The sequence below is a fragment of the Bradyrhizobium sp. UFLA05-125 genome (genome assembly GCF_059803515.1).
On the sequence record NZ_JBANBJ010000040.1, the window covers coordinates 1 to 54886 of the forward strand.

Genomic DNA, 54886 nt, shown 5'->3' on the forward strand with positions numbered 1-54886 from the left:
AGCGGTTCCGCAGGCTTCCATGCCGACCAGGCAAGGAGGAATCCTGCTAAAGAAGTCGATGACCTGCTTGCGCCGCAGCTGCCGACTGATGACGACCTTGCCCGCACTATCCACGCCGTGCACTTGGAACACGTTCTTGGCGAGATCAACGCCGATGGTGCTAACCTGCATGTGGACGACCCCCTCCGGTGATTCGTTTTTCAACGACCACCCTTTGGCACATTCGATGCCGGGAGCGGGCGTCGTCCACCACATCATCTTCGACCGATTGAGCCGGTTTTGCTCGGCGGTTTATGTCCGCATCGCGCTGAAAGTGACCGTGGTGCTGCGTTGCCGCGAAATGACACGATGGGCCACTTTCGGAAGTTGATCCGGCTAACAGCCACTGCGGAAGGGCGGCGAGACCCGCGAGCAAGCTGGCATTAAAGTCGCGCCGATCTATAGGTTTCTCCTATCTCAGGCCGGGCGCAGGCCCACATGCCGTCGTAGCATCCATCCGATTGCGACAACCGCAATAACTGAAAGTCCAAAAATGGGAAGGACGATAGCCATGAGAGTGAGTGAAACCAGGAGCGCCTTCGACCATGCCACCTCGCGCGCTGGTGGCACGCCTAGTTGCCCGCTGGGACGCCGCAGCCACCATGACAATGCGCCCGTTACGCTTAGCCATATCAGCGAAACCGCCAGCAGCGTGTTCAGCCAGAGGTTCACCGGCCCGAAATCGCCCTGATGTACATGAATGCCGACGGCGACAATCCTCGGAATGATGGGCAGGTCGGCGTGACGGAAATCGCCCCTGATGTCGCCCGTTGCGGGATCGGCGGTGATGATGCGATCTTCACTCAAGGACGACGTCCGATTAGTCACGAACAAAGGTGCGTCCCGCCAGGGCGATAGTTGTATGGCGATTGCGCCGGTCACGCCGCGATCGCGAGCCGCGCGTGCGACGGCGTCGATCGAGGCTCCGGCGTCCGTGAGCTGCGCCGCCGCGGCACCTCCGATCGAAAACCCCGCCGGATTTTCTTGGCCAAGCGCGGACTGTGCACGCGACAACACCTCTCCTCCCCAGAAAGCGGTCCAAGGCAAGGCGCTGATCAGAAAAAACAGGAAGACGCCCGAGATGACCACTGCAACCGTCGCATGAAGGTCGCGAAGCAACAAGCGTGGACCGGAACTAAACCGAGGGCACAACGCCTGCGAGAAGCGTCTGCCCCGCGGCCACCACAGATATAGGCCGGTGACGATCATCACGATTGCCCAGCAGTCGCCAAGCTCAAGGAACCAGTTGCCGGGTTTACCGAGAGGCCAGCCCGCGTGCAGCGCGCGGGTAATTCCGGGCAGCCATTGGGATGGTGTCAGCGTCCCGAGCACGCTACCCGCATGGGGGTCGACGAACACCGGATAAGGCAGCCCGCCAGGGTCCTGCATAATGACCGCCGTGCTGCGGCGGGGGTCGTCGGAAAGGACAATCTGCTGCACGGGCCGGTCGACCATCATGGGCATCGACGCATGATTCTCATGGCCTTCATGTTGGGATTGGCCGTCAGTCGACGCCGGTCGTGGACTGGTCGCGGAAAAAGCGGCTCTGATCTGAACGCTCGGAGCAGCAGCAGCATCGGAAACAGGAACGAAGCGCAGTTGGGGATAGCGAACGTCGGTCCACCACTCCGACCACAGATAAAGCGTACCCGTCGTGCTCTGCCAAAGCACGAACGGAATGACGATCAGCGCGGCGAGAAAATGCCAGCGCCAGAAGGCTGCATATAGAGGGGCCGGCTTCACGATAGCTGCCGTTTTCATTCGGAACGTGCCGCCGCGCATCTCACAATTCTGCCCGGATCGAGGCAAGAAACGTGCGCGGCGCACCAGGGAAGATGCTAAGCCGGGTCGACGAGTTTTGATAGTAAACCGTGTCGAACACGTTCTTCACATTCAATTGCAGCGTCACTCTCTTGAACTGTGTGTCCGGCGGCGGCTTGAATTGATACTGGATCATCGTGTCGACCCGTGCGTAGGCCGGCAGAACGAAGCTGTTCTGGTTATCGCCCTGGCGATCGCCAACCGCGACGACGCCTGCGCCAAGGCTCAGGCCGCGCCACTGCCCGTCGGCATCGTATTTCACCCAGACGGCACCGGCGTTATACGGCACGTCCTGAAGCCGGTTGCCGCTCTCGTCAATGACATTCGTCGGCGGAAACAGCGTGCCGTTCACGATGTCCTGGGGGCTCGGTCCCTGGCCCTTGACGATGCGGGCATCGTCATAGGCGTAGCTGGCAATGATGCTCCAGTTGTCGTTGATGCGACCATTGATGTCGAGTTCGATACCTTTACTTTCGACTGTGCCGACCGGCGTCGAGAACGGTGTACCACCTAACGCCGAAACCACGTTGGTCTTGAGGATATCGTACAGGGCCAGCGTGGCAGTCAACCTTTTGTCGAGCAATTCCGCTTTGATGCCGACTTCCTTCTGTGTTGCCTGCTCGGGCGGGAACGGCGGCTGTCCCGGCACCGGGAGCGCGTTGGTCACGCCAAATGACTTTGTGTAGTTCGCGTAGAGTGAAATCCACGGCAGAGGTTGGACCGATGCACCAAGCCGCGGGCTGAATGCCTTGTCGTGTGCCTGAAGGAAGCCGAACCCAGTCGCAGGATCAACGGGCGCCAACGCTTCCGTATCCGAGTTCGGGCTAAAGCCGTTGCCAAAGCTTGCCCAGTCGTATCGTCCGCCCAGCAGCAGGTGCACGCGATCCTGCGCGAACGAGATAATGTCCTGACCGTAAACTCCTGTCCACTGCTCGCGGAGCGGAAGGAAATTGTTAGCCGGAAGCGGCGTGTATACGCCGCTGTAGTCGGGCGCGAAGATGTTGATCGGGCCGATGCTCGGATTGTCGCCGAAGAAGGCCTCGATGTTCTTGTTGAGATGAAAATAGTCTGTCCCGAGCAAGACGGCGTGGTTGAACGGACCGAGATCGAACTTGCCCTTGAGGTCCAGATTGGTTGCAAAGGTCCGCGTGTTGACATGGGCGTCCCAGACATTGCGCATCAGCGTTCCCGTTGCCTCGTCGAAAGAGTCCACCCCATTCAGAAATTGCCGATAATCCTGATTGTTGTAGGCAAGGCGGTTGGTGAGGCTCCAATCGTTGTTGAAATCATAAGTCCAGTCGTAACCGATCAGCTCGCGCTCCTGCCGGTTCGGATTAACTACCGTAAGCGGTGGCGCCTGCAGATAGCGGCTGATGGGAATGTTGGCGGCCCGCGATCCGATCGCAGGAATGCCCATCGAGTTATCGACGAAGCTTGACTTCTGGTACTCGAAATCAACGTTGAAGCGGAATTGATTGGTCGGGCGCCAGGTGATGGTCGGAGCAACGAAGAAGCTCTTGGTATCGACGAAGTCGGTGAAAGATCCAGTATTGGTGTAGTCGAGGTTGACGCGGTAAAGCCAGGTCTTGTCCGGTGTAACCGGTCCGGTCGTATCGAGCGTTGTGCGCGATAGGCCCCACGAACCGAACTGCTCCTGCAGCGAGGCGTAAGGCGTGTCGAGCGGGCGTTTGGGTACGAGATTGATGATACCGCCTGGCTCCAGACGCCCGAACTCCATAGCCGCCGGGCCCTTCAATACTTCGATTGATTGCAAGTTCGCTGTTGGGATTCCGGTGATTTCGAACAACCGCAGATTATTCCGATAAATATTGGCGTTGTCGAACCCACGGACATTGAATCCGTCGTAAAAATTGTTGCTAGATGGCGTCGTGCTCGGCGGCTGCACGCTGCTGACATAACCGACGACCGCGTCGCGGACTGTGATATCCTGTTGGTCGTCCATGACCTGCCGCGTCACGACCTGCACATTGGTCGGCGCCTGCAGCAAGGGTAGGCCATCCTTCGTTGCCGAGACCGGCGCGCCGAAATCGACCGTATATCCGGTAATGCGGCCCCCAAGACCCGCGCCCGCCTGGCTGCTTCCAACTTCGGTCTGCGGCTTGGGCCGTTCTGTAGGTCGCGCGGTTGTTGTCCGCCGCGCCGCCGGGGCGCGCTCTGGCCGTTTGTTCTGGCTCACAGTCCTGATGGGCTTCCGGGGGCGCGGCGCCTCGACCGTCACCGGTGGCAGCCGGCGCTGATCCGGGCTCGAACTGGTATCGGCAGCGGCCACGACCATGTCGTTCGCGAGCGCGCCGGAACGATCCGATGATCTGGATTGGGCAAGTGAATCGGCAGGCATAGCCGCAACGAATGCGGCCGCACACAGCGCGGGAAAAAAGCGAGACATGGCTCAACTCCGACAGGCATCAAACAGGGGGAGTTCTGTCAGACGATCGGAGGGGGACCCTGCGATGAACGCGGCTCGTGGCGGCGCTGCGGTGTGTTGTCAGTCCAGCAGTTCGCACGCAGTGTAATGGCGCGAGAGGGCCAAACCACCAGCATCTGCTGCTGAGCCACAACGACGGACGAACAGGCCGCGAAGACACAAATCCCACAGGTCTCATGATCGTTCACCGGCTGCGCCGGATGCGTGTCGTTGTTCGTTCCGCCGGTCGACACGTTGTGACAGATGGCCTGATCGCCATCTGGCACAAACGCCATCTGGGTCGCGAGGGCAGCCGTCAAAATCAGCTGAAAAGCCAGCACGTGGGCGATCGTGATGCCCACAAGTCCCCTCAGGCAGGGTTTTGTCTTGGCGCTGAACACCCGAAACTCTCCTCGGTTTCGGTAACATTATCACGACGCCAAGCGCCAGCCCGGGGTTTACGCTGGAAGATCGAAAGGGTTGCTCCGTAACAATTCCGCAACAGTCAACCCTCTGCCTTTTCTGGGCCCGGCAGAGAGCCGCGCCGGCGTGCAAAAAAGGTGCACTAGTCAGTTTCCGGGGCACTCGCTCCATTTTTGGCCAGTTCATCTTACGTGTGCTTATCCCCCCGACAGCGGCGGAATAGCAGGCCATTTCCCGCGCCGCAGCAGGGTCTAACGGGCGAACTTCTGTCGGTCACCGTTCCGATCAGCTATACTGGCGAGGCCCGACGGTGATCTCGAACGAAACGACGATGCTGCCGCGATCTACAATGGCTATCTTGGCGGTTTGAAATCGACGAGTGGCGGAATTCCGAGCGGAGGCTTTCATGCGACCGGTCAGCTTCCTCCTGACATTGACCATTCTTACACTGCCGGTCTGCGCCGAGCCGCTGCAAATCCATGGCACGACGGGCTACGCCGGTGAGTACGAGCTCATTGGCAGCGTTTCCGAGCAGAATTTGAACGGGAAAAGGGAATTCTCAGGTCCATTGACCGTGAGGCACGTTGGCCTCTGTACGCACGATGGTCCGAAGGAGACCATTGGCGAAATCCGGTTCGAGCTCGCCAAATCGTCGTCCCGCATCACCGCAACGCTGGACTTCGACGCAGGCAAGTGTGCTTACAAGGGGGTTCTTTCCGAGTCGTACCAGGGCTTTATGGATTGTGGTCGTGAGGGCAGCCTTCCGCTCAGACTTTGGACTAAATGATCCGACCGCAACGCGCTTCAAAAGCCGAACGGTATGGACGGCTGAGTTGATTCAAGAGAGGTGAATGCCATGGAAATGCTAAAACAGGTTCTTCTGGCGCTTGCAGTCGTCTACGCCGGGTCATCCGTTGTGATCGCGGACGAGATCAAGGCTGGCGACCTCGTCGTCACCCAAGCGTGGAGCCGCGCCACGCCGAAGGGGGCGAAGACCGGCGGCGGCTATCTCAGCATCGAGAACAAGGGCAGCGCGCCGGACCGGTTGATCGGCGGATCGGCCGATGTCGCGGGCAGCGTCCAGATCCACGAAATGTCGACGGAGGGCGGCGTCATGAAGATGCGTCCGGTTGAGAACGGGCTCACCATCGAGCCCGGCAAGACGGTCAAGCTCGCGCCGGGCGGCTACCATCTGATGATGATGGATCTGAAACAACAGCTGAAGCGGGGCGACAAGGTCCCGGTCACGCTCGAGTTCGAAAAGGCCGGCAAGGTGACGATCTCCCTCGATGTCGAGGGCGTCGGCGCGCAAGGGCCAGTCGGCGCGTCCGGCGGAAAGATGGATATGAAGAAGATGCCCGATCACTCGGGGATGAAAATGTAGCAAACTACGGCTGGGCGATATGCCAGGCACCGTTGAGGAGGCCGTCACCGGAGCTATCGCCGGGCACCTTGTCATTGCCAAGTGTAAAGTGGTCGTCCTTTGTAGGCCCACTTTTTCGATCCTTCGCCACGGGTGGTAATCGTGTAATCGCCAGCGCTGATGCTGCCCTCGCCAATTTCTGCGCCGGTTAGATAACGTCGTGTCGGTTGGGCCCCGTCGGTGGCCGGCCCTTGCGTATCGACCGAGATCGATCGGCACAGGTCCGAGTTGGGTCACTTTCGACGGACTTAATGGGATTGTCGGCTGGTTGATGTCCGCTTTACCCCGAAAGCGCCGAAGCCGGAGAGCCGCCCCTTTGACGTCAACAACCGCTCGAACCGTACCACTATGTTCGCATCGTGTGCGACAGCGCCGCTCCGTTGATGGTGAGAAAATCCGATATGGTCAGACAGCTTGCCAACAACGTCGTTGAGAGCCTGCGCACGCAGCCGCTCGCCTTGGCGCTGGTCCTGATCAACATGATCGTGCTCGCGGGCTTCGCCTTCACGCTGCACGAGGTTGGCAAATCAATCGAGCGCAAAGACGCGATGCTGCAGAGCTGCATCGACAAGCGCTGAACAGAAAAAGGCCCCGGATTGCTCCAGGGCCTTTTTTGGTCGGGATCGGCGGATTATCAAGATCGGGCTTCTATCACCGGCAATGGCTTCTCGCGCAGGATCGCGCAGAAGATGATCGCGAGCAGCGGCGAAAAGAAAAACGCGATCAGAAACCAGCCGAAGCCGGATCGATTGCGTCGGACGCTGGCGAAGAGGCCAACGGCGATGCATAGTGGAAGCCACATCAGAAAAACGAACGTCATTGCTTTGCTCCTATTCGGTGGGCGCGCGTGATTGCCGCCCCTCACTGGCTCAAGCCCGGAAGCCGAAGCACCGGGCAAGAGCTGAAGGATGCGCGAGCCGTTAGGCCAGCTTGTATGAGGTGACGCCGTCCTCGCGGGTGCGCTCCGCCTTCGCGCCGTTCGGCAGCCGGGTGAGCGCGGCGCGCAGCGTGTGGGCCTGCCAGCCCAGAGCCTCGCACATCTTCTCAACCGTCGAGCCCTTGCCGCCGAGCAGATCGAGCAGCATCGCGGTCTTCGATCCAGCGCGCGGGCCCTTCGCCTGGTCGCCCTTTGCGGCGACCGCCTTCCCGGCGCTGGCCTTCTTGGCGACTGCCTCCTTGGCAGCGGCCTTCTTCGCGACGGGCTTCTTCGCGGCGGGTTTCTTCTTGGTAGCCATTTCAACTTCTCCTGGTTTGCGCGGCGACCGGAATGGTCCCGCGTACTGCCCCGAGCCCAGAAACCCGTTCGGGTGCTGGGCGTGGGCAGCCAGGAGGCTGCGATTAGGCGATGATGTTATTGGCGACGTACCACTCGCCGTTTTCGCGCTTCTTGAGCACCGCGACTCGGAAGGTGGTGACGCGCTGGCCGGTGATGACCGAGTTCATGATGTGGACGTATTGCACGATGACCGCTTCGCCGAGCGAGTTGGTGGACCAGACTTCGGTCTCGCCTGCCGTGCTGTTGTTTCGTACTGCCCTAAGCCCGGAAGCCGAAGCGCCGGGCGGTTTAGGGTTGCAGGAGTGGCCCTATTCGGCAGGGCATTCGTTGAATGCCAGCCAAGCCCGATATGCGCGCTGCAGTTCGTCAAAGCGCTGGACCGGCAATCGCGTGCCGTTCGGGATTGACGCCGCTGCGCTGTAGCGATGGCCGACCGAATTCTTGCCCATGGCGTAGGCCGCTTGCGCGAACCGCGCCCACTCGTTCTTGAGGTATTGGTCAACGGTAATCATCAGTTTCTCTTTCGTGGTTTCGCCCTGGCGTTGTTCGCCGCGCCGTTTCGTTGCCCCGTACATCGCTCTGGTGCGCCCAGGCATCCAGTCCAATCGCAGCCATGCCATTGCGAAGGTGCTGCTGAAGCAGCAACAGAAGTGCTGGCAGCGGAACCAGCGGTTTGTCCCGCGCCGCATCGGCTCCCAAAGTACTTTTGAGATTAGGAGCTGCAGAAGAGCATGCCGGTTACACAGGCACATCGTTGCAATGCACCAGTGTGAGTTCCTCGCAAATTTCAGAGATTGTTTCGACGCTCAGCAGAAAAGTTATCGTGCCGTGCCGCCGCCGCGCGTTGTCGTAGACCATGACCATACACAGGCTGTTAAAAAACGCTGCGTTCGGGCCGGAGGAAATTGAACGTCTAGTGACGGCTTACGAACAGACTTTACGGGCGCTGGGTCTAAAGGATCGCAGCGACCCCATTACGCAGCTTGTCGCCGAGAAGATCATTGCAGTTGCTCAATTGGGGATTGAAGACCCGGCGGAGATTTCCAAGGTGGTTCTTGAAGAGCTGGGAAGTTGATGCCACTGGCGGCCCATTATGAGGCGCTCGGTCTCAACGTCACCGTCTCAGGATCATCGCCGACACAGTCGCTCGATATCCTCAACGAGCTCTAACGGATCGAAAGGCTTCTGCAACAGCTTCACGCCCGTAAAGCGCTCCGGGATAACGTTGCTGTCGTATCCAGTATAGAAGACAAAGGGTATGCGCTGACGCATCAGTTCGTCGGCGATCGGGTAAGCCGTTTGGTGGCGGAGATTGATGTCGATGATGGCTACGTCGAAGTGATCGCGAGCCGCTCGGCGGTACGCTGCGTCAAAGTCACCAAATGGTCCAACTATACTTGCGCCGTGGGATTTGAGCGCTTCTTCCAGATCGTTCGCCAGAAAATACTCGTCCTCGACGATGAGAACACGGCAACCGTTTAGCTTGTTGTCGCGATCGCTCATGGCATGCCCCCGTGGAGATGGACTGCCAACGGTACAAAAAGGACGGCACTGCTCGATCGTTCCCCGGCTAGTGTTCACTTTTGAACGTGGCCAAGCCACCCGCGCGGCTAATGGCGAGGTGTCTTCCAATGCTCCGCAACGACTGATGATGAGCGCTCCAATTCGCGGAGCCGATCGATTTGCGTTCTAAGCTTCGCCGGTAGTTCCGGTTCTGGTTTCAGCGACGCGTACAGTTCCTTGCCGATCACGCGAACGATGGCCCTGCTGTGTACGTAGTCAATGTCGACGCGGTTGCGCATAACGAAGCTTTCGGTTCGGCGTCACCTGCGCTTCCCCTGCAACCATCGGGCAGGCCGGCCATTTTCAAAGGAATCGAAGACCGCCGCTTTTGGCTATCTGCGCGTGCGCTTGCATATAGAACAGCGGGTCGCTCCCAGCGACCTTTGGCTATCCCGCGACATGCGCCGTGTAAGTACCGGCGAGCGGCGGTCTCATGTTTATCCAAAGCTTGGCAGACAGCTTTCGTTCCGATCTCTGATCGCGACGCGATGTTCCATTTGGACGAGGAACCCGGAGTGTGGCGTCGGTGTGTGGCGTCGACACTTAGGCCCAACTGACTCACGAACAGCACTCGGAACCATTTCTGAGAGCGCCCGGTTAGTTCTTGGGACGTTGAACGGAGGGACGATCGCCATGAGGACCAAATATCTCGCTGCGATCGCGATAGTTGTCCTCGCCGCTTGCACTGGGCTGGTCATGAATTCTCTCGGCTCGCTGCCTCTCGAAAAACAGTCCATGCCAGCCGCCACGCAAGTTGCGGACCGATTAGCTGTGTCCGTCGATCCGTTTTTGATGCGGTCTAGCGGCTAACAAGATGCTGCAGGTCCCAGAGGGCCCGAAAACGTCTAGCGCGCCGATGCGAGATTACGAGCCCGCGCCTTGTCCAATTCGAACAGTTCGATTGTGAGCGCGGCGTCGCGATAACCCAGCGAGACCAGTATTTCAGAAACGGAAAAAGCCCCGGCCCGAAGACCGAGGCGTTGTAAAGATCAGCGCGCGATCAAATCGAATCGCGCCTTAACTGATCTCGCCAGCCTTCTCGCGCAAGGCTTCATAGAGTTGCGCAGGGCCAAGCAACACGTCCGTCAGACCCTATGGCCGGGAGAGTTGGCGCCCTCCCGGCCGTGTCCGCTTGCCAGGGCAGTGAGGTCCCGTAAAAGCGCCTGACGGCGAACAGTATCGGATGAGGGTTGCGGCTCGGCCGAGTCCTCGGAACCGATTGGAAGGCGCGGTTCCGCCAAAATAGACGAACATTCCCCATTCAGGCAGTGCGGTTCCAAGCGATAGGCGCAGCGCCTGATGGGCCCGGACCGCGAACGCTAGAGTTCGGAAAACGAGTACCGCTACAGCAGCACAGTTCGCGCCAGCCCATTGACTTCTCGGGGGAATTTCATTCTCCGGGCCGGGGGGCGGTACCGGAAATCCTAAAGGAACCCATTTCCGAGCGCGGCGGCGCTCCAATTTTAGCGCCCGCATCTTTCAAATTTCGGAAAAGAAAAACATTTTCTTCGGTTGAAAAGCTTCGGTTTCTCAACGGCATGACCACAGTTTTGGAATTTCATGGAACTCACTTAGCGGGGTTCCCGTTTCGGCTAAGTGGGTTCCGAGAAACCCGGTCTTGCAGCGGTAAATTGCTGCCTTTTTCAGACGTGGAATGTCCATTCCCTTTGGCGCCCCGGATTTCCGGCGCTGTGGAATGTTCGTCTAGGGCCTAATCGCCCGGAAAATCAAAGGTTTGCCGGGGCCCGCCCTGGCGCTTCCCAGGGGTTCCGATGCTGCAGAATACCGCCCCCGCGCTTGGCGCGGATTGGGCTGCCTGGGCGGTTGAAAGGCGGCCCGTGGCTGCCCTGATCCCGTTTGCCCGCAACGCCAGGACGCATTCCGATGCGCAGGTGCGCCAGATCGCGGCCTCGATCCGCGAGTGGGGTTGGACCACGCCGGTCCTGGTCGATGAAGCCGAGACGATCATCGCTGGGCACGGGAGGCTGCTGGCTGCCGAGCGGTTGGGGATCGGAGAGGTCCCGGTCATCGTCGCTCGCGGCTGGTCGGAAGCGCAGAAGCGAGCCTACGTCATCGCCGATAACAAGCTCGCCGAGAACGCGGGCTGGGACAAGGAGCTGCTGCGGCTTGAAGCTGCGGACCTTGCCGAGCTTGGCTTCAATCTTCCGCTGCTCGGCTTTACCGAGCGCGAGCTGCAGGCGCTCTCGGGCGGCAAGACCGGCTTAACCGATCCCGACGCGACGCCGCCGCTCGGCTCCGATCCGGTCGCGCAAACCGGGGATCTGTTCGAGCTTGGCAAGCATCGGCTGCTGTGCGGCGACTCGACCAACGCGAACGACGTTGCGCGATTGCTCGGCGGCGCGAAGCCGCAGCTGATGGTCACCGACCCGCCCTATGGCGTCGAATACGACCCGGCCTGGCGCAATCGCGTTCGCCGCAAGAACGGGTCGGTCGTCGGCGCTCGCGCGCTCGGCACGGTGACGAACGACGAGATCGCCGACTGGCGCGAGGCCTATGCGCTGTTCCCTGGCGATGTCGCCTATGTCTGGAACGGCGCGCTCAAGAGCGCCGAGGTGGCCGCGTCGCTGCTCGCGGTGGGCTTCGGCCTTCGCGCGCAGATCGTCTGGGCGAAGAAGCACTTCGTGATCGGGCGCGGCGACTATCACTGGCAGCACGAGTTGTGCTGGTACGCCGTGCGCAAGGGCAAGCCTGGTCGCTGGGCCGCAGGCCGCGATCAAGGCACGGTGTGGGACATCGACGCGCCAAACGGCTGGGCGCAGATACACGACGGTCCCGACGCGCACCAGGGCATCCATTCGACGCAGAAGCCGGTCGAGTGCATGCGGCGTCCGATCATCAACAATTCGGAGATTGGCGAGGCGGTTTATGAGCCGTTTGCCGGGTCCGGCTCCACCATCATCGCCGCCGAGATGATGGAGCGCGCGGTCTTCGCGATGGAAATCAACCCGCTTTACGTCGATGTCGCGGTCAAACGCTGGGAGAACTTCACCGGCAAGCAAGCGAGGAAACTATGACCGGCCCGCGTCCCACCCCGACGCATCTGAAAGTTTTGCGCGGCAATCCAGGCAAGCGACCGCTGCGCACTGATGAGCCGCAGCCCGAGGTCGCGGTGACCCTGCCTGACCCGCCGCCCTTCATCACCGGCTACGCAGCCGACGAATGGTGGACGGTCGGCGCGGAGCTGCACCGGCTCGGCCTGTTGACCATCGTCGATGTCGCGCCGCTTGCCGCCTATTGCCACGCCTATGGCCAGTGGCGCATGGCGGCCGAGGCGCTGGCGCGGATGCAGAACAACGATCCGCTGATGAACGGCATGATCATCAAGACCAAGTACGGTGACGCCGCGCAAAATCCGCTGGTCTATATCGTGCGCAAGGCCGCAGCGGACATGGTGCGCTACGCTGCCGAATTCGGCCTGACCCCTGCGGCCCGCACGCGCATCAACGCTGGCGTCCAGGGCGAACAGTCGCAGAGCAAGTTTGCCGGACTGCTCGCAGGTTAAGCGCACGCCACAGGGCAAAGCCCGCGCTAAGGCGGTTATCGACTTTATCGAGCGATTGACAGTGCCCAGCGGCACTGGCCAGGGCAAACCGTTCAAGCTCGACGCCTTCCAGAAGCTTTTCATCCGCGACATTTACGAGCCGCATATCGGTGCCAATCGCACTGTGCGGCGGGCAATCCTGTCCATCGCGCGCAAGAACGGCAAGACCGCGCTAATCGCTGCCATCGTGCTCGCCCACCTGGTCGGGCCCGAGGCAATCGTCCACGGCGAGATTTACTCGGCCGCGAATGATCGCGACCAGGCAGGCATCGTCTTCAAGTTTGCGCGGCAGATCGTGGACCTTGAGCCCGAGCTGGCAGCCGAGATCGAGGTCATTCCCTCGACGAAAACGATGATCGGCAGGCGCACCGGCTCGGTCTATCGCGCGATCAGCGCCGAGGCTGGCACGAAGCACGGTTATCTGCCGAGCCTGGTGATCTATGACGAGCTGGCCCAGGCCAAAAACCGCGAGCTGTACGACGTGCTGGATACCTCGTTCGGCGCGCGGCAAGAGCCGCTGTTCATCACCATCAGCACCCAGAGCAATGACCCCGAGCACGTCCTGTCGAAGCTGATCGACGACGGCTTGAGCGGCGTCGACCCCTCCATCGTCTGCCATCTCTACGCAGCGGACGAGGATTGCGACCTGGACGACGAGAGCCAATGGGAAAAAGCCAACCCGGCGCTCGGCAAATTCCGCGACCGCGAGGACCTGGCGACCGCGATCCGAAAGGCGCAGCGCCTGCCCGCCGAGGAGCCGAAGGTCCGCAACCTGTTTCTGAACCAGCGCGTCGCGCCGGTCGCCTCGCTGATCAGCCGCGCCGAATGGATGGCGTGCAATGGCGACGCAGCCCTGCAAGACGGCGAAGAGGTTTACCTGGCGCTCGACCTTTCCAGCGTGGTGGACCTGACCGCACTGCTGGTCGGATCGGTCAGCGATCCCTGCCGCATCGCGCCGTACTTCTGGAAGCCGCGCGAGCACCTGAACGAACATTCCAATCGCGACTTCGGCGCATCGAGCCGCCGCTACCAGGAATGGGCCGAGGCCGGTCACCTGCTGCTCAGTCCAGGCAGGACCATCGATCCCGAGGCGATTGCGCTGTTCATGGCAGAGCTGACACAGCGCTATCGCGTGAAGGGCCTGGCCTATGACCGCTGGCGCATCAACGACCTGCTGCGCGAGTTCGACCGCATCGGCCTGCAGGCGTACCAGGACGGCGAGAAAGGCGACGGCTTGCGCCTGGTGCCCTGGGGCCAGGGCTTCAAGGACATGGGGCCGGCCATCGACGCCGTCGAGCTGGCGATCATCGAGCGCAAGCTGCTGCACCCGAACAATCCGATCCTGAACTGGAACATGGCGAACGCCGTGGCCACGATGGACCCGGCTGGCAACCGCAAGCTCGACAAGGACAAGGCGCGGTTTCGCATCGACGGCGCGGTGGCGCTCGCCATGCTGCTCGGCCTGCGCTCGCGTGACCGCACCGCGACCAAGCCGGTCGATATCGAGGCGCTGATCGGATGAGCACGCCCAGCAGCGAGTGGAAGCACTTCTACGACACCGGTTTCTGGCAGCGCCGCCGCAAGCTGCAGCTTCAGGCGCATCCGCTGTGCAAGTTTTGCCTCGACCGTGGTTTCGTCGCTGTCGCGACCGTTGCGGACCACGTCGAGCCGCACAAGGGTGACTGGAACAAGTTCGCGCTCGGTCCGCTGCAGTCATTGTGTGCTGCATGCCATAATCGAACTAAGCGCATTATCGAACTCCGTGGCTACGACCTTGAAGTTGATGAAGATGGTTTTCCAACGGACCCAAATCATCCCTGCAATCGGGATGGGCCGTGACGACTTGCGAAGTTGATGGATGCGAGTTGAAGGCCAGGAGCCGCATTAGGGGACTCTGTGCTTGCAACAAGCATTATTTGCGGTTGTACAATCACGGGTCAGTTGACCTGTTGCCGCCGCGTCCAAAGCTGCCACTCCCGAAGTGCTCGATAGCTGGTTGTGAAAATCTCTCTCGCGGCAGCAAGTTGCGCCTTTGCGAAAAGCATTACACGAGGCGTCGCCGTGGCAGGCCGATGGACGATCCTGTCTATGGCAAGCGGGGGATTACTACACAGGGGTATGCGGCCCTAGCTCAAGCCTCGCATCCTGCAGCCGGATCAATTGGCCACACCTACCTGCATCGCAAGGTTCTCTATGACGCGATTGGTCCGGGGGGTCACCCCTGTCACTGGTGCTGGACCATGGTTGAATGGTTTACGAAAGGTGAACGTAAGCTGGTGGTGGACCATCTCGATAATGACAAGCTCAACAACGAGCGATCCAACCTCGTGGCTTCATGCCATAGGTGCAACGCCACGCGCGGCTTGTTTATGAGCTGGGTGCTGAAGCATCAGAATGATCCTTTCTTGCTGACCCTGCTCAAGGCCAACGCAAAGAGGAAATGACATGCCGCTACTGCGATGGCGTGCGGAGCACGGTGAGGCTCCAATTGTCACGCTGGCTTGCGCGCGGACCGTCGAACTCTCGCCAGCAAACGGCAGCGTCGGGTCGAACACCGTCTACATCAAAGGCGAAGGCACCATCGAGTCCTTCGGCAACGCCCCTCCCGGCGACACCGACCCGCAGGGAAGAAAGTGGGGCCTCGCCATCACCAAGACCGTCCTCTTCGACGCTGGGATCACCCTGAAGCAATCGGCCCGCATCGCCACGCTGAGCGAGCGGGATCGCGTGATGCTCACTCCGTCGGTCGGCATCTATCGCTGCAACGGCGGCAGCAACTGGGGCGAAATCCTTTTTGGCGCAACCGGCGCTGCGGAAGTCTCGCGGCGTCTTGATGACATCGACGAGCGGCTCGCCGAGATCGAGCGGCGGCTCTCACAGAAATAACCCCCGAGATGGGCGGCGATTGCCTGCTCTGGCGCGACCGCGCGCCGGACGCCGCCCGCGCGGGCTTCGTTCTCCGAAAAGGGAAAGACCCCGATGAAGCACGAGAACCAGAGCGCGTTCCGTCGCGAACAGCGCGAGCCGGTCGTGGGCGGCAATCTGTTCACGCGCTCGCTCGCCGCGAGGACCATCGCGAGCCTGCGGCGTGGTAAGGCTGCCGACGTTGCTGCCGAGCTGTGGCCGAGCGACCGTCTCTTGCATCAGCACATCACGCGCGCCGCATCCAACCCCGCGATGACGGGCGTGGCGGGCTGGGCTGCCGAGCTTGCGCAGAAGCGCGTCGCCGACGTGATCGAGGCGCTCGGCCCCGTTTCGGGCGCGGCCGACGTGCTCAAGCAGTGCCTGGTGCTCGACTGGGATGGTGCGGGGATCATCAGTGCGCCTGGTTTCGTCGCGAACGCGGCCAACAGCGGTTTTGTTGCCGAGGGCGCGCCGATCCCGGTCCGGCAACTGAACGTCGGGCCCGCACAATTGCTGCCTTATGCGCTGGCCACGATTGCCGCGCTGACGCGCGAGATGGTCGAAGGCAGCAATGCCGAGGCGCTGATCCGTGACGCGCTCGTGCGCTCGACTGGTCTTGCGTTTGATGCGGTGTTCTTCGGCAACGCCGCCGCAACGGCAGCGCAGCCCGCAGGTATCCGCAATGGGATCGCGGCCCTGGGGGCGAGCAACAACGCCGATCTTTACGAGGCGTTCGCCGACGACTTCGCGGCGCTGATCGACGCGGTCTCCGCAGTTGGCGGCAAAGGGCCGTATGTCCTCGTCGGCTGCCCAGGTCGCGTGGCGACTATGTTGCTGCACTACCAAAGCCAGCCGAACCCGAACTTCGCTTTCGTGGCGTCGAGCGCGATGGGCGGCGATGTGATGGCAATTGCGCCGCAGGCCATCGTGGCTGCGCTCAGCGCCGACCAGGATGTCGAGACGGCGAACGCCGCCACGCTCGTGATGGACACCGCACCCGGAGCGGCGGGCACGATGGGGCCGGAAGCCGAGATGTGGCAGACCGACAGCATCGCCGTGAAGGTGCGCTGGCCCGTCTCTTGGGCCCTGCGCAACGCAGGCGCGGTCGCCTGGCTCACGCCGTCGTGGAAGTGAGCTGAGCGCGCGGGCGAACCGCTTTCCAGAACACCAGCAAACGCAGGGTCAACCGAACATCGCATGCGATGGGACGGAGGGATTGTCTATGCGCAAGCAGGGCATCGAGCCGCAGGACGATGAGTCCTATGAGGATTGGATGGACAGGTGCAGCGACGAACTCGGCGACGAGGACGAATGTCAGCTGATCTGGGACGAAACCAATGACGAGGACCGCGCCGCCACCGGCATCAAGCACAAGACGCATGCGGGTCAGCTCACCGGCCTCGAGTTCGTCCTCTCCGACGAAACGCCGGACCGCATGGACGATGTCATTCTCAGCGACGGCTGGGACCTCAAGAACTTCAAGCGCAACCCGATTGCGCTGTTCAATCACAAGAGCGACTTCCCGATTGGGAAGTGGAGCAACCTGCGCGTCGAGAACAAGCAGCTCCGGGGCGAGCTTGAGATGGCCCCGTTCGGCACCTCCGAGCGCATCGACGAAATCAGGAAGCTGATCGACGCGGGCATCCTGCGCGCCGTCAGCGTCGGCTTCAAACCGCTCGAAACCAAGCAGCGCGAAGGCAGCGACTGGGGCCAGACCTTCGTTCGCATTGAACTGGTCGAGACCTCGCTGGTCGCAGTGCCAGCCAATCCAAACGCCTTGGCCGTGGCCAAGTCGCTGAACATCTCCCCGCAAACGATGGACCTCCTGTTCGCCAAGCACGGCAGCATGGACGCGAGGACCAGGCGTCGCGGGATCACCGGCGAGCAAGCCGATACATCTCGCATTCGAAAGGGCAGCGCCATGTCTGGCCTGGCTCAACGCATTACCGACTTGGAGGCGCAGATCGTCGCCAAGCGGGACCAACTCGAAGACCATCTCGACAAGATGGACGACACCAACGTCAGCGATGCCGATCTGGAAGCGACCGGCAAGTTCAACTTCGAAATCGCCCAGCTGGAAAAGACCCGCTCTGCGCTGGTCGACTCCGAGAAGCTGCTGGCGAAGTCCTCGACCGACGCCAACGGCGCAGGCCGTGGCCGTGCGCTCTCGACGACGGTGATCGCGGGCGCGGATCGCGAGCGCGTCGCCGCCCCGGCGATCATCGTCAATCGCAAGAAGGACCTCGACCTGCTTGACTACGTCGTCCGTGCAGCGACGGTGACCTACATCGCCAGGGCATCCGGCAAGTCGGTCGATGAGACGCGGCAGCGGATTTACGGCGAGGACGACGGCACCAAGGCGTTCTGCGAAATCGTCACGCGCGCAGCGTCTGCCCCTGCCATGACCACGGTCACCGGCTGGGCGCAGGAACTGGCGCAGACGACCTATGCCGATCTTATGCCGCTCCTGATGCCGAAGGCGATCCTGACCCGGCTTGCGCCGAAAGGCCTCACGCTGAGCTTCGGGACCTCCGGACGCATCGTCATCCCGACGCGGTCGCGGACGCCGAGCCTCGCGGGCTCGTTCGTCGGCGAAGGCATGCCCATCCCCGTTCGGCAGGGAGCGTTCACCTCGCAGACGCTCACGCCGAAGAAGATGGCGGTCATCAGCACCTGGACGCGGGAAATGGGCGACCATTCCGTCCCCGCGATTGAGGGGCTGATCCGGCAGGCGATCCAGGACGACACCACCGTGGCCATCGACAGCGTGCTGATCGATGCCAACCCGGCGACCACGATCCGGCCTCCGGGCCTGCTCAACGGCGTCGCGGCAACCGGCGCGACGGCTGGTGGCGGCATCGCGGCGTTGGTTGGCGACATCACTGCGCTGATCAACAGCATCTCGGTGCAGACCCTCGGCAACACGCGCAACCTGGTCTGGCTCGCCAACCAGACCGACATGCTGCGCGCCTCGATGCTAACGGCGGCGAACACGGGCGTCTTCCCGTTCCGGGCGGAAATCGCGAGCGGGATGCTCAACAACATCCCGATCATCGACTCCGCGACGGTCGCGCCCAAGACGCTCATCTTGGTCGACGCCGCTGACTTCGTCGTGGTCGGTGGCGAGGCCCCGCGCATGGAGATGAGCGATCAGGCCACGCTGCACATGGAGGACACCGCTCCGCTCGACCTGGTCGACGGTGCGGGCGTCGCGGCTGCGCCGCAGCGTTCGCTTTTCCAGACCGACTCGCTCGCGTTGCGGATGATCATGCCGCTCAACTGGGTTCAGCGTCGCGCTGGCACGGTTGCCTGGACGCAGAACGTCACCTGGTGACAAGCGACCCGTGCGCTGCTCCGGCAGCGCACGGCTGATTGCAGCGGTAGAGCAGCCCGGTAGCTCGCGTGGCTCATAACCACGAGGTCGTCGGTTCAAATCCGACCCCTGCAACAATCATTCAGCAGGAGGAATTCCGATGACGACCAAACTGGCGGACGATCCGCAGACCGAGGCTGCCAAGAAGGCGGTAGCCGACGACAAGAAGGCTGCCGAGAAGTCGCGCGCTGAATACGCCGCGCGGACCAAGGGCAAGCCGACGCCGACGCAGGAGGAGAACGACATCGCGCTGAGCGGTGGTCATATCCTCCAGCATGAGGACGACGGCAGCGCTCCTGATCCGCACAACAAGCCGGTCGAGGACAAGGCGCTCGATGCCGAGAAGCCGTACGCCAGATCGCAGACCTATTCGACCCGCGCGCAGCGCGCTGAATAGGCGATGGCAGGCCGATGGCGAGCTGGCTTACCCGTCTCAATCGGCTGATTTCGAGGTCGGCCGAGGGCGAGTACCGTCCCGGTCCGTATGATCTGCCGATCACGGGCGGCTGGCTTCCCGCTGCCGTGGGCGAATATCTGAACTGGTGGCAGAAGGGTTACGACCCTATCGGGCTGTCAGCGCAGTCGGCCATGGTGGAGGCCTGCGTCTCTGCCTATGCGCAGACGGTTGCCATGTGTCCTGGCGATCACTGGCGGCTCAACAACAAGGGCGGGCGGGACCGGGTCAAGAACTCGGCGCTCGCCCGGTTGCTGCGTCATCCGAACCACTATCAGTCGATCAGCGATTTCCTGCTGAACGCGACCCGGTCGCTGTACCTCGACGGCAATTGCTACGCGCTGGCGCTCAGGAACGACCGCTACGAGGTCGACGAGCTGCACCTGATGAAATCGGAGCAGTCGTTTCCTCGCATCGCCGTCGGCGGCGAAATCTTCTACCAGCTGCACGGCAACGACGTGATCTCGGCGCGGCTCGGCGAGTCCACGATCCTGGTGCCGATGCGCGACGTGCTGCACATTCGGCTTCACACGCTGAAGCAGCGTTACCCGGTGCCGCTGGTCGGCGAGAGCCCTATCGTTGCCGCTTATGGCGACATTGGCGTCGGCAACGCCATCGCGCGGCAGCAGCAGTCCTTTTACATGAACGAGGCGCGGCCCTCGGCCGTGCTGTCCACCGACTTGGTGCTCGACAAGGACCAGGTGCAGGCGCTGCGCGACCGCTGGAACGATCAGGCCAAGGGCTTGCACCAGGGCGGCACGCCGATCCTGACGGCGGGGCTGAAGGTGCAGCCCTGGTCGGTTGGCGGCAGGGACGCGGCGACGGCCGACATGCTCAAGCTGTCGAACGAGCACATCGCGCTCGCCTTCCGCATTCCGCTGCAAATCCTCGGCATCGGCGGCTCGACCTACGGCTCGACCGAGCTGCTGATGCAAAGCTGGATCGCTTCGGGCCTGGGCTTCTGCCTCAACCACATCGAGGAGGCCTTCGGGGTGCTGTTCGGCCTGAAGGGCCAGCCCGACGAATATGTCGAGTTCGATACGGCGGCGTTGCTGCGGTCGGCAATGAAGGACCGGATCGAAGCGCTGGCGCGCGGCGTCCAGGGCGGCATCTTCGCGCCCAACGAGGCCCGTCAGCAAGAGGGCCTCGATGCAGTCGCGTTCGGCGACGAGCCGCGCGTGCAGCAGCAAGTCGTCCCGTTGAGCGCAGCCGGCAAAATTCCGGCATCGCCTGCGCCACCTTCGGCACCACCCGCACCGCTCCCGCCCGAAAAAGGCAACCGCGATGACATTCAACGGGAAGTCAGAAACCTGTTTAGGCTCACCGAGCACCTCGGACGGCGGCGACTTACTCCTTGACGCTTGGCGGGAGGCCCTGGCCCAGGTGCTGGAGACCCAGCAGCGGCAATGGCAGCGCGAGCGCGCCCTGATCGAGGCCCAGGCCGCAGCGACCGTTTCAGATCTCAAGGCCCACGTCACCGAGCTGAAGGCCCAGCTCGCGACGCTACGCTCCGAGTTCGCCGAGCTGATCAATGCGCGCCTGGCCGAGCTGCGGAACGGCGCGGATGGCGCACCAGGCGAGCCAGGCTCTTCAGGGCCCGCTGGTGAGAAGGGCGATCCGGGCGAGCGCGGCGAGCCCGGAGAACGTGGCGAGCCCGGAGAGTGTGGCCTGCAAGGCGAGCCAGGCCGTCCAGGGCCCGCTGGTGAGAAAGGCGATCTAGGCGAGCGCGGCGAGCCCGGTGCTCGCGGTGATCCTGGCGAACGCGGACTGCACGGTGAGCCAGGCCCTCCTGGTCCTCCCGGTGAGAAAGGCGATCCAGGCGAGCGCGGTGAGCCCGGTGCTCGCGGTGATCCTGGCGAACGCGGACTGCACGGTGAGCCGGGCCCACCTGGTCCTCCCGGTGAGAGAGGCGATCCAGGCGGTCGCGGTGAGCCCGGTGCTCGCGGTGATCCTGGCGAACGCGGACTGCACGGTAAGCCAGGCCCTCCTGGTCCTCCCGGTGAGAAAGGCGAGCCAGGCAAGGGCGGCGAGCCCGGTGAGCGCGGGCCGCAAGGCGAGCGCGGACTTGACGGTGTCCCTGGCGAGCGCGGCGAGAAAGGCGATCCAGGCGAGCGCGGCGAGCCCGGTGAGCTTGGGCAGCAAGGCGAGCGCGGGCTTGACGGTGTCCCTGGCGAGCGCGGCGAGAAAGGCGATCCAGGCGAGCGCGGCGATCCTGGCGAGCGCGGGCCGCAAGGCGAGCCGGGAGAACAGGGCGAACGCGGTGAGCGAGGACAAGATGGCGCGCAAGGCGAAAACGGCGACCAGGGTGAGCAAGGCAACGAAGGGCCGAAGGGCGAACCTGGTCCGCGCGGCGAGCAAGGGGAGCGCGGTGAAAAGGGCGAGCCCGGTCAAGACGGCAAGGACGGGAAGGACGGCGCGCCGGGGCAGCTGAAGGCCACGAGGCCCTTCAACGAGGGCGCGGTCCATTACGAAGGCGATATCGTCACGCACCAGGGCTCGACTTACCAGGCCAGGTGCGACACGGCGCGCCCGCCGCCGCATAGCGACTGGGCCTGCATCGCGGCCGCGGGGCGCAATGCCAGCACGCCGATGATCTGCGGCACCTATCGCGAAGGCGAGACGTACGCTTTCCTGAACGTCGTCGCGCTCAACGGCTCCTCATTCGTCGCGCGCTGCGATGATCCGGGGCCCTGCCCAGGCGACGGCTGGCAGCTGATCGCGTCCGCGGGGCGCGCTGGCAAGCCGGGGCCGAAAGGCGAGCGCGGCGAACTAGGGCCGCGCGGTCTGCCCGGAACGAACGCAGCGACCATAGTGGGCTGGGAAGTCAATCGGTCGACCTACACCATCACGCCGGTCATGTCAGACGGCAGCCAGGCCCCGCCGATCAACATCCGCGCGCTGTTCGAGCAGTATCACGAGGAAAGCGATGGCTGACATCAGCATCAAGGTGCTTGAGCCAGCGGACAGCTACGACCTGGCGTCGCTCGACGAGGTCAAGGCGCTGATCGGCATCTCCTCGACCGACACCAGCGAAGATGAATTGTTGCAGATGTGGATCACGACCTATTCCGACATCATCGCAACGACCTGCCGCCGCGTCTTTGCCAAGGAAACCGTCGAGGAAACCTGGCGCGGCGACACCAAGCCGTTCGATACCGACAATGGGCGGGTTTTTCTCACGCACTATCCGGTCGCTGATGGCGACATCCAGTCCGTCACCGGCCCCGATGGCGCGGACCTTAGCGGCACCTACGAGCTGGAAAACGCCAGCGGCAAGCTGCAGTTTTTCAACACGTCCTGGAGCGAGCCGATCCGCATCACATACACGGGCGGTTACGAGCTGCCCGATGAAGCGCCACCTGCGCTCAAGCAGGCACTGGCATTGCTGGTTCAGAGCGCGCGGGTGTGGCAATCGCGCTCGATGACAGCGGGCGTGCGCTCGATCTCGCATCGGGAGTCGCGCGTGCAGTTCTTCGACGTGAACCAGGCGCTGCAGAAGATGGGCGGTCCTGGTCCGCTTGGCATGGCGGCAGGAATGGTTGAGCCGCTGCTGTCGGCGTACATGCGCTACTATGTTTGAGATCAAGGTCGACGGCGTCGAGGGCCTGCTGAAAAAGTGCGAGGCCTTCGGCACGCAGCTCGATGAACTCCACAAGGAGGTCCCCGAGGAACTGGTCGACTGGCAGCGCACCGACATGCGCCGCAAATATCCGAACATCGAAGTCAGCAGCAGCGGTGACGAGACGACGGCCGAGACGAGCATCTGGCCGCGCTCACGCATCGAGCCGCCCGGAAGCCGCAGGCGGACCGGGCCCGTGATCGCTGTGCCGAAGCAGCATCGTTTGCGCGGCGCGGGACGGCCGCCGTCGTCGACCCGGCCGATCTTGCGCACCGAGCTGTTCACCAAGCTGGTTGACCGGATGACCGCGCTGCTCAGCAAGGCGATGAAATGGCCATAAACCTCGACGTTCTGCTGCAGTCGCCGATCTTCGATTTTTGGGCGGTCGATTGCACGTTCGTCCCGCTGAAGTCGCAGCCGTCTGCTGGCAGCTATCCTGGGCGTGGCATCCTCAACACCTATTCCGCCGACGTGACTGCGCTCGACGGTTCGATCTATTCCGATCAGCGCACCATTCTCGACATCCGGGAGAGCGAGTTTGCCGTGCTGCCGATGCAGAACGATCACGTCATCATTCCGGTCGACTGCAACAACGTGCCCAAGGGCGAGTACCAGATCGTCGACGCCACCAGCGACGGCGGCGGCCAGACCATGCTGACGATCCGCAAGTACGAAACGATCATGTGATGGGCATCACCGACACGCAGAGCTATTCGCACGTTATCCGGAACGTGTTTTTCGATGCGGTGTCCGCCGATCCCTTCTTTGCGAGCTACACCTGCCGCAAGAACAAGATGCTGACGGCGCAGAAGGACCTGCTGCCGTATCTCGGCGTCTACGTCATCGACGAGACCATGCTTCCCGATGGCGACGGCAACGCGGGCGAGGTCCGCTTCATTCACGCGCTCCGCATCGGTTTCTCGGTCTTGGCGGCGAACAATGACCAGGACGCGCTTGAGGCGCAACTGGACGCTGCCTACTGGCGGATCATGAACCGGCTGTGGCCGGACGAGTACATCATGAACCTGCTGGACACGACGGACCCGAACACCGGGCAGCAGAACCCCGACAACACCAGGATCGAGAGCATCGAGCGCGGCGTGCGCCGCTATGTCTGGGGCAACGCCGCGTTCAACAACGAAACGGCGGTCGGCGAGATGCAATACGACATCACCTGCCGTCATCGCACCTATTGGTCGCCGATCATCCCCGACGATCTGCTGACCATCGATCTCAAGACCGGCATCAAGCCTGGCGACACGCAGGACGAGATGGACCAGCGCCAGCAGCTGCACGCCACCTATCAGTTCGACCCGTCAAGCTTCAGGGCGAAGCGGGAGTTCAAGCAAAGGAGCAAGGGCCATGGCCGTTAGCAAGGCATCGCTGCGCGGGCTGCGCATGAACGAGCGACTGGAGAAGATGCGGGAAGCCAGCAAGGCGGCGCAGAAAACCGTCCGCGTCGCGCCCGCGAACGACGCCATGCGTCGGCTGTTGAAGCACCCGCACGCTGGCGGCTTTCCCAAGGAAGGCGGCGCGGAGTGGCCGGATGATCGTTTCACGAAGCGCCGGATCGCCGATGGCGACATCACGCGCGAGGAAGAGAAACCAGCTAGGCACGCGGACAAGCCGCCCAAGCACGCCGCCTGAGAGAGACCACCTTAGACAGCAGCAATGGCTGATGTCGAGTGCGTTGTTTATTGGCTGTTTGATGAACGATGCATTTGCCTGTGGCGACATGGCTATATCGGGATCACCAGCAATTGGAAGAAGCGACTACAGCGACATCGACGTAACGGAACGTTCCCGGTCGGATTTGGCTGGAAGGTCCTATTCCGCGGGCCGAAAAGCGTGTGTCGCAAATTGGAATGGCAATTGCGGCCGACGCGCGGCATCGGATGGAACCGTGCTGCTGGTGGCGGGCTTGCGCGCCTTGGCTATCGGGCGACCGAAACTGCAAAGCAGAACATGCGAGAGGCGGCGAAAGGAAGGCCGCCCGTTTCAGATGAAACGCGCGATAAGTTGCGACAGCGCATGATCGGCACGACCAATAAGGGGCGTATCGGTCAGCAAAAATCAGACGAAGAAAGGGCCAAGATCGCTGCGGCTACCAAGGGCAAGCCTAAGAGCGATGAACATCGGCGCAAGATGTCAGCGCGGATGATTGGAAACGAAATTCATCTCGGCCATTCGCACAGCAACGACACGAAACAGCGCATCGGAGCAAAGAAGACCGGCATTCCGATCCATTCGGAAGAAGAAAGGCGGAAACGTGCCGAACGTTGGAGGGGCAACAGTCTCACCAAAGGTCAACCGTGGTCTGCTGCGCGAAGGCTCGCGTGGCTTCGAAGCAAGGAGGCATAGCCGTGCCCATCTCGTTCGCTCAAATTCCTCAAAACATCAAAGTGCCGCTCTACTGGGTCGAGGTCGATCCCAGCATGGCCGGGCTGCCGACGATCAATCTGCGCGCGCTGCTGGTCGGCGTCGCCATTGGCGGGACCGCACCTCACGATATCGCAGTGCCCATCGGCAGCCAGGCCCAGGCCGACGCGCAGTTCGGTGAAGGCTCCGAGCTGTCGCGCATGTTCAAGGCCTTCTTCGCCAACAACTTCGCCAACGAGGTCTGGGGCCTGCCGATGACCGAGCCGACCGGCGCATCGGCGGCCACGGGCGCTATCGTCATCACGACCGCGCCGACTGAAGCTGGCACCATCCATCTCTACGTCGCGGGCGACTATGTCCCGGTCAACGTGCTGACGACCGACACGCCCACGACGATTGCGCAAGCGATTGCTGATGCGATCAACGCCGACACTGCGCTGCCGGTCACGGCGGCGGCGGCGACGGGCACCGTGACGCTGACCTCGGTCTTCAAGAGTGTCAACGCCAACGAGATCAACGTCTCGCTGAACTATTACGGCTCAACGGGTGGCCAGCAGACGCCGGTCGGCCTCGGCATCACCTTGCCCGCGACTGGCTTCCTGACGGGTGGTACCGGCACGCCGCTGTTCACAACGGCGATCACCAACCTGGGCGACGAACCGTTCGAATATGTCGCGATGCCGTACACCGACAGCAATTCGCTGTTCGAGTGGGACCAGGAATACGGCTTCACCGACCAGGGCCGCTGGGGCTGGCAGCGCGAGCTGTTCGGCCATGTCATCTCGGCGAAGCGCGGCACCTATAGCGCGCTGCTCACGTTCGGCGACACCATGAACAGCGGCGTGGAGTCCATCATGGGGTTCGAGGTCGCCAGCCCATCCCCGTCCTTCGAATGGGCGGCGGCCTATACGGCCAAGACGCAGCGCGCCTTCATCAATGATCCGGCTCGGCCCCTTCAGGCGCTGTCGCTCAACCAGATCAAGCCCGCGCCGATCCATCAGCGGTTTGACTTCATCGAGTTGAACTCGCTGGCGTCCAACGGCATCGCAATCCAGAAGATCGGGTCGGATGGGCAGCCGATGATCGCCCGAGAGCAGACGACCTACCAGCTCAACCTCTATGGCCAGCCGGACGACGCCTACGAGCTGATGACCACGCTGGCGACGCTGGCGAAGCTGCTGCGCAACCAGAAGGCCGCGATCACCTCGAAATTCCCGAGGCACAAGCTGGCCAACGACGGCACCAAGTTCGGGCCCGGCCAGGCTATCGTCACCCCCGGCATCATCAAGGCCGAGCTGATCAACCAGTATCAGCAGGATATGTACGACGGCCTGGTCGAGGATCTGGTCAACTTCAAGCGCAACCTCCAGGTCGAGCGCGACCCGAACCACCCGAACCGGGTCAACGTGCTGTACCCGCCCGACCTCATCAACCAGCTCCGCATCTTCGCGGTGCTCGCGCAGTTCAGGCTGCAGTACGACCGGGGCATCGACACCCAGATCATCGGCCAGCCGCAGCCGCCGTTCAACGCGGCGTCAGGCGCTTCCTAACCCACCCTCACATCACCGGTCAGACCAATCGCGCCAACCGACGCGGCCTTTGGTGCTGGCTGATCGAAAGGAGACTGATCAATGGCACAGAGGATTGCAGGCATTGCGTTCCTCACTGTCGATGGGACGCAGTTGGCGCTGCGCGGCAACTTCACCGTCTCACCGTCGCCGGTCGAGCGCACCATGATCGCTGGCCAGGACGGCGTGCACGGCTATCAGGAGCTGCCGCGCGTGCCGTACATCGAGGGCGATCTGTCGACCATGCCGGGCTTCTATCTGGAGGACCTGCTCGCCGAAACGGACGTGACCGTCGTCGCGCAGCTCGCCAACAACATGCAGTACATCCTGACCGGAGGGACCTGCAAAGGCGGCTTCGAAAACAACACGCGCGACGGTCAGGTGCGCGTGCGCTGGGAGGGCGTCACCTGCCAGGAGGTTAGCCTCGCATGAACCCGCAGCCGAAACGAGAAGGCTTCATTGACGAGCGGCCCGCCATGAAGGTCATCGACGCCGAGCCGCTGCCGCAGGCGGAAGCCAAGCCGTCGCGCTCGATGCCTGCGCCCGAGGTCGAGCCGTCGCCAGCCGACCTGCCGCCGCTGTGGCAGGATGAATGGCCGCTCACGGTGAAGCTGCTGAACAAGCCCATCCACAATAACAAGGGCGAGAAGATCACGGAGATTTCGCTGCGCGAGCCCCGCGCGGGCGACATCAACCGCTACGGCAACCCGGTCCGGATCAACCAGGACGGCGACGTGGTCTGGGACGAGCGCAAGATGACCTACATGATCGCGGCGCTTTCGGACATTCTCGCGCCCTTCATCGAGGACATGCATCCGCGCGATTGGAACACCTGCGCGATGAAGCTGCGAAATTTTTTTCTGCCCGATCCACGGGCCTGGTAGGCGACGAGGACGAGATCATCCTCGACTGCTACCGCCTAGCTCGCTGGTACCACGTCAGCCCAGAAGTTTTCCTGTCGATGCCGTTTAGCGACGTTCGCATCCATCTGGAGCGCACCGCGACGCTGGACCGCAGGCAGCAGCCCCCGAAAGACGATGACTGATGCCCACTGAGCAGGAGGAGCTGAAGCTTATCGTCTCGCTGGTCGACAATGCGTCGGCTGGCCTCGACAAGATCGTCGAAAAAACAAAGGAGATGGGAGGGCCGCAGGTCAAGGAAGCCCACGAGAAGATGCGGCGTGGGACCGAGGAGCTGAACAAGGCCTTCAAGGAGATCACGGGCGGCTTCGGGGACGCCTTCAAGGCGCTCGGCTCATTCCGGGGCGGCCTGGTTGCTGGCGCTGGCGGCCTGGCGCTGTTCGGCGTCGAGATGACGCGGCAAATCGGCGAACTGAAAAAGTGGGCCGAGGAGCTGCGCGGCGTCAGCCAGGCGGCGCGGCAGATCGGCGTCGATCCTGCGTCGATGAAAAACATCATCAGCCAGTTCGAAGCCATCGGCGTCAGCGCGGAGCAGACCAAAGCCAATCTCGGCACCATGGCCGAGGCGGTTGCCAATCTCAACCGCACCGGTAGCTCGTTGCGTCGCGAGCTGCAGCACATGGCAGGGCCGAGTCCGCAGTCGCAGCAGGCCATGCGCGAGCTGCTCGACAACATCGTCAACGCCAGGACCGAAGAGGAGCGATACAACGCTGTCGTCTCGGCTCGTGCCAACATTCTGCGGCACGCCCTTGAGGAAGGCAAAACGCTTCAGGAAGCGACCCAGCGCGCGAACGAATTCGCCTCGCACTTCTGGGACAGGACCATGGCGAACATGGACAAGCTCAACGGCTTGTCGGCAGAAGACCGGCGCATCCAGGACGAGCGCATCAAGCAGGCGGAAAAGCTCGCCAACCTTACGGGACAGATCAGCGGCGAATGGGCCGACATCGTCGAGGATCTGAAGGCCCCGTTCCTCGACCCCGCGATCAAGGCCGCAGAGAAATTCCTGGCGATCAGCAAGGAAATCCACGAGTGGCTGAAGAAGAATTACGACCTGGCGAAGCCCGACGAGGCCAAAAAGTCGATCCAGGACACGTTCGGCAAATTCCGGGGACCGCTCCAGCTCGGCACGCCGCAGGCCGAGGCGCAGAAGAAGACGACCGAGGAAAACACCGAGGCGCAGAAGCAGCTGAAGCAGTCGAACGACGCGCTGATCGATGCGCTCAAGAGCGGCTTCATGCCGATGAGCTACACGGGCGGCGGCGTCGGGCGCAATCCGATGCTGCAGAACGCCAGCTTCACGACGGGCGGCGACGGCGGCTTCAGTTATGGCGGCGGCGGCGGTTACGGTCCCTTCGGCGGTGGGCGCGGCTTCGATGCTGGCGGCGGCCGCAGCTACGGAGGCAGTAACTCGGGCGGCGGCTATCGCGGCGGCGGCGGCCCGCCTTATGGCAGCGACACGGGCGGCGAGACGGGCGCCCCGCAGAGCGGCCCCGCAGGCGATCCCAGCGTGCCGTCCGACATCCTGGCCAAGGCGCGCTCTGTTGCTCTGCACGGCGGTCCCGGTGCCGTCGAGAAGTTCATGGCCAGCCAGGGCTTTCCCAAGGCAGGCAGCTGGTGCGGCGAGTTCGCGGCTTCCGTCGTCAAGTCAGTCGGCGGCACGCCACCGAAGGGCGCGGCGGTCGCATCGAACTGGCGCAATTGGGGCACGCCGGTCGCACCAGGGGACGTGAAGCCCGGCGACATTGCCGTTGCTGATCGCGGCGTGCGAACGGGCGCGACTGGCAGTCACGTCACCATCGTTGAGGACGTCAACAAGAAAGCTGGAACGTTCACCGGCCTCGGCGGCAACCAGGGACGCGGTTTCGAGTCCCAGTTTGCGCTGAAGGGTTACAGCTTCCGCCGCTCGACGGGCGAAATGCCGAACGGGCAGACGGCAGGGCCTGGCACGGGCGCTGGCGCTGGCGGCACGCCAGCAACGGCGGACGGCGCGCACGGTGCTGGCGGCGTTGCCGATCAGCGCGCCTCGATGATGGCCGAGGTCAACCAGGACCCCGCCACCAAGCAGCTGCTGTACCGGATGATGCGCTCCGAGGGCGGCGGCGCTCCAACAGTCGAGGCGCTGTTCAATCGCACGCAGATGATCCGGCAGAAGGTGCCGGGGTACAAGATCGGCGACGAGCTGCGGAGCGGCTTCTACGGCCCGATCAACAGGGGGCAAACTGGCGGCGGTCTCAGCGACGCCGAACAGGCGAAGTACGACAAGACGCTGGCCGAAGTTGTCGGCGGCAGCGACTACATCAAAGGCCGCACCAACCAGGGCATGGCGTCCGATCCCGGCGCGGGCCTTCCGGGTCGCGTGCCGGTGCCGGGCTCGCATGAGGTTTACAATTATTGGGAAGGCCGACGCAAAGGCGTCAACTTCTCGACCGCCGACAGCGCGCGGTTTGCGCGCGAGCAGCTCGACAGGCGGATGGCCGCGACCAACAAGGTCGAGGGCTCGGGCAAGATCAGCGTCGATGTGAATGCGCCGAAGGGCACCACGGTCGGCGCTGAGGGCAAGGGCATCTTCAAGGACGTGGAAATCAACCGGCAAACCCAGATGGAGCCTGCACGCAAAGGCCCTGAGACGCTTTCGATATGACAACCATCTTCGACATCACACCGGGCAAGCCGAGTTGGCGCGACGATTGGGTTCGCGCGACCTACAACAATGCGCCGTTCCACTGTGAAGCCAACACGCGCGAGAGCGGACGGCGCATCGTCGAGCATCAGTTTCCGAAGAAAGAGTATCCCTACGCGGAGGACATGGGCCGCATGGCGCGGGAGTTCACCATCCGCGCCTACTGCATCGTCTATCCGCGCGATGATGACGACCTGTATCGCACCGACTATCGCAAGGTGCGCGACCGACTGATCGACGCGCTAGAGACCGAAGGGCCCGGCGTGCTGCAGCTGTCCACGCAACCCCCGCAAACGGTCGTCGTGAACCGCTATCGCATGACCGAGGAGGAGCGCTTCGGCGGCTTCTGCACGTTCGACATCACCTTTCTGGAGTACGGCATCGACCCGCTGTTCGATCCCGGACAAGAGGACACCCAAGCGACGGTCGCGAATGCCGCGCAAAATGTGCGCGACCAAGTGCAGCGCACGCTCGCGCCGCCGTCGCCATCCATCGGCACGGGATTGATCGAAGCATGAAACGCGCGGACGCGACCGAGGCGGCCCCGCTCGTGGATCGCATGCTGGCGACCCTGCTATCGTTTCTCCCGGCCAAGGGTCGCGCTGGCGTTGACGCGCGGACAGCCATCGGCGACGCCAGGGCGAACGCCTTCGGGCTGCTGATCGAGGATGCGATGGGGCCGCCGCTCGACGCCTGCTTCGACCAGGCACGGCAGGCAGGCATCACATGGCAGCAGCTGGAGAGCGTGCGTGCACAGCTCGGCCAGGAGACGCCGGTTACGCTGGGCGCGGCACTGATCCAGAATGCTGGCATCCGTCTGTGCCTGGCGACCGAGGCCTACATCATCGCTGCCATGACCTTCGTCAGCCGCCAAGAGGTCGATGCGATCAAGACCGCACTGTTCCAGCCGTTCCAGGACGCCGAGGAGATCGCCGCCGACGAGATGGATCAGATGACGTTCCAGGCGCTGATCACGCTGCACGGGGCGATCACTAACCATCTGGTGCAGACCGCGTTGCCGCTGCCGCGCATGCTGCAATATCAGTTCTTCTCGACGCTGCCGAGCCTGGTCATGGCTTACAAGCTGTACGACGACGCCTCGCGCGCCGATGAGCTGCGAGGCGAGAACAAGATCGTTCACCCCGCCTTCTGCCCGATGGTCGGCGAGGCGCTGTCATCGTGAGCGGCCTGACCCATGCCGAAGCCGACTGAAGTCGCCGTCCTCGTCGTCAACGGACGCAAATTCGAGGACTGGGAATTCGTCATGGTTCGCCGCAACTGGGGCGACTCCTACGCCTATTTCCAGTTCAGCGCGGCAGAGCGCGACCCGGTCTTCAAGCCTGGCGGTCCATTCCCCGACTGGCAAAAGCTGCAGTTCAAACCCGGCGATCTTTGCAGCGTCTATCTGGCTGGCTTCCTGGCAATCACCGGCTTCATCGAGGTGCGCCAGGTTGCCTATGACGCCTTCACCCACGGCGTGATGCTCATCGGCAAGAGCTACACGGCGCTGGGTGCAAAATCGAGCGTCGATACCAAGACCGGCAGCTTCGACAACAAGAACATCGTGCAGGTCGCACAGGAGGTCTGGGCCCCTTACGGCGCGGGCGTCAAGGTCATCGGCCAGGTCGATCAGACGCCGTTCGACAAGCTGCAGAACAACACTGGCGAGCCGGTCTGGGATTTCTGCGAGCGCATCGCTCGCGACCGGTGCGCGCGGCTGGCGTGCGACGCCTTCGGCAACTTCCTGCTGATCGGCGAGCATACCGGCAACGTTGTCGCGGGGCTGGTCGAGGGCAAGAACATTCTGGCCTGCCAGTGCATCATCGACTCGACGATGGTGTTCGAGACCTACGACGTGCGCGGCAGCTCCCAGGCGAGCGACGATCACAACATGACCGACGCCAGCGAGCAGCAAGCGGTCCAGAACACGAGCGTCCAAAACGTTCTCTACAGCAAGCTGATCACGCCGATTGAGGAGTCGGTGAAGTCGCAAGGCGAGATGAAGCTGCGGGCCGATTTCGAGCAGCGCATCCACGACGGCCAGCAAATCCAGGCGACCATCACCGTGCAGGGCTGGCTGCGCGAAGGCGTCGCGCTCTGGAGCGAGGGCGAGCACGTTCACGTCTACTCGCCGATGGCGATGCTCGACGAAGAGCTGGCGATCCAGCAGGTCATCTTCATGCAGGACGACAAGCGGGGCAGCATCACCGTGCTGACGTGCGTCAACCCGGCCTTCCTGAACGCGCATCCAACTTACAAAGTGGGGTAATAGAAATGCACCGCGCCACACCGCTCAACAGCTCGCTGCGCAGCTATTCCGCTGGCGGCGCTCGCGGGGTCGTCGATCAGGTCGATGACAGCAAGTTCCTGCAGGAGATGGCCGGAAACTTCATGCACAACGAGTCGCGCAAGGGCTGTGAGGCCCCGCAGAACTATGGTTTTACGTCCGTGGTGTTCGACGCCGAGAAGGACGCCCAGGGCAAGATCAAGTCCGCCGCAGAGCATTTCACCAGCTTCATGGGCGGCAGCCGCTCCTTCCCGGTCGCAATGATGGATGATCGCCGCCACCGGCTCTTTAAGCTGGATAAAGGCGACACCGCAATGTTTCGCGGGCGCGGCGACAAGCAGCAATTCCATTTGACGAAGGACGGGGGCTTCTGGACCGCGCCGCAGGACAAGACCGTGCGCATGCACCTGGTCCAGCAGGATAGCGAGAGCAACTCGACGATGGACCAGGGCGGCGGCTCATCGGGCGGCAGCTCGGCGGGCGGCAAAGCGGCGACGCGGGACGGGAGCGGCGGCTCAAGCGGCGGCGGCGGACAGCAAGGCGGCCAGCAACAGAAGCGCGGCCAGCAATCGCTCTACAAGGACGGCCAGAAGTCGCCGCTGTTCGTCGAGGTCACCAAGGACAAGACGCGGATGGGCGGCAACCAATGCCACCTCGCGCTCGCCGATGGCGACACGTACCTGCATTGCCACACGGACAAGCAGGTTTATGTCGGCGCGGAAGCGGGCAAAGCGTCCTTCGACTACCTGGTCACGCTATCGGGCCCGTGCGTCAACAGCCTCGGCAAGATCGGGTGAACCATGCCAGCGGGCTACAACGTCCCTGACATCCGGCTCGTCCAGAACAACGTCTTCCCGCAGTATTCGGTCACGGTCGATTGGTCGCTGCTGCCCGATGGCACGCTCGACGACCGGCAGGCGCTGGCGACCGCGATCATCGTCGCGCTAGGCACCAATGCGCTCGCCAGTCCGAACGATATCCTGCCCGATCCCGACTCCAGTGATCGGATGGGCTGGTGGGGCGACATGGACGCGCAGGCGATCTGGAACGGCTGGCCCATCGGCTCCAAGCTGTGGCTGTTGCGCCGCTCCAAGATCACCCCGGCCCAGGCGCGGCAGGGTTCGACCCTGGTAACGGTCGAGAACTACATCCGCGCCGCGATCCAGCCGTTCGTCGACCGCAAGATTTGCTCGGGCTTCGATGTGTGGGTGACGCGCGTCGACACGCAGCGCATTGACGCCTTGCTGCGCATTTATCGCGGTCCGCTGCCCGAGATCGAGCTGCGATACGCTGTCCTCTGGGATGCGATGGTGAACAGCTGATGCCGTGGTCAACGCCAACCCTGCGCGACGTTCGCTCCTTGGTCCGCGACGCGGTCAACGCCTCGCTGCCTGGTGCGGACGCGAACGTCCCGAACAGCGTGCTGCGGGTTCTCTCGGATAACCAGGGTGCGCTGTGTCACCTGACGCTGCAATATGTCGACTGGCTGTCGCTGCAGCTCTTGCCCGACACCGCCGAGACCGAATGGCTCGATAGACACGGGCAAATCTGGCTGGTCAACGCGGACGGTTCGACCGGCCGGAAGATGGCGACGCTCTCGACCGGGACTGCGCAATTCCAGGGCCTGGTTGACGGCACCGTCATTCCCACCGGCACGCAGCTGCAGAGCGCGGTCGGCTTGCCCGTCGATTTCAGCTCGCCGAACACCGTGGTGATGTTCGAAACGCTTGAGGACATCACCACGTCTGCGAGCGTGCCCGTGACGGGCAACATCCGGGCGGTGGACGCAGGATCGTTCGGCAATCTGCCGGACGGTTCCTCGCTGTCGATCACGCCCAGCATTCCAGGCGTCAGCAGCGTTGCCTTCGCCTATAACGTGACGGGCGGCACCGACACCGAGACCGACGACGAGCTGCGCGCCCGCATCCTTCAGCGCATCCGCAACCCGCCGATGGGCGGGGCGCAGGCCGACTATGTCTCTTGGGCGTTGGCCGTCCCTGGCGTCACGCGGGCCTGGGCCAATGTCGAGCAAGGCATCGGCACCATGACCGTTCGCTTCATGATGGACGATCTGCGCGCCGACAACGATGGCTTCCCTCTGCAGCAGGACATCGCCACGGTAGGTGCCTATCTCGACAAGATGCGGCCAGTCACCGTCAAGGACTGCTTCGTCGCCGCGCCGATCAAGTATTTCCTCGATCTGACGATAGCGGCTCTCAATCCGAACACCGACGAGTGCAAGGCCGAGATCGAAGCGCAGCTCAAGGACATGCTGTTCCGGATGGCCGCGCCTGGTCAGACGATCTACTCGGCGTGGATCAGCGCAGCGATGATGCAGGCCCCGAGCGTGATCTCGTTCGATCTCGTCACCAACAACGATTTCGTCATGCCCAACATCGGCACCATGGCGGTGCTTGAGACAATCCTTTACGAATAGGAGTGCGCTGATGAGCGACCGGCATATCCGCCGTGCCGGAAGTGACTATCGTGACGCCTTTCTCGAACTGCTGCCACAGGGCCAGGCGTGGCCGAAGCATTCCATTGATAGTGTGCTCTGGCAGGCCTGCGACGGGCTGAACAATTACTGGGGCTATGTCGACGGGCGGGCTGCCGATCTCCTGGAGACCGAGAGCGATCCGCGCAAGACCGTCGAGCTGCTGCCTGATTGGGAGCGCAACTGGGGCCTGCCTGATCCCTGTTATAGCGCGCCGCAGACGATAGCCCAGTGCCATGCCGCACTCGTCGCGCGAATGACGCTGTACGGCTCGCAGTCGCGAGAGTTCTACATCAGCTTCGCGGCCTTCCTCGGCTACACGATCACCATCACCGAATATCGGCCGTTCATGGTCGGCATCGACGCTTGCGGCGATAATCGCGTCTATGGCGATGGCACCTTCATGCAAGATGCGTGGGGCCGCCCGATCCTCAATCCGAACGGCACGCCAGTCGCAGACGGCGAGCTAAGCGAGTGGCCGAACTACGGCCTCGGGCCGCCTGAGAACCGCTACTACTGGACAGTGCACGTCCACCAGGCCGACCTGCATTGGTTCAGGTGCGCAAGCGGCCAGTGCGGCGTCGATCCGCATCTGCGCATCGGTCGCGCCCAGGACCTTGAGTGCATCCTGGACCGCTGGAAGCCCGCGCACACCGAGATTGTCTACGACTATTCTGGCCTGACGCCTGGCGACCCGATGGCGGGCACGCCTTAAAGGACCGACCACAAAATTGAAAGCCTACGTCTACGCTATCGTTGTCGATGGCGTGATCCGCTATGTCGGCAAGGGCTCGGGTGGCCGCGCACGCGCGCACATGCGTATCGTTAGAAGCATCGCGCGTCGGCGCGCGGCAGGCGAACTGGTTCAGGCGAGTTATTTCTACAACCGCCTGACCAAAGCATGGCTTGCCGGTGCCGAGATCGAAGAACGCATGCTGATTTCCGGCCTCGATCATGAGGCTGCGTTTCAGGCAGAAATCGAGACGATAGCGTCGTTTCCGAGCGATCAGCTCTGGAATTTCTGGCCAGGCGGCGAAGGTAGCTCGAAGGGCTACGCCAAGAGCGAGCAGCAGCGACGAAAGATTGCCGAGAGCAACAAGCGTACGTGGGCGGATGAGGGCTTGAGAAGCCAGCACCGCGAACGATCCAAAGTCCATTGGCTTCGACCGGAATATCGCGAGCGCGTTCTGATCGGAAGAGCGGCGACAGATGCCACACCGGAGAGCAGATCGAAGCGCTCCGCAGCAGCAATAACTCGATGGGCAGACCATCATTTCCGCGCTCAGATCAAACAAGCCAATTCGTCCGATCAGCATCGCATGAAGCGCAGCCTTGCGGCCAAAGCAGGCTGGTCCAGGCGGCGGTCGCGCAGTCAGATGGGAGGCGACAATTCAGTATATTCAACCCTATGGCGTTTCTGATCCGAACGCGCCGTATATCAACGGAAATCCCGCGACCGGCACGCAGGGCTCGATCCCGCCAGCGGCGAGCATCGAATATCCGCAGCGCGAGATCGTTGCGCTGATCAGCGACGGCGGTCTCACCCCGGACAACGCCGACCTCACGCAGCTTGCCCAGGGCGTGCAGGGCGGCAAGCTCAACTACGCGCTCGATGCTGGAACGGCGAATGCCTATCAGGTGACGCTGACACCGGCACCGACCGCGTTGCGCGCCGGTCTCGTCGTGCGGATGAAGGTGGGCAATGCGCCGACCGGGCCTTCGGTGCTCAACGTCAACGCGCTTGGCGCAAAGCCGATGAAGAAGCGCGGCAATAAGGACATCCAGAACGGTGACTTCGCCGCCAATGACGTCATTGAGCTGGTCTACGACGGCGCCGTGTTCTTCCTCATCGGCGCAGATAGCGTCACGATGCTGGGTGCATCGCTGGACTACTACGTCTCCAACAGCGGCAGCGACACGCTCAACGACGGCCGCTCACCCGGCTCGCCCTTCGCGACCATCCAGCACGCCATCGCGGTCACACAGAGCTTCAACCTCAACGGCTACACGGTCAACATCCACGCCACCAACGGTGTCTACACCGGGCCGATTAACGCCCCGCTGATGAACGGTTCTGGCGCGGTCAACATCATCGGCAATGAGACGACGCCTTCGGCGGTGCAGCTTGTCAGTTCGACCGGCACCGCGATCGTGTTCTACGGCCCCGGCTACACCATGGCCGGCTTCAAGGTGAGTTGCAGCGGTGTCACGGCCGGCAGCGGCGATCCCGGCAACGGCGTGTGGGCGCACGGCAACAACGGCGCGGTGACCCTTCGCAACATGGAGTATGGGTCTGTTCTCGCCGGGCAAGTCGTTGCCACCGATGGCGGCTCAGTGGGGTTGACCGGCAACCACACCATCTCTGGCGGCGGTGCTTGGCACTTCTGGTGTCAGGTCAACTCGCTCATCATTCTGGACCCGGTCAACCCGCCGACTTGGAACATCCCGGCCCCTGTCACTTTCTCCGGACCGTTCTGCAACGTCACCATGCTCGGCGTGTGGGTCAACAAGATGGGCACGATCACCGGCTACGCCAACGTGACCGGCAAGAAGTACGACGCCGAAATGAACGGCATCATCTCCACCGGAGGTTCCGGCATCAACCACTTCCCTGGCACCGTTGCAGGCACAACGGGCACAGGCGGACAATACGGTTAGGAGCGCACGGCGATGGCAATCTACAACCCTCAAAACTGGTGTTGGCTCGCTGACGACGGGCGCATCTTCGCAAGCGCGCCGCAGACGATCATCGCGGCGGACGATGCCGACTACACCGCTTGGCTTGAAGCGGGCGGCTCACCTACGGGCTGGCCGCGCGATCTTGCTGGCAACCAGACCGACGATGCCTTGCAGGAGGTGCTGCAGCCGTTCGACATCTTCGTGACGCTGGAAGCCTATGCCGCCAACGTGCGGTGGAAGACGGAGACCACAAGCCTTGTTGTCAACGGCTACGTGGTCGGCACCGATGACCGCTCCAAGCTGATGATCATCGGCTCACGCATCGCAGCAGAGAACGACCCGCAATTCACGACCGACTGGGTGACCGAAGACGGCAGACTGGTGCCAATCGACAAGCACCAGATGATCGCACTGTCGGATGGCGTGCAGGATCACATCAGAGCGCTTTTCGATATCTACTCACAAGTTAAGGCCGGTATCGACGGCGGTACGATCACCACGCATCAGCAGATCGATGACGCCTTCGCGAACGTGCCGCTTTCCAAGAAGCTCAAGAACGTATTCAAACCGGCAGCCGCCAAAAAATGACCACCGTCACCATCAGCACCGAGAGCGACGCCGACTTCCGCCGCGCGTTCGTCTACCAGACAGTGGATGGAACGCCCATCGATCTGACGGGCTGGACGTTTCACATGATGCTGCGGCCTCACGTCGAGGATGCCACCGTGTCGATTGAACTGACGACCGAGAATGGACGCATCGTCCTGGTCGATGCCGTCAACGGCAAGTTTGAACTGATCGTCCTGCAAGCCGACTTGGAGCAGCTCGCGGCGCTTGAGTACCAGCAATCGTTGATCGCGAGCAAAGCGGGCGCGCAAATCCGTATCTGGCGCGGGACCTGGGCTCATAGCATGGGACCGTCGCGATGACCGATGTCGTTGTCAGAGCCGATGATGATGTGCTCGTCATGCAGGACGAGGATGACGTTGAAGTCATTCTGGCGGACCCGGTTTCGATCATCGAAGTGCGAGAGCAAGGCCCGCCCGGTCCCGTAGGGCCGCCCGGTCCTCCAGGCACTACAGGCGCACCCGGACCCAAGGGCGATCAGGGCGACAAGGGCGATCAAGGCGATCCGGGGCCGCAAGGCGCTGTAGGCCCGCAAGGGCCAAAGGGCGACAAGGGCGACACAGGCGCTGTTGGTCCTGCTGGCCCTCCCGGACCGGTGCCGGAAGCGCCGACAGACGGCATCACCTATGGGAGGGTGAGCGCGTCCTGGGCGCAAGTGCTGCCGATCGGCGGTGGCACGCTGACCGGCAATTTGGGCATGGCTTCGGCTGCGCCCACGATAACGATGAGCAAGGCATCGGGAAGTGCGGGCGCAAATTGTTCGATCCAAGGCTCTACCGGTGGCGCTTCACGTTGGATCATGGAGCTTGGCAATGCCTCAGCGGAGAGCGGCGGCAACGCGGGCAGCGATTTCGACATCATTCGTTATAATGATGCCGGTGCGGTTCAGGACGTGCCCTTCAAGATCAACCGTTCGACAGGCAACATCATCACGACCAAAGACGTGAATGCCGGTGGCGGTGTGATTGCAAACAGCGGCAGTCTTGTCGCGCAAGCGCAGCCTACAGGCAACTGCCACACGTGGTACAACGATGAGAACGCGAACAATAAGGTTTTGACATATTGGGAACGTAGCACGTCAAAATTTCACGTTCTTATGGGAAGTCAGGATTGGCAATTTCAGGGCGGCGGACAATTTCAAAGCGCCCTCGGGTACGTCTGCAAGGCGGGCTTCTCCGGCGCGTACGGCGGCAACAGTTTTAATTTCTACTACAATGCCGGATCGTTACAGGCATGGGTCGATGCCACCAATCTGGGCAACGTCTCCTTCATATCGGACTATCGCGTCAAGAAGGACGTGATCGACCTCCCCAGCATGTGGTCAACCGTCAAGAAACTGCGGCCTATCAAGTACACGCAGGCAGAGTTCACGCCACCGGCTCAACTGGAGCACAACGCCAAAGCGCGATCCGAAGGTCAAGAGTTCAGCGACGCCCCGATGTTCGCTGCCGACGACATCGAGCGTTGGGGCTTTCTCGCGCACGAGCTTCAAGGGACCACAGTCGAAAGCGTCGCGAATTGCGAGAAGGACGCGCCCGACGCGATCCAGTCGCCAAACCCTTGGACCGTGATCGCAGCGCTGACCAAGACCCTGCAGGAAGCGCAGGCGCGCATCGAGGCGCTGGAGGCCAGGTTGGCGTGACTTAAAAACAAATCCTCCCGGCCTAGGCCCCGCTTCGGCGGGGCCTTTTTTATTTGACCACTCGCAAGTGCCCACGGCGAACCTGCTCGACCGCTTCGGCATGCATCGCCTCGGCTTCATCCCAGGTTGTCGCTCGTCACGGACTCAGCGGACATCGACCGGCCGACAATTCCCGCTGAATCGGTCGAAACTGACCCTGAACGGACCTCGACGCTCGATTAGCCTGGCCCCGCCGCGCCACTACCCTCAAGCCCAACGGTCAACCCAATGGAACCATCGGCACGCAGAGCAATTCAACCGCCAGTGGCCCCTTTTGATTTGAGAATGCAAAGATGAGGAGGACAACATGCCGAACGGGTATTGGATCGGGCGCATCGATGTGATCAGACCCGAATACACCAAAGCCTACGGCCCCGCCCTCACGGCGGTGCTCCGCAAATACGACGCGAAATTCCGGGTGCGCGGCGGCACCTTCGAGGCGGTGGAGGGCAAGGCGCGCGAGCGCAACATCGTGATCGAGTTCAAGGACTACGAAACCGCGCTCGCCTGCTACCGCTCCCCTGAATACACCAAGGCGAGGGAACTGCGCGCGGGCGCCGTGGACATCGATATCATCGTGATCGAAGGCTACGACGGCCCGCAGCCCACGGATTGAGCCCCGCTTTGGCGGCGCGCACCACGCAGCCTGATATTTTGCCTCCGTAGGTCGTTCACATCGCCGAAAGTCTCCTTCTGGGCCCCAAGCGGCGGTCGGGGGATGTGTGCTATTCCGCCGCTGTTAGAGGAGAAGCAGACATCCGGCGAAGGGGCTAAGATGACGGCTCATGACCCATCTCGGTCGTTCGGCTCTAGCGTGCATTACTCGGGAAAAGTGCCAAAGATATAGACCGCACCGCGCATAAGATCGGGGCTTGGACCTATTGCGGCGAACCATTTCAAATAGATGTCAAGAATTTCGGGGCTGCTGTAAAGTTGAGAGAGACCTTTATTGACAGCGAGCCGGAAGGCCGAGTCGCCACGTGGCAAAGCTATCGCGTAGGGTTCGTAAGACAGGTTCTCTGGAAGCATCTTATACGTTGACGCATCGGCATTCTGGGCGCCGATCAGTAGGAGCTTATCGCTGGCAAATCCATCGACCGCTCCGTTCTCCAGCTCCGCCATACCCTCTTGCCGGTCCTTGACCCGGACCAGCGAGGTTTGAAGCTGACGTCGCTGCAATTCCCTTTTAAGTGCGATTTCATTCGTCGTTCCGGCAATCACGGCAATCTTTTTGCCGCCCAAGTCTCCAATACTAGAAACTCCCGAACTTGTTCGAACCAACACACCAGTATTTTCCATGAAAACAAAGCTCGAAAAGTCTACCTTCGTCATCCGCTCAAAAGAAACGGTAGATGAACCGCATTCCATGTCGGCCAACCCGGTAGCAACCGCATCAAACCGGCTTTGGGTCTCAACGGGCACCCACGCGATTGTAAGCTTGGCGTTTAGTTGCAGCTCGAGGGAGTGGACAACAAATTTGCAGAGATCGACCGTATAACCGTCAGGCTGCCCCTGTACATTCACGAAGGAAAAAGGCTTTGCGTCATTTCGGTGCGCGAGCTTTACAACCTTGGTTTCGCTAATCTGCTTTAGCCGTCCTTCCAAGGTTTGAGCCAGGGCGGCGTCGCCATAGGAGGCCATGACGACCGCAAACAGAAGAAGGCGACGCATGTTACTGCTCCCCAAGAAAGTGCCGATCGCTCGATACAGCCTCAACCACCCAGCCGCAGCGAAGATTAGCACGGCGCTGCCAACAACTCCGAATCTGGCCCGCAAGCAGCGGCCGGGGGGTGTCCCTATTCCGCCGCTGTCAGCGGGTAAGCAGACATCAGGCGAACGGGAAAAAAAATGACGCGAGTGACCCACCACCGCTGACATAAGATGCGGTTTGCTGCGGCGCATGAGTCCGGTCCTGGGCCCTTCGCGACATATTGCACCGCCATACGATCCTGGCCGCTAACGGAGCATAGCGGAAATCGTCAGTTCGCCGCCCATTGCAGCGGGCAACGCTCGTGATCCATAGCGACCACAGGAGCGCTGCGAGTCGCCGTCAACCATTTCCACGGCATCATTGAATCCCCGGCATCCCAATGGCAGGTTGTGCGCGTTTTCGCTGCGCTGAGGGCGTCCTCCTTCAAATCGGACAAGATCAGACAAACCCGTTCTATCGCCGTCGTGCCGCATGGTGCTTTTTGACAGCCAAGACCACAGCCGAGGCGGGCAACCAACTGGAGAGGTGAACGGTCGACGCTCCGATTACGGAAGTGCCTGACGGCGCGTAACGCGCGGGTACTGCAACGATGCGCCTCATGATGCGATCATCGATTAAAATTCGTCCACCATCGGGTGAATCTCCTTGGATTTGTCCGGTCGCTGCGCCGACAAAGGATACAATTGGCCGCTGACGGGACGAGGCGCAACTCGTGTTGGCCGATTTTGGAGAAAGACCTTGAGTGGAGAGCGGGTCGAGCGCCGCCTTGCGGCCATTCTTGCGGGGGACGTCGCGGGCTATTCGCGGTTGATGGGCCTGGATGAAGAAGGCACGTTGGCCGCGCTCAAGGGCCACAGACGCACGGTCGTCGATCCCAAGATCGCGGAGCACCGCGGACGCATCGTCAAGACGACGGGCGACGGTATGCTTGTTGAGTTTGCCAGTATCGTCGACGCCCTACGCTGTGCTGTCGATATCCAGCGTCAAATGGCCGAGCGCAATGTCCGGGTTCCGCCGGAGCGCCGCATCGAGTTTCGCATCGGCCTGAACGTGGGCGACATCATCATTGACGACAAGGACATCTATGGCGACGGCGTCAATATCGCGGCGCGCCTGGAAGCCCTGGCGGAGCCGGGAGGCATCTGCGTCAGCCGCATTGTGCGCGACGAGGTGCGCGACAAGCTTCATTTTTCGTTCGAGGACATGGGCGAACACCAGGTCAAGAACATCGCCCGGCCGGTGCCGATCCATCGCGTTCGGTTCGATACACCGGCCAACGAGGTCATCGAGGCAGCGCTGACCACGACCCGATCGGCACGGCCAGCGAAGCAGAAGCCGTCAATCGCGGTGTTGCCGTTTGCGAGTATGAGTGGCGACGCCGAACAGGAGTATTTCTCAGAGGGCATCACCGAGGAGATCATTACCAACCTGTCGCATTACCATTCATTTTTTGATATCTCGCGCAGCACCTCCTTTACCTACAAAGGTTTGGGAGTAGACGTCGGCAAGGTGGCTCGCGAGCTCGGCGTGCGCTACGTGCTCGAAGGCAGCGTGCGGCGGGTCGTCAATCGCGTCCGCATCTCCGCACAGCTGATCGAGGCGGCGACTGGTCATCACTTGTGGGCGGATCGCTACGATCGCGAACTGGCGGATGTCTTTGCCCTTCAGGACGAGATTGCCCGGAGCATTGCCTGCGCTATCGAGCCCGGCATTATTGCGGCCGAGATCCGGCAAGCGCGGCGCAAGGAACCAGATCAGCTCGATGCCTGGGACCGGACCATACGAGCCCATTGGCATATCCGTCGCTTCACGCGTGAGGACATGGCGGAGGCGCGCCGCCTGGTGACTGAAGCCATCTCACTGGACCCGGCAAATTCGATGGCATATGCCGATCTCGCCTTTGCTCGGCATTTCGAGGCGGTGTTCGGCTGGGGCGACGGGCCGATCGAGTCGCATACCCGGCTCGGCGAAGCGGCGCGGAAAGCGGTCGCCACCGATGACAGCGACGCAATGGCGCATACGGCGCAGGCGATCTTCGAGCTATTTTCCGGTCGTCACGAAGAGGCCCGGCGACGCCTCCATCGTGCCCTTAACCTCAATCCCAATTCGGAGTTCGCCCGCGGCTATCTTGGTGTAAGCCATGCGTTCGGCGGCGATTATGAGATTGCCTTGCAGCACTTGGAGGAGGCGATCCGCCTCAGCCCGCGAGGCTTGCTAGTGGTCATCTGGCATCTCTGCAAAGGCTGGGCCGCATTGCTGGCCGAACGGTACAAAGAGGCGGTGGAGTTCACAGAACTCGCCCGTGAAGCGAATCCCGAGTTTCCCGACATTTACGTGGTCCTGGCTTCTGCCCATGGACATCTAGGCAGTCATACAGCGTCTCGTTCCGCGCTGGATCAGTTGCTGTATCGTATGCCTGGACTAACAGCGAGCGATGAGCGCCTTGTTCGGCCGTTCGCGCGAGCGGCCGATCGAGAGCGGTTCATCGAGGGTCTTCGCAAAGCGGGGCTAACCTCCGATTCGGAAAAAGTCGTTGACGGGTCCGGCGCTTGCGGAGACGACTCACAGATCGACGACGCTCGCGGCCATCGTCGACGCGCAAGCCGTCCTAACTACAATCTTCCCATCAACCTCGAATCGGGGAGAGCATTTGGCCTCGCGGTCCCACCAACTCTCGTCCCCAGCGCTGACGATACGATCCACTAAAGGTGCTGTTTGCCGCGGTGCATGAGTCCGGAAGTGGCCTGAAGGAGCGGTTGGAGGATATCTGCTATTTCGCCGCTGTTGGGGCGTAAGCAGACATGCGGCTGACGGGCCGACGACGCGAGTGCCCCCTAACCAGACTCGGTTTGAAGGGCGACTAGTCGCTTTCGTAACGCCGCCATGCGCCGGGACTTGCACCAACCTGTCGCTTGAAAACGCGCGTGAAGTGGGCTTGGTCAGTAAAACCGCAGACCAGCGCAAGTTCAGCGAGTGGCAAGCGTGAGGTTAGCAGCAATTCCTTGGCCTTTTCGATGCGCCTTTGCAGCAGCCAACGGTGTGGGGGCATGCCGTTCGATTGCATGAATGCGCGGGAAAAATGACTTGCCGAAATTCCACAAACTGCAGCGAGAGTATTCAGGGAGAGCGAGCCGTTAAGATTGGCCTCAAGCAGTTCTTCGACGCGCCGCTGCTGCCAGGGCGCGAGCCCGCCCCGCGATCTTCTTGGCTGCGCGGACCCGCCATGCTCCACTATCAAGTGTAGTGCCGCCGCCGACAACACGTGGTCAAGAAATAGCAGACTAACCTCATCAGGTCTGTCGAACCCAGGCACCAACGAGGCGGCGAGATGGGCTATTGTAGGCTCGGGTCGAAGCACGCTGATGGGCGTCCGAAATTCGCTCATGCGCGAGATTTCATGCGAATCCGCGATCACATCTAGCGTCTTTCGCGGAAAGTAAAGCTGAACGGAATTTACTGCGCTCTTGAAGCGAGTTTCGTTTAGCCGTCGCAAATCCATCAAGCAAACAGAGCCCGCTGGCTGAGGTGGCTCGTAAGGCAGTTGCCGCCCGTCCAGCCAATTGTCGCGGTAATAGCCCTCTTGAAAGGTGATGGCAGCGATAAACGCATCCTCGATGCCCATTGGTGGGGTCTTCTCGCGACCAGGATTCTCAACCACAAGCCTGGTGGCGACGATGGACGAGTTGCGCAGGGTACAGGCGATCACGTAGGGCGCCTCGTCCGCGCCGCAAAGCTCGCCCATCCGCCTGCCAAACGATCCCTTCTGACCTGGCATTAGTCATCCTTTTTGAGGGCCGACTCTTTCGGCCGTTTTTATTCAAGAAGGGCTCCCGGGTGTTGCTAGACTTATGGTTCTGGCGGCCACATCACTGGCAATCCCGGCCAACAAAGGGGCCTAGGAGCGGTCAAAATGAAGCTTCGCCGACCATCACGGTCCCTCGATCAGCGTACGAGCGCGGCATTCTGGGTGACCGGGGTCGCAAATGCACTCTCCGCCGAGCAGCTCGACGTGCCCGAGCTTTTTCGGGATGCGGACCTGGATATCACCATGCTCGGCGATCCTGACGCGCGCTTCGCGACCGAGCAGGTTAGCTTGCTTTGGGAATTGGCCGTTGCACGCTCCGGCCCCGCGGTCGGGCTGATCGGCGCTTCGCGCGCCAAGCCTGGGCATTTCGGTGTGGTGCCTACCCTTTGATGTCTGCGCCCGACTTGCTCGGAGTTCTGCATCGGATCGTTCGATACATCGCGATCGTCAGCGACGCTGCGATCGTTTCGCTGCACAAGCAAGGCGATAGTTATCGGTTGGCCTTGGGCTTGAATCCCGGGTCCCGTCCGGTACCCCACCAGCGCTTCGCCTTCGACTTGCTGCAGTTCCTCTCGTTCTGCCGCTGGGTGAGCGGCGCCGACCTGAAGCCCGTTGGGGTGGAGCTCAGCCATCCCGGGGATTCGACTGGCGTGTTCGAGGCGGCATTTGGCTGTTTGCCCAAATTCGGGGCCAGGGAGAACGCGCTGCTATTCTCGTGCGCCAACGTGACCCAACCGCTGCCGACCGCCCATCGTCGGCTGTCGGCTGTCCATGACCGCATTGCGACCGAGCATCTGCAGCGGGTTTCAGGTTCGCGGTTCACGCCTCGCGTGCGTGCGGAGATCGTGCGTTGCCTACATGACGGCGCACCGACACGGGCTGCCATGGCTATCGCGCTCGCAATAAGCGAGCGGACCTTGTACCGCCGCTTGAGCGAGGAAGGGACATCGTTCCAGCACCTGGTCGAGGAGACCCGCCGAGAGCTGGCGGAGGACTATCTAGCGCGCCGAGACCTGTCCGCGGCTGAGGTCGCCTATTTGCTGGGATTCAAGGATCAAGGCAACTTTTTTCGCGCTGCGCAGCGCTGGTTCTCGATGACGCCCCAGGCGTATCCGTCTGCGAGCTGCGTTGGCGGTCGAATAAGATAGAGCAAGCTCGAGCTCAATGCGGTCATGCCGCAATCAGCAACGCTGCCGATCGCGGATCCGAGCAAGATCGTCAAGAGCTTTCACGTGAAGCCCGGCCGCATCGCAATTCCCGTGGCGAAGCTACCTCGTTCCGGTAGCCGAGCTGGACGAGCGCATGATGTGCGGCCATCCGTGAGATGTTGCCCGCTACGTACTTGATTGCTGAAACTGCACGAAAGCGACCGCATTCGCGACCGCCAGCACGAAAAAGATCGCCAGCAGCCAGCCCCCGTCACCGCTCATTCGTTCCCTTCCGCGCGGCTTCGCACAGCATCGAAAGGATTTCGGCAGCCTTGCGCCTGGCGATCTTCTGCCGCTTGATCATGCCCTCGTGCGCCTGAAAGCGGGTGAAGGCGTTCAGATCGATGATGCGTGCGGCTTGCTCGATAATCTCGTCTTTGCTGGTCATGACGGCTCCAGCTCCACGAAGTTGATGGCGACGCGACCGGGCTGATACTCCTCGACCCACACGCGATAGGGGCGGCTCGGAGGATATCCCGAGAAGCCGAACGCCTCCAGCACGATCCTGGCGGCGTGCTCGTTCGTGGCCTTGGCGGGATGGACCGACGAGATCGAGAGATGCCGGAACAGGCCTTGCGGCTGCTCCTCGAAAGAGATCGCGGCGACGTAGGACCCGAGCTGCACAGGATAGGTCGGATATTCCATGCGGAGCGCTTCGATGCGGTCTGGGTCCGGCCGCTCGTCGTGCTTCAGCGTGTCGATCGGGTTGGATCTGTCGTCGACAATAAGCTGCTGCATCTTTTCCCAGGGCATCGGCTTGGCCAGCGCCGACCGGATTGCCGCAGCGATTGCCGCGCGCTCGGTCTCTCCGATGATAAGCACACCACTCATTGCATCGGTCCTCCATCGGGGCTGATTTCCATGATGTCCTCGCGGTTGGACAGCTTAATTAGCTTGATCGTCTTGCCGTTCGCCTGCGCTATCCCGCGCGCCCAGGGCAACAGCATCGCGAGCCGCACCTCGTCGGCGGCGATCAGCGGGATCAGCGTGCCAGGTCCCATCAGCGGCGCGGCGCAGAGGCCTTCGCCGGTCTCGTCGGTGGAGATGAACGCCCACACCGCGTCGATCCGCCTCAACTCGTTCGGCGGGGAGTGCACTTCCGGATCGTCAGACATCGAACTCTCCTTCGTCGCTTGGCTCATAGGCGTCGGGCAGCGGAATGATCGGATCGAGTCAGCGGGTTGATGCGATCAACGCAGCCCCGGCCGATGGGCTCGCGCTTTCCCGTGATTGCGCTGCTGCTCGGCACACGTCGCGGGTTGAACGAAAAGGCCCGACCGCAGCTGACGCAGCTGCCGATAACGATTGCGAAACCCATGGTCGGGCCTTTCCATTGATTACGCGTCGCCCAGCGAGCGCGTCAGAGAGATGATGCTGCGTCGCACCTGCGGACTGACCACCTTCGAAAACGCCTCGATCAGGTCGATGCCGTCCTTGCTCGCAACAAACTCACTAACCACACTGTTCTGCTGCTTGTCCCAGGGCAGGTCACCGCCGATGAGCGCCGCCATCGTGGTCTTCAGGAAAGCAGCGATCTGGGCCAGCCGCGCCGCTGCGACACGGTTGGTGCCCTTCTCGTACTTCTGGATTTGCTGGAAGCTGATGCCCAGCTGTTCGCCCAGCTCGGCCTGGCTGATGTGCAGCTCAAGCCTCCGCGACCGGATACGCCTGCCGACTTCGCGATCCTGATCGTTCACCGCACGAGGCGATGCCTTTTGTCTACGGCGCATGTTTGCGCTCCTTCATTCCCATGCCCAGGTTTAGCTGCGCGCGGCCTTACGGGCTTTGCGCTGCTTCTCGTGATCCTTCCCAGTTCGTTTTTATTGGTTTGGTGAGTTCTCCTTTGCCTAGAGGCAATCGCTCATGCGGCCTGTTCTGCCTGGAGCGCGCCTAGCTGCTGAGCGCGCTTCCTGCGCACAGGCGGCTTCGTCTTCGTGACCTTCTTCGTCGCCTTCTTCGCGGTCGGCTTGACCGGCGCGGGCTTCAGCCGGACCTCGCCACGGTAAATCTCGATCTGGTCGTGCGTCTTGAGGTAATGCAGCTTCAATTTGATCTGCGTCGGGGTCAGGCCCGTATCGCGCACCAGGGCTGAGATCGCGATCCACCTGTCAAGCGACAGGTACTCGACCAGCTTGATGCTGCGCGACGAGGGCTTCATCACCGGTGCGGCCGGTTGCGGCTTCGGAACGTGAGTCGTGAGAACCTCGCGCACGCCGGTCGCAATCTTGGTGAGTCGCAGCACCAGCTCGGTCAGATCAGCGACTTCGCCGCGAAGCGCCTTCATCTGGTCCGGTATCGGCACGATGGCGTCGGGTTGCGGCAACTCGAGTGCCTTCGTCAGCGGCTGCGGCTTCGGTCTCAGCTGCTTCTCGTTCTGGGACTTCAGCGTCACGTTATCGGCGCGCAGAAGCTTGCGCACCTCGGCGCGGGTATTCATGCGCGCCCGCCAGTCGCTGGTGGTCTTGGCGACGAAGACGCGGCGGACCTCCTTTTCCGGCACCACCTGCCAGGCGATCTCGATGTGCCCGCCATTGGTGTCTCGGGTCTGCCCCTTGACGCCATGCAGCTTCAGTTCGTTGAGCGCGATCTCGGTCAGTTCATTGCTGTACGCCATTCCCTAAACCTATCCCTTATCGTCCGGCTCGATTGTCGCCGACGCCCGACCACCGAGCGCCCTTGCGATTTCTACTTTCCGCGATGGTCTGCCACCTTGCCGCAAGCATCCGCACGAGTGGGTGAGACCCCGCCGCAGGTTGTTGCCGTCAACAATGATCCATTTGTCTGGGCGGCACGAGCACCGGCACGCCCATGAGGCGCGGCTGCATCCGCCAACAAAACACACGACTGTCAGGCGGCCAAACTGGGCACCCGTAAGGTCGATACGTCTGGATTTCAGGTTCTCACGCGCGAGGCAATTGCATGAGCGAACATCGCCCGTGCGCAGATCGCGGGTAAATCGAATGGATAACCTCCCGCAGTCGCACTTGCAGAGCCAATTTGCCTCCCATCGCTTACCGTAGCGACGGACGCTTCCAATGTTCTCCAAGACGGTAAGCCGTCCAAATCGTTTGCCGATCAGATCAGCGCGGTTATGCGCCCCCGTCATTGCCCGCTCCCATATTGCAAGCATGGCCACTGAGCGCCTTGATGGTTTCGAGCAATGAATGGGTGCGCCCCGTTGATGCACCGCTGCTCTCGTGCCACTCGCCGTTCTCGTCGAAGGGCGGCGCGAAGATGGTCAGGGCCTCTTCTGCATTGAAGCGGACCAGGGCGGCGATGCCTTCCTCGGCGCGACGGAACAGCCAACGGCGCAGGGCCGGATCGCGATGGGCATCAGGGTAATTGGGATCGCACCATATTTGGACGACCTGAATGTTCTGCAGCTCGCAGTCGTCATTCACCAACCAGCGGCAATTCCAGAGGCCGCACTCGGGCGGCATTTGCGCCGTATGATAGACGGAGCATCCCTTGTGGAATTTCTGAAAGCGGCAACGTTCGCCTGCAGCCTTTTGTAAAGGCGGCGCAGGCAAAAGCTTGCAGCACAACGAGCAGTCACCGCAGCGTCTCATCGGTGCCCGTATCCCATCTTGCACATTTTAACCGCGCGGCTTTTGCCGCTGCTTTGCATCGTGTTCCGATGTGCCGAATGATTAGTCTGACGATTGTGGCGAAATCGTTTTTGCCGCAGATGTTTCCAGCACTGCTAAAGTTGAAATGCGAGTTGAGTGATTATTCAGCTGCCGTCCGAGTTGACTATGGCCAACCCGAACGACAACCTTTAGGACATGATGACCGGCGAGGAAGACTTGCACATGCCCGACTTGCCGCACGCGGCGATCTCGGGTCCACCTTGCCGTTACTGCCCGCCCTTCGTCATTCCGAAGGGCGGGCTTTTTTTCATTCACGCGCGAGCGCAGTCAAGCTGGACAATTTGGCCGCTCGAAAGGAGGACAGCGCATAAAAAACTCATAAGTGCCGCGACGTTTTAAGCCTCGATTGTATGGATTGCATCCGTGCAATCGTTACCGCATCGTAAGTTGCGCGCGATGGGTCGTTTGCTAAAGGCGCGGCCGGGAAACAGAGGAGCGAACTATTGTGCCGACCAAGCGCTGGCAAAGCCAGGCCGCGATTGTCTGTGAGATGGTCCTCACCATCATTGCGATCCTGCACCGTGAATGGGGACGCGGAGCGCACGCCGTTGCGGTGGCCGACATAATATTTGTGATGATGACGGTCCGGGTCAACGACGGCGCTGGCCTTCCGCCGATCTCGATCAGCGAGATAGCCAGGCGGCTCGGCATGTCGCGAACAAGCGTGCGCCGCGCACTCGTCGAGATCAGCGAGCACAACGGCGCGGTCCGCAAATCCGGCGATGGCTACATCGGCAATCCAGATTATGTGTTTGTACGGTCTGACACCGACAACTACATTCCGGAAATTCAAGAAGCGATCTTCAAGTCCGCCGCCCAGCTTGCGGCGATGAAGCCCGGTCCAGCGCGGCCCGCTGCATCGGGTCGGAAGCGGCCAGTGCAAAAGCCCAAGACGCAATAGGAGCCGCCCATGGGAAAACTCGGCAATGAGCGGTTCAGGCAAGAGCTGCGGGCGCTGATCGCCAAATACATCAAGCCGACGAGCACGTTCGAAGACTATTGCTCCGTCACCGATGAGTTGGCGAAGGAAGAGCGACGGCTAGGCAGCGAGGCCGAGAAGTTTTCGGAAGAAGAGGTCAACGCCGCAGTGACCGCCTCCAGGCAGGCCGCTATAAAGGGTGGATGATCACCGAAATCCTCGCCCAAATCCGCGCCCCCAATTTCACGGCAGGCATCGTCCTGTTCGATGACGTGGTGGTCGAGACGGCACCCATCGTCCGCTACATGCGGCGATGGTCGCGGGACCGCGTGAGAGACTACTGCACCAAGCAGGGCTGGCAGATCACCGTCGTCCACCAGATGCAGCGTGAGGATGTCACCGCGCCGCAGATCAAGCCTGGCATCGTGCAGCACGACGAGAGCTTCGAGGTCGTACGGCCGCACGGCTCGGTCGAGTTCTTCTATTTCGATGAGAATCCAGGGCGGCGCGCGGTTAACGGCCGGATTTCGAAGGAAGCCGCATTTCGCGAAGGCGCGCGCTTATCTTCAGCCAGGGGCAAAGTGAGCGGCAACGAGTGCGCGCCCCAGAGTACCTTGGATGACCTAGAGGCGCGTCATCGCGGGCAGCGGCCAGAGCCTCTACTTCTGCGGAACGGGCTGCTCGCTCTGCGGCCGGACCGTATGATTGCTTTCGGGCATTTTGTCCCTGCCTTGATCGCCATTGTAGTCGCGGCCGCCCGAGGTCGACGTGCCGCTGCCGCTCGGATTAGCCTTCGTTGCGGCGCCCGTCGTCGGCGCGCTGCTAGGTGTGGCGGAGCTTGCGGCGGGATCGCCCCTGACTGAGCCGCGACCGCTGGGCTCGCCGTTCTGGGCGTGCGCTGCACCGATCAACAACAACGAAGTCGCAAGGACTGTAAACATCGCTCTCATGAGACATTCTCTTGGTAGTAACCCAACCGTCGCCTCGGGTCGCGGTTCCGAATTTAACGCCGAGCGGTAAGAGAGCGCGGCTCTGCCAGTCACGTCACCGTATTATGCGTGGAACGGAGGTAAAAAAACGGAGCTGGACCAGGCTGGGTATGTCTTGGCGAACCTTCGCCCCGTTTCTTGACCCTCGCGCGAGTCTGCGCTTTCGTCATGCTCACGTTGCAGCGATGATACTGGTCGGGTGCTGCAGTGCGCCCGCGCGGCTGGTCAGCCGATCCTGGTGACCTGCACCGGCACAGTGCGGCCAATTATCGACTTGCAAGATCGAGCGTGCGACCGGATTTCTGGGGGCGAGATGAAGTGGGAATATTGGGTTCAGCTGCTAACTTTGCGCAGCGGGATTCATCAAGCGCTGCTCACGGCACTCAACGAGGCGGGTGAGAAGGGCTGGGAATTGGTTTCTGTGACCCACGTGAACGACGACGGGCTTCACTCGTACTCGTTTTTCTGGAAGCGGCAAAAGCCATACTAGAGGGCGGGTCGGCGGGATTGAATTAGCCATTAACCGGGTTAGTTGGCCTCGGGCGCCGGGCGAATACCGAGGGGTGACAGAGCGCCGCGATGAGAGCGATTGTGAGGTTCGGCGCGAGGATATCCCAACTCGCGCGGTGGCCGCTGGCCATGTTGGATGCGGTCGTCAGGAGGGCAAACCGCAAAACCATAGGCGCGCGCTGCGCAACCGCAGCCGCCCACTATTTCTTCTCGCACTTTTGAGGTTTCCCGCCGTTTCGGCGGGACTCTCGTGTGGGCAATTTTCTCCATCCACGAGAAGCCAGACTATCCTTGGCCGATTGTCGGAGTATTTTTGATAGCGGTGAAGGTGCTGGCGTTCGCCTAGTATGCCCTTGATGAGGGATTTCGGGTCCGAAGGGCGCTTCTTGTGTATCGCAGATTTACCGGGTGACTGCGAGGTGTGGAAACCGTGTTGCTACGATGCGACGATCCTTGAGAAGCGCTTTCATACGATGGACGAGGACTTGATAGCGCATCGTCAGCCAGGCCGATCGCTGTTCTTTACGTGGGCTGGGAGTGCAGCGATGTCAGCAACTCGGCGCCAAACCTTGCGAAATTTGTGCTCCAGCCAAGGATAAGCGCTCCGCTCAGAAACAACGACAGGACCTTTGCCTGGTTTTTGGCCCAGGAACGCGATGGCATGCTCTAGTTCTTCCATGACCATCGGATGGGCCTTGAGATCATGCTCGACAATTCCATCTCGTTTACTGTTGGTACGCAACACCAGTTCGTCGTCAATCTGCTCCCAGCGAAGACCGCCAATCCATTTGCCGTATCGCGGATGTAAGACGTCCGACGCTGCAGGATCGTGTTTCGGTACCCATTCTCCAAGTACCTCTTTCTGCGTGAGCCGAAGCTCAAATTGCAAAGCTTGTGCAAATGCCATCGAGAAGTAGCCAATTTCTCTCGCCTTGTTTCTAAGCGCCGTAGCTTGCTCCTTCGTCATCCTTACCATTCGCGCGGGTGAACTGGACTGAAACCGAGCAAGGTCAAGAAGTTCGAAGAGCCGCGTGCATTCTTTGTCTTCCAATATGGTCGCACCAAACCGAAATAAGACGCGCAGGCGGCCAATCAGTGCAGTCGCCATCGCGACCTTGCCGCCTGCCGCCCAATCGCGATGCCAACCTACCAAGGTACGCGCGCGAATATCGCGGAGCCGTTCGGCGCCTTTCTCGCGAACGATTCTCGCGAGCAGCCGCTGATGTCTGACGCGGACGTCATGCTTAAGGTTGTGGAAGGACGAGTCTGGATCGGTGCGGTACGCGTCAACCAGACTTGCAAGCGTGAGGGTCATTGATGGATGATCTGCCCGTCTAAGAAATAGGTACCGAGAATAATCAGTACGATTGTTATTGTCCCGACGATGCCGAGCACGCCCTCGGCCCTTATCGTCGATCCAAAAAACTGGATTTCCATTCGTTGTCGGTGTTGCACAGTGATTCTCTCCTTACGATTGAACCTGCACTGTTGTGCTCGATCCACGGAGGAAAACAATCGACGCCCTTCGAAATATCCTAATATCTCGATTTTTCATGTACTTAGTGGCGTGGACCGCAGATTGTCGCTCTACGCAGAAGAGCGATGTTGTGCAGTGCAGCGACTTGCTTTGGCTCTAAGTCTAAGAGCCACCGACAGAATTTGTGAGCGGCGCAAACGGCAAGCACCGAGAAATGACTGACTGCTGACTGACACCTCTCGGCGTCGTAATAATTTCAACTACTTAACTAGACTGTCGTTCTTTACCCAGGAGCGATGTTCTAGTCTATCCCCGCTATTCGACGCGCTAAAGAAGCGTGAGTTGAGCCTGATCCTCGCCGACGTGACGGGCGACAAAGCGTTCTAGATGAAGTGGGATAGCACCGAAGCAGCGTTG

Annotated in this window: 63 protein-coding genes, 1 tRNA gene and 3 pseudogenes (1 of these 67 cut by a window edge); 46 read left to right on the forward strand and 21 right to left on the reverse strand. The window is 61.7% G+C overall.

What is annotated here, in order from left to right:
* A pseudogene (locus SO156_RS28235) lies at window positions 1-171 on the reverse strand (IS110 family transposase); the annotation flags it as partial.
* Here SO156_RS28235 and SO156_RS28240 point away from each other — a divergent pair.
* Entirely contained in the window at window positions 170-370 is a 201-nt protein-coding gene (locus SO156_RS28240; protein WP_458144301.1) for a hypothetical protein, read from the forward strand. The pseudogene SO156_RS28235 and the gene SO156_RS28240 overlap by 2 nt on opposite strands.
* An 86-nt stretch (window positions 371-456) precedes the next feature.
* Here the strand turns inward: SO156_RS28240 and SO156_RS28245 are convergent, their stop codons facing one another.
* The 3 genes from SO156_RS28245 to SO156_RS28255 are packed head-to-tail and all read right to left on the reverse strand — an operon-like array spanning window position 457 to window position 4686.
* Complete coding sequence (locus SO156_RS28245; protein WP_458144300.1) at window positions 457-1821, reverse strand: PepSY-associated TM helix domain-containing protein; 1365 nt, start codon at window positions 1819-1821, stop codon at window positions 457-459.
* 1 nt (window position 1822) lies between these two features.
* The gene (locus SO156_RS28250; RefSeq protein WP_498537047.1) at window positions 1823-4267 is read right to left on the reverse strand and encodes a TonB-dependent siderophore receptor; all 2445 of its coding nucleotides are present in this window, start codon (window positions 4265-4267) and stop codon (window positions 1823-1825) included.
* Window positions 4268-4305: 38 nt separating this feature from the next.
* Window positions 4306-4686 carry a hypothetical protein gene (locus tag SO156_RS28255; protein WP_458144298.1) on the reverse strand — a complete coding sequence of 127 codons (381 nt, stop codon included), beginning with the start codon at window positions 4684-4686 and terminating at the stop codon, window positions 4306-4308.
* A 428-nt stretch (window positions 4687-5114) separates the two neighbouring features.
* Between SO156_RS28255 and SO156_RS28260 the strand changes: the two genes are divergently transcribed.
* Both SO156_RS28260 and SO156_RS28265 read left to right on the forward strand, forming a co-directional pair.
* Entirely contained in the window at window positions 5115-5495 is a 381-nt protein-coding gene (locus SO156_RS28260; protein ID WP_498537048.1) for a hypothetical protein, read from the forward strand.
* A 69-nt stretch (window positions 5496-5564) separates the two neighbouring features.
* Window positions 5565-6092, forward strand: a complete 528-nt coding sequence (locus tag SO156_RS28265; RefSeq protein ID WP_458144296.1) for a copper chaperone PCu(A)C — start codon at window positions 5565-5567, stop codon at window positions 6090-6092.
* 4 nt (window positions 6093-6096) lie between these two features.
* Here the strand turns inward: SO156_RS28265 and SO156_RS28270 are convergent.
* Window positions 6097-6259, reverse strand: a pseudogene (locus tag SO156_RS28270) (COG4315 family predicted lipoprotein); the annotation flags it as partial.
* A gap of 273 nt (window positions 6260-6532) precedes the next feature.
* Here SO156_RS28270 and SO156_RS28275 point away from each other — a divergent pair.
* Window positions 6533-6709 (forward strand): hypothetical protein, encoded by a 177-nt coding sequence (locus SO156_RS28275; protein ID WP_458144295.1) that lies wholly within the window; start codon window positions 6533-6535, stop codon window positions 6707-6709.
* 56 nt (window positions 6710-6765) lie between these two features.
* Here the strand turns inward: SO156_RS28275 and SO156_RS28280 are convergent, their stop codons facing one another.
* The 4 genes from SO156_RS28280 to SO156_RS28295 form a co-directional block, all read right to left on the reverse strand.
* Window positions 6766-6951 (reverse strand): hypothetical protein, encoded by a 186-nt coding sequence (locus SO156_RS28280; RefSeq protein WP_458144294.1) that lies wholly within the window; start codon window positions 6949-6951, stop codon window positions 6766-6768.
* Window positions 6952-7051: 100 nt separating this feature from the next.
* Window positions 7052-7366, reverse strand: coding sequence for a DUF3489 domain-containing protein (locus tag SO156_RS28285; protein WP_458144293.1), 315 nt, complete (start codon window positions 7364-7366; stop codon window positions 7052-7054).
* 103 nt (window positions 7367-7469) lie between these two features.
* On the reverse strand, window positions 7470-7592 hold the full coding sequence (locus tag SO156_RS28290) for a hypothetical protein (protein WP_458144292.1): 123 nt from the start codon (window positions 7590-7592) through the stop codon (window positions 7470-7472).
* A 123-nt stretch (window positions 7593-7715) separates the two neighbouring features.
* Window positions 7716-8003 carry a hypothetical protein gene (locus tag SO156_RS28295; RefSeq protein WP_458144291.1) on the reverse strand — a complete coding sequence of 96 codons (288 nt, stop codon included), beginning with the start codon at window positions 8001-8003 and terminating at the stop codon, window positions 7716-7718.
* Between the two features lie 260 nt (window positions 8004-8263).
* Here SO156_RS28295 and SO156_RS28300 point away from each other — a divergent pair, with 260 nt between their 5' ends.
* Window positions 8264-8482 (forward strand): hypothetical protein, encoded by a 219-nt coding sequence (locus SO156_RS28300; protein ID WP_498537049.1) that lies wholly within the window; start codon window positions 8264-8266, stop codon window positions 8480-8482.
* A 53-nt stretch (window positions 8483-8535) separates the two neighbouring features.
* Here SO156_RS28300 and SO156_RS28305 read toward each other — a convergent pair whose 3' ends face one another.
* On the reverse strand, window positions 8536-8910 hold the full coding sequence (locus SO156_RS28305; RefSeq protein ID WP_458144289.1) for a response regulator: 375 nt from the start codon (window positions 8908-8910) through the stop codon (window positions 8536-8538).
* 1832 nt (window positions 8911-10742) lie between these two features.
* Here SO156_RS28305 and SO156_RS28310 point away from each other — a divergent pair.
* The 11 genes from SO156_RS28310 (at window position 10743) to SO156_RS28360 (ending at window position 20621) form a co-directional block, all read left to right on the forward strand.
* The gene (locus SO156_RS28310; protein ID WP_498537050.1) at window positions 10743-12005 is read left to right on the forward strand and encodes a site-specific DNA-methyltransferase; all 1263 of its coding nucleotides are present in this window, start codon (window positions 10743-10745) and stop codon (window positions 12003-12005) included.
* Window positions 12002-12493, forward strand: a complete 492-nt coding sequence (locus SO156_RS28315) for a phage terminase small subunit P27 family (protein ID WP_458144287.1) — start codon at window positions 12002-12004, stop codon at window positions 12491-12493. Before SO156_RS28310 ends, SO156_RS28315 begins: the two co-directional genes overlap by 4 nt.
* Window positions 12494-12554: 61 nt before the next feature.
* On the forward strand, window positions 12555-14054 hold the full coding sequence (locus tag SO156_RS28320; protein WP_458144286.1) for a terminase large subunit: 1500 nt from the start codon (window positions 12555-12557) through the stop codon (window positions 14052-14054).
* Window positions 14051-14371: an HNH endonuclease gene (locus tag SO156_RS28325; protein WP_498537051.1), complete on the forward strand. Its 321-nt coding sequence runs from the start codon at window positions 14051-14053 to the stop codon at window positions 14369-14371. The genes SO156_RS28320 and SO156_RS28325 overlap by 4 nt, the downstream gene beginning before the upstream one ends.
* A gap of 233 nt (window positions 14372-14604) precedes the next feature.
* A complete protein-coding gene (locus tag SO156_RS28330; RefSeq protein WP_458144284.1) occupies window positions 14605-14976 on the forward strand; it encodes a hypothetical protein in 372 nt (123 codons plus the stop codon).
* Window position 14977: 1 nt separating this feature from the next.
* The gene (locus SO156_RS28335; RefSeq protein ID WP_458144283.1) at window positions 14978-15418 is read left to right on the forward strand and encodes a hypothetical protein; all 441 of its coding nucleotides are present in this window, start codon (window positions 14978-14980) and stop codon (window positions 15416-15418) included.
* Window positions 15419-15511: 93 nt separating this feature from the next.
* A complete protein-coding gene (locus SO156_RS28340) occupies window positions 15512-16570 on the forward strand; it encodes a phage major capsid protein (protein ID WP_498537052.1) in 1059 nt (352 codons plus the stop codon).
* Between the two features lie 88 nt (window positions 16571-16658).
* Window positions 16659-18770 (forward strand): phage major capsid protein, encoded by a 2112-nt coding sequence (locus SO156_RS28345; protein ID WP_458144281.1) that lies wholly within the window; start codon window positions 16659-16661, stop codon window positions 18768-18770.
* 39 nt (window positions 18771-18809) lie between these two features.
* A tRNA-Met gene (locus SO156_RS28350) sits at window positions 18810-18884 on the forward strand.
* Between the two features lie 25 nt (window positions 18885-18909).
* A complete protein-coding gene (locus tag SO156_RS28355; RefSeq protein WP_458144280.1) occupies window positions 18910-19206 on the forward strand; it encodes a hypothetical protein in 297 nt (98 codons plus the stop codon).
* 14 nt (window positions 19207-19220) lie between these two features.
* Window positions 19221-20621, forward strand: a complete 1401-nt coding sequence (locus tag SO156_RS28360; protein ID WP_458144279.1) for a phage portal protein — start codon at window positions 19221-19223, stop codon at window positions 20619-20621.
* Window positions 20622-20979: 358 nt separating this feature from the next.
* On the opposite strand, the gene SO156_RS28365 is transcribed toward SO156_RS28360, so the two are convergent.
* The gene (locus tag SO156_RS28365; protein ID WP_498537053.1) at window positions 20980-21753 is read right to left on the reverse strand and encodes a hypothetical protein; all 774 of its coding nucleotides are present in this window, start codon (window positions 21751-21753) and stop codon (window positions 20980-20982) included.
* A gap of 99 nt (window positions 21754-21852) precedes the next feature.
* On the opposite strand from SO156_RS28365, the gene SO156_RS28370 reads away from it, so the two are divergent.
* The 24 genes from SO156_RS28370 to SO156_RS28485 all read left to right on the forward strand — a co-directional run bounded on the left by SO156_RS28370 (window position 21853) and on the right by SO156_RS28485 (window position 40816).
* Window positions 21853-22197, forward strand: coding sequence for a hypothetical protein (locus SO156_RS28370; protein ID WP_458144277.1), 345 nt, complete (start codon window positions 21853-21855; stop codon window positions 22195-22197).
* Window positions 22190-22843, forward strand: a complete 654-nt coding sequence (locus SO156_RS28375) for a head-tail connector protein (RefSeq protein WP_458144276.1) — start codon at window positions 22190-22192, stop codon at window positions 22841-22843. Before SO156_RS28370 ends, SO156_RS28375 begins: the two co-directional genes overlap by 8 nt.
* Window positions 22836-23222, forward strand: a complete 387-nt coding sequence (locus SO156_RS28380) for a hypothetical protein (protein WP_458144275.1) — start codon at window positions 22836-22838, stop codon at window positions 23220-23222. Before SO156_RS28375 ends, SO156_RS28380 begins: the two co-directional genes overlap by 8 nt.
* A complete protein-coding gene (locus SO156_RS28385) occupies window positions 23213-23569 on the forward strand; it encodes a head-tail joining protein (protein WP_498537054.1) in 357 nt (118 codons plus the stop codon). Before SO156_RS28380 ends, SO156_RS28385 begins: the two co-directional genes overlap by 10 nt.
* Complete coding sequence (locus tag SO156_RS28390) at window positions 23569-24255, forward strand: hypothetical protein (RefSeq protein ID WP_498537055.1); 687 nt, start codon at window positions 23569-23571, stop codon at window positions 24253-24255. Before SO156_RS28385 ends, SO156_RS28390 begins: the two co-directional genes overlap by 1 nt.
* Window positions 24245-24529, forward strand: a complete 285-nt coding sequence (locus SO156_RS28395; RefSeq protein ID WP_498537056.1) for a hypothetical protein — start codon at window positions 24245-24247, stop codon at window positions 24527-24529. Before SO156_RS28390 ends, SO156_RS28395 begins: the two co-directional genes overlap by 11 nt.
* A gap of 24 nt (window positions 24530-24553) precedes the next feature.
* Window positions 24554-25243, forward strand: a complete 690-nt coding sequence (locus SO156_RS28400; protein WP_498537057.1) for an NUMOD3 domain-containing DNA-binding protein — start codon at window positions 24554-24556, stop codon at window positions 25241-25243.
* A 2-nt stretch (window positions 25244-25245) separates the two neighbouring features.
* Window positions 25246-26811, forward strand: coding sequence for a phage tail sheath C-terminal domain-containing protein (locus SO156_RS28405; RefSeq protein WP_458144270.1), 1566 nt, complete (start codon window positions 25246-25248; stop codon window positions 26809-26811).
* A gap of 81 nt (window positions 26812-26892) precedes the next feature.
* The gene (locus tag SO156_RS28410) at window positions 26893-27261 is read left to right on the forward strand and encodes a phage tail tube protein (RefSeq protein ID WP_254102554.1); all 369 of its coding nucleotides are present in this window, start codon (window positions 26893-26895) and stop codon (window positions 27259-27261) included.
* Complete coding sequence (locus SO156_RS28415; RefSeq protein ID WP_458144269.1) at window positions 27258-27713, forward strand: phage tail assembly protein; 456 nt, start codon at window positions 27258-27260, stop codon at window positions 27711-27713. The genes SO156_RS28410 and SO156_RS28415 overlap by 4 nt, the downstream gene beginning before the upstream one ends.
* Before the next feature lie 160 nt (window positions 27714-27873).
* Entirely contained in the window at window positions 27874-30393 is a 2520-nt protein-coding gene (locus SO156_RS28420) for a CHAP domain-containing protein (protein WP_498537058.1), read from the forward strand.
* Window positions 30390-30950: a DNA circularization N-terminal domain-containing protein gene (locus SO156_RS28425; RefSeq protein WP_458144267.1), complete on the forward strand. Its 561-nt coding sequence runs from the start codon at window positions 30390-30392 to the stop codon at window positions 30948-30950. Before SO156_RS28420 ends, SO156_RS28425 begins: the two co-directional genes overlap by 4 nt.
* Complete coding sequence (locus SO156_RS28430) at window positions 30947-31615, forward strand: hypothetical protein (protein WP_458144266.1); 669 nt, start codon at window positions 30947-30949, stop codon at window positions 31613-31615. The genes SO156_RS28425 and SO156_RS28430 overlap by 4 nt, the downstream gene beginning before the upstream one ends.
* Before the next feature lie 12 nt (window positions 31616-31627).
* Window positions 31628-32701 carry a phage baseplate assembly protein gene (locus tag SO156_RS28435; protein WP_458144265.1) on the forward strand — a complete coding sequence of 358 codons (1074 nt, stop codon included), beginning with the start codon at window positions 31628-31630 and terminating at the stop codon, window positions 32699-32701.
* Between the two features lie 5 nt (window positions 32702-32706).
* Window positions 32707-33516, forward strand: a complete 810-nt coding sequence (locus tag SO156_RS28440) for a phage baseplate assembly protein domain-containing protein (RefSeq protein WP_498537059.1) — start codon at window positions 32707-32709, stop codon at window positions 33514-33516.
* Window positions 33517-33519: 3 nt separating this feature from the next.
* Window positions 33520-34041: a phage GP46 family protein gene (locus SO156_RS28445; RefSeq protein ID WP_458144263.1), complete on the forward strand. Its 522-nt coding sequence runs from the start codon at window positions 33520-33522 to the stop codon at window positions 34039-34041.
* A complete protein-coding gene (locus SO156_RS28450) occupies window positions 34041-35156 on the forward strand; it encodes a baseplate J/gp47 family protein (protein ID WP_458144262.1) in 1116 nt (371 codons plus the stop codon). The genes SO156_RS28445 and SO156_RS28450 overlap by 1 nt, the downstream gene beginning before the upstream one ends.
* A 10-nt stretch (window positions 35157-35166) precedes the next feature.
* Complete coding sequence (locus tag SO156_RS28455) at window positions 35167-35928, forward strand: YmfQ family protein (protein ID WP_458144261.1); 762 nt, start codon at window positions 35167-35169, stop codon at window positions 35926-35928.
* Window positions 35929-35980: 52 nt separating this feature from the next.
* The gene (locus SO156_RS28460) at window positions 35981-36634 is read left to right on the forward strand and encodes a hypothetical protein (protein ID WP_498537060.1); all 654 of its coding nucleotides are present in this window, start codon (window positions 35981-35983) and stop codon (window positions 36632-36634) included.
* A complete protein-coding gene (locus tag SO156_RS28465) occupies window positions 36546-37871 on the forward strand; it encodes a hypothetical protein (RefSeq protein ID WP_458144259.1) in 1326 nt (441 codons plus the stop codon). The genes SO156_RS28460 and SO156_RS28465 overlap by 89 nt, the downstream gene beginning before the upstream one ends.
* A gap of 12 nt (window positions 37872-37883) precedes the next feature.
* Window positions 37884-38480, forward strand: coding sequence for a DUF4376 domain-containing protein (locus tag SO156_RS28470; RefSeq protein ID WP_458144258.1), 597 nt, complete (start codon window positions 37884-37886; stop codon window positions 38478-38480).
* The gene (locus SO156_RS28475; RefSeq protein WP_458144257.1) at window positions 38477-38821 is read left to right on the forward strand and encodes a hypothetical protein; all 345 of its coding nucleotides are present in this window, start codon (window positions 38477-38479) and stop codon (window positions 38819-38821) included. The genes SO156_RS28470 and SO156_RS28475 overlap by 4 nt, the downstream gene beginning before the upstream one ends.
* Window positions 38818-40161 carry a collagen-like triple helix repeat-containing protein gene (locus SO156_RS28480; RefSeq protein ID WP_498537061.1) on the forward strand — a complete coding sequence of 448 codons (1344 nt, stop codon included), beginning with the start codon at window positions 38818-38820 and terminating at the stop codon, window positions 40159-40161. The genes SO156_RS28475 and SO156_RS28480 overlap by 4 nt, the downstream gene beginning before the upstream one ends.
* A gap of 346 nt (window positions 40162-40507) precedes the next feature.
* Complete coding sequence (locus tag SO156_RS28485) at window positions 40508-40816, forward strand: DUF1330 domain-containing protein (protein ID WP_498537062.1); 309 nt, start codon at window positions 40508-40510, stop codon at window positions 40814-40816.
* 203 nt (window positions 40817-41019) lie between these two features.
* Here the strand turns inward: SO156_RS28485 and SO156_RS28490 are convergent, their stop codons facing one another.
* Entirely contained in the window at window positions 41020-41871 is an 852-nt protein-coding gene (locus SO156_RS28490; RefSeq protein WP_498537063.1) for an amino acid ABC transporter substrate-binding protein, read from the reverse strand.
* A 778-nt stretch (window positions 41872-42649) separates the two neighbouring features.
* Here SO156_RS28490 and SO156_RS28495 point away from each other — a divergent pair.
* Window positions 42650-44617: an adenylate/guanylate cyclase domain-containing protein gene (locus SO156_RS28495; RefSeq protein ID WP_498537064.1), complete on the forward strand. Its 1968-nt coding sequence runs from the start codon at window positions 42650-42652 to the stop codon at window positions 44615-44617.
* A 154-nt stretch (window positions 44618-44771) separates the two neighbouring features.
* Here SO156_RS28495 and SO156_RS28500 read toward each other — a convergent pair whose 3' ends face one another.
* Window positions 44772-45686 carry a helix-turn-helix domain-containing protein gene (locus tag SO156_RS28500; RefSeq protein ID WP_498537065.1) on the reverse strand — a complete coding sequence of 305 codons (915 nt, stop codon included), beginning with the start codon at window positions 45684-45686 and terminating at the stop codon, window positions 44772-44774.
* Between the two features lie 273 nt (window positions 45687-45959).
* Here SO156_RS28500 and SO156_RS28505 point away from each other — a divergent pair.
* Both SO156_RS28505 and SO156_RS28510 read left to right on the forward strand, forming a co-directional pair.
* Window positions 45960-46396, forward strand: a pseudogene (locus tag SO156_RS28505) (AraC family transcriptional regulator ligand-binding domain-containing protein); the annotation flags it as partial.
* A gap of 204 nt (window positions 46397-46600) precedes the next feature.
* Window positions 46601-46864, forward strand: coding sequence for a helix-turn-helix transcriptional regulator (locus tag SO156_RS28510; protein WP_498537096.1), 264 nt, complete (start codon window positions 46601-46603; stop codon window positions 46862-46864).
* 271 nt (window positions 46865-47135) lie between these two features.
* Here the strand turns inward: SO156_RS28510 and SO156_RS28515 are convergent, their stop codons facing one another.
* The 6 genes from SO156_RS28515 to SO156_RS28540 all read right to left on the reverse strand — a co-directional run bounded on the left by SO156_RS28515 (window position 47136) and on the right by SO156_RS28540 (window position 50328).
* On the reverse strand, window positions 47136-47312 hold the full coding sequence (locus tag SO156_RS28515) for a hypothetical protein (RefSeq protein WP_498537066.1): 177 nt from the start codon (window positions 47310-47312) through the stop codon (window positions 47136-47138).
* Window positions 47309-47755: a hypothetical protein gene (locus tag SO156_RS28520; RefSeq protein WP_498537067.1), complete on the reverse strand. Its 447-nt coding sequence runs from the start codon at window positions 47753-47755 to the stop codon at window positions 47309-47311. The genes SO156_RS28515 and SO156_RS28520 overlap by 4 nt, the downstream gene beginning before the upstream one ends.
* Window positions 47752-48039 (reverse strand): hypothetical protein, encoded by a 288-nt coding sequence (locus tag SO156_RS28525; protein WP_498537068.1) that lies wholly within the window; start codon window positions 48037-48039, stop codon window positions 47752-47754. The genes SO156_RS28520 and SO156_RS28525 overlap by 4 nt, the downstream gene beginning before the upstream one ends.
* 222 nt (window positions 48040-48261) lie before the next feature.
* Complete coding sequence (locus tag SO156_RS28530; RefSeq protein WP_498537069.1) at window positions 48262-48621, reverse strand: helix-turn-helix domain-containing protein; 360 nt, start codon at window positions 48619-48621, stop codon at window positions 48262-48264.
* Between the two features lie 164 nt (window positions 48622-48785).
* Entirely contained in the window at window positions 48786-49538 is a 753-nt protein-coding gene (locus tag SO156_RS28535; RefSeq protein WP_498537070.1) for a hypothetical protein, read from the reverse strand.
* A gap of 475 nt (window positions 49539-50013) precedes the next feature.
* Window positions 50014-50328: a hypothetical protein gene (locus tag SO156_RS28540; protein WP_458144248.1), complete on the reverse strand. Its 315-nt coding sequence runs from the start codon at window positions 50326-50328 to the stop codon at window positions 50014-50016.
* Window positions 50329-51019: 691 nt separating this feature from the next.
* Between SO156_RS28540 and SO156_RS28545 the strand changes: the two genes are divergently transcribed.
* The 3 genes from SO156_RS28545 to SO156_RS28555 are packed head-to-tail and all read left to right on the forward strand — an operon-like array spanning window position 51020 to window position 52356.
* On the forward strand, window positions 51020-51475 hold the full coding sequence (locus SO156_RS28545) for a helix-turn-helix domain-containing protein (protein ID WP_458144247.1): 456 nt from the start codon (window positions 51020-51022) through the stop codon (window positions 51473-51475).
* 9 nt (window positions 51476-51484) lie between these two features.
* Entirely contained in the window at window positions 51485-51700 is a 216-nt protein-coding gene (locus tag SO156_RS28550; RefSeq protein ID WP_458144246.1) for a hypothetical protein, read from the forward strand.
* Window positions 51697-52356, forward strand: coding sequence for a hypothetical protein (locus tag SO156_RS28555; protein WP_498537071.1), 660 nt, complete (start codon window positions 51697-51699; stop codon window positions 52354-52356). Before SO156_RS28550 ends, SO156_RS28555 begins: the two co-directional genes overlap by 4 nt.
* Before the next feature lie 1135 nt (window positions 52357-53491).
* Here the strand turns inward: SO156_RS28555 and SO156_RS28560 are convergent.
* Both SO156_RS28560 and SO156_RS28565 read right to left on the reverse strand, forming a co-directional pair.
* Window positions 53492-54307, reverse strand: a complete 816-nt coding sequence (locus SO156_RS28560) for a hypothetical protein (RefSeq protein WP_498537072.1) — start codon at window positions 54305-54307, stop codon at window positions 53492-53494.
* Between the two features lie 489 nt (window positions 54308-54796).
* Window positions 54797-54886, reverse strand: partial view of a hypothetical protein gene (locus SO156_RS28565; protein WP_498537073.1) — the end only. Its footprint extends 174 nt past the window's final position; the window shows 90 of its 264 coding nt (coding positions 175-264); the start codon falls outside the window, past its right edge; the stop codon is at window positions 54797-54799.

Coding starts and splice junctions, on each gene's coding strand:
- SO156_RS28240 (WP_458144301.1), top strand. CDS start 170: ATGTGGACGACCCCCTCCGGTGATTCGTTTTTCAACGACCACCCTTTG.
- SO156_RS28245 (WP_458144300.1), bottom strand. CDS start 1,821: ATGCGCGGCGGCACGTTCCGAATGAAAACGGCAGCTATCGTGAAGCCG.
- SO156_RS28250 (WP_498537047.1), bottom strand. CDS start 4,267: ATGTCTCGCTTTTTTCCCGCGCTGTGTGCGGCCGCATTCGTTGCGGCT.
- SO156_RS28260 (WP_498537048.1), top strand. CDS start 5,115: ATGCGACCGGTCAGCTTCCTCCTGACATTGACCATTCTTACACTGCCG.
- SO156_RS28265 (WP_458144296.1), top strand. CDS start 5,565: ATGGAAATGCTAAAACAGGTTCTTCTGGCGCTTGCAGTCGTCTACGCC.
- SO156_RS28275 (WP_458144295.1), top strand. CDS start 6,533: ATGGTCAGACAGCTTGCCAACAACGTCGTTGAGAGCCTGCGCACGCAG.
- SO156_RS28280 (WP_458144294.1), bottom strand. CDS start 6,951: ATGACGTTCGTTTTTCTGATGTGGCTTCCACTATGCATCGCCGTTGGC.
- SO156_RS28285 (WP_458144293.1), bottom strand. CDS start 7,366: ATGGCTACCAAGAAGAAACCCGCCGCGAAGAAGCCCGTCGCGAAGAAG.
- SO156_RS28295 (WP_458144291.1), bottom strand. CDS start 8,003: ATGCCTGGGCGCACCAGAGCGATGTACGGGGCAACGAAACGGCGCGGC.
- SO156_RS28300 (WP_498537049.1), top strand. CDS start 8,264: ATGACCATACACAGGCTGTTAAAAAACGCTGCGTTCGGGCCGGAGGAA.
- SO156_RS28305 (WP_458144289.1), bottom strand. CDS start 8,910: ATGAGCGATCGCGACAACAAGCTAAACGGTTGCCGTGTTCTCATCGTC.
- SO156_RS28310 (WP_498537050.1), top strand. CDS start 10,743: ATGCTGCAGAATACCGCCCCCGCGCTTGGCGCGGATTGGGCTGCCTGG.
- SO156_RS28315 (WP_458144287.1), top strand. CDS start 12,002: ATGACCGGCCCGCGTCCCACCCCGACGCATCTGAAAGTTTTGCGCGGC.
- SO156_RS28325 (WP_498537051.1), top strand. CDS start 14,051: ATGAGCACGCCCAGCAGCGAGTGGAAGCACTTCTACGACACCGGTTTC.
- SO156_RS28330 (WP_458144284.1), top strand. CDS start 14,605: ATGGACGATCCTGTCTATGGCAAGCGGGGGATTACTACACAGGGGTAT.
- SO156_RS28335 (WP_458144283.1), top strand. CDS start 14,978: ATGCCGCTACTGCGATGGCGTGCGGAGCACGGTGAGGCTCCAATTGTC.
- SO156_RS28340 (WP_498537052.1), top strand. CDS start 15,512: ATGAAGCACGAGAACCAGAGCGCGTTCCGTCGCGAACAGCGCGAGCCG.
- SO156_RS28345 (WP_458144281.1), top strand. CDS start 16,659: ATGCGCAAGCAGGGCATCGAGCCGCAGGACGATGAGTCCTATGAGGAT.
- SO156_RS28355 (WP_458144280.1), top strand. CDS start 18,910: ATGACGACCAAACTGGCGGACGATCCGCAGACCGAGGCTGCCAAGAAG.
- SO156_RS28360 (WP_458144279.1), top strand. CDS start 19,221: ATGGCGAGCTGGCTTACCCGTCTCAATCGGCTGATTTCGAGGTCGGCC.
- SO156_RS28370 (WP_458144277.1), top strand. CDS start 21,853: ATGATCTGCGGCACCTATCGCGAAGGCGAGACGTACGCTTTCCTGAAC.
- SO156_RS28375 (WP_458144276.1), top strand. CDS start 22,190: ATGGCTGACATCAGCATCAAGGTGCTTGAGCCAGCGGACAGCTACGAC.
- SO156_RS28380 (WP_458144275.1), top strand. CDS start 22,836: ATGTTTGAGATCAAGGTCGACGGCGTCGAGGGCCTGCTGAAAAAGTGC.
- SO156_RS28385 (WP_498537054.1), top strand. CDS start 23,213: ATGGCCATAAACCTCGACGTTCTGCTGCAGTCGCCGATCTTCGATTTT.
- SO156_RS28390 (WP_498537055.1), top strand. CDS start 23,569: ATGGGCATCACCGACACGCAGAGCTATTCGCACGTTATCCGGAACGTG.
- SO156_RS28395 (WP_498537056.1), top strand. CDS start 24,245: ATGGCCGTTAGCAAGGCATCGCTGCGCGGGCTGCGCATGAACGAGCGA.
- SO156_RS28400 (WP_498537057.1), top strand. CDS start 24,554: ATGGCTGATGTCGAGTGCGTTGTTTATTGGCTGTTTGATGAACGATGC.
- SO156_RS28410 (WP_254102554.1), top strand. CDS start 26,893: ATGGCACAGAGGATTGCAGGCATTGCGTTCCTCACTGTCGATGGGACG.
- SO156_RS28415 (WP_458144269.1), top strand. CDS start 27,258: ATGAACCCGCAGCCGAAACGAGAAGGCTTCATTGACGAGCGGCCCGCC.
- SO156_RS28420 (WP_498537058.1), top strand. CDS start 27,874: ATGCCCACTGAGCAGGAGGAGCTGAAGCTTATCGTCTCGCTGGTCGAC.
- SO156_RS28425 (WP_458144267.1), top strand. CDS start 30,390: ATGACAACCATCTTCGACATCACACCGGGCAAGCCGAGTTGGCGCGAC.
- SO156_RS28430 (WP_458144266.1), top strand. CDS start 30,947: ATGAAACGCGCGGACGCGACCGAGGCGGCCCCGCTCGTGGATCGCATG.
- SO156_RS28435 (WP_458144265.1), top strand. CDS start 31,628: ATGCCGAAGCCGACTGAAGTCGCCGTCCTCGTCGTCAACGGACGCAAA.
- SO156_RS28440 (WP_498537059.1), top strand. CDS start 32,707: ATGCACCGCGCCACACCGCTCAACAGCTCGCTGCGCAGCTATTCCGCT.
- SO156_RS28445 (WP_458144263.1), top strand. CDS start 33,520: ATGCCAGCGGGCTACAACGTCCCTGACATCCGGCTCGTCCAGAACAAC.
- SO156_RS28450 (WP_458144262.1), top strand. CDS start 34,041: ATGCCGTGGTCAACGCCAACCCTGCGCGACGTTCGCTCCTTGGTCCGC.
- SO156_RS28455 (WP_458144261.1), top strand. CDS start 35,167: ATGAGCGACCGGCATATCCGCCGTGCCGGAAGTGACTATCGTGACGCC.
- SO156_RS28470 (WP_458144258.1), top strand. CDS start 37,884: ATGGCAATCTACAACCCTCAAAACTGGTGTTGGCTCGCTGACGACGGG.
- SO156_RS28475 (WP_458144257.1), top strand. CDS start 38,477: ATGACCACCGTCACCATCAGCACCGAGAGCGACGCCGACTTCCGCCGC.
- SO156_RS28480 (WP_498537061.1), top strand. CDS start 38,818: ATGACCGATGTCGTTGTCAGAGCCGATGATGATGTGCTCGTCATGCAG.
- SO156_RS28485 (WP_498537062.1), top strand. CDS start 40,508: ATGCCGAACGGGTATTGGATCGGGCGCATCGATGTGATCAGACCCGAA.
- SO156_RS28490 (WP_498537063.1), bottom strand. CDS start 41,871: ATGCGTCGCCTTCTTCTGTTTGCGGTCGTCATGGCCTCCTATGGCGAC.
- SO156_RS28500 (WP_498537065.1), bottom strand. CDS start 45,686: ATGCCAGGTCAGAAGGGATCGTTTGGCAGGCGGATGGGCGAGCTTTGC.
- SO156_RS28510 (WP_498537096.1), top strand. CDS start 46,601: ATGGCTATCGCGCTCGCAATAAGCGAGCGGACCTTGTACCGCCGCTTG.
- SO156_RS28515 (WP_498537066.1), bottom strand. CDS start 47,312: ATGACCAGCAAAGACGAGATTATCGAGCAAGCCGCACGCATCATCGAT.
- SO156_RS28520 (WP_498537067.1), bottom strand. CDS start 47,755: ATGAGTGGTGTGCTTATCATCGGAGAGACCGAGCGCGCGGCAATCGCT.
- SO156_RS28525 (WP_498537068.1), bottom strand. CDS start 48,039: ATGTCTGACGATCCGGAAGTGCACTCCCCGCCGAACGAGTTGAGGCGG.
- SO156_RS28535 (WP_498537070.1), bottom strand. CDS start 49,538: ATGGCGTACAGCAATGAACTGACCGAGATCGCGCTCAACGAACTGAAG.
- SO156_RS28550 (WP_458144246.1), top strand. CDS start 51,485: ATGGGAAAACTCGGCAATGAGCGGTTCAGGCAAGAGCTGCGGGCGCTG.
- SO156_RS28555 (WP_498537071.1), top strand. CDS start 51,697: ATGATCACCGAAATCCTCGCCCAAATCCGCGCCCCCAATTTCACGGCA.
- SO156_RS28560 (WP_498537072.1), bottom strand. CDS start 54,307: ATGACCCTCACGCTTGCAAGTCTGGTTGACGCGTACCGCACCGATCCA.